This window comes from Sphingomonas sp. IC-56 (genome assembly GCF_021043375.1).
Taxonomy (GTDB): Bacteria; Pseudomonadota; Alphaproteobacteria; order Sphingomonadales; family Sphingomonadaceae; genus Sphingomonas.
Genome location: NZ_JAJNDV010000009.1, coordinates 112986 through 159044 on the forward strand (window position 1 = coordinate 112986; position 46059 = coordinate 159044).

Here is a 46059-nt window from a genome sequence, read left to right on the forward strand (position 1 = left end):
CTCCGCCCACCCGGATATCCGCGGCGAGTGTCAGCGCCACGCCCGCCCCGAAACAGCCGCTGTCGACTGCGGCGATCACCGGCATGGGCAGCGCGGCGATGGCTTCGATCCCCTGCCGCATCGCCTCGCGAAAGCGGGGGCGCACCGCCGGATTCGCCTGGAGCCGCGCGAACTCGGCAATGTCGGCGCCTGCGCAGAATATGCCGGAAATGCCCGAGCACAGGATCACCACCCGTGCCTCCCCGACCTGCATCGCCGCACGACCAAGCGCATCCCACCCGGCAATGGGCAATGCGTTGCGCGCCTCTGCGCGATCGAGTGTGATGGTGGCGATGGGGCCGTCATGCGTGACGCGGATCATGTGACGGCTCTGCCCGATCGGGCAGAGCCTGTCACGGTGGCGCGGGCCAAGCCGGGCCATCGGCGGACGTCCGGCGCCGGCCGTCTGATCCGCTACGTGCCGTGTCGCCCGACAAGCATCAACGCCGGCTTAGCAGGCGTGGTAAACGCTCAACGCAGCGCGGTCGCGACGCTCCACCATCCGGGCCGCACAAGCGCCACCCGCGCAGCATCACAGTCCGCCTGCGTGTCGAACAGCGCGAAGCACGTCGCTCCCGAACCCGACATCCGCGACAGCATTACGCCGCGCTGCTCAGACAGGATCTGAAGAACCTCCGCGATCACCGGCGCGGCCGCAACCGCCGGCGCTTCCAAGTCGTTGCGCCCCTCCAGCGGGTCGGGGCCCAGCGCCCCGCGATCTACCCCGTCCCAGCGCCGAAACACGTCCGCGGTAGAAACTGCCACGCCAGGGTTCACCAGCAGCACTGGCGTACCCGGCCGCCCCGGCACCGGCTCCAACAACTCGCCGCGTCCACGCCCGATCGCCGTGCGCCCCAGCAGGCAGGCCGGCACGTCGGAGCCCAGCCCGTCCGCGATCTCGAACAGCGCCGGATCATCCAGCGCAACGCCGTTCAACCGCGCCAGCGCGCGCAGCGTCGCCGCCGCGTCCGCCGATCCGCCACCAATGCCGGAAGCGACCGGCAGATGCTTCTCCAACTCGATGGCGTACGCGCCCCCGCCTAAGCGCTGCCGAAATCGCTCCGCCGCGCGCGTGACGAGATTGTCCCCCTCGCCCGACAGCGCCGCCGCAAACGGCCCGGTAATCGCGAAAGCAGCTTCGTCCGCCGGCGCCACCCGTACGACATCGCCAGACCCGACGAACGCGAACAGCGTCTCAAGCTCGTGATAACCATCCGGCCGCCGCGCACGAACATGCAGCGCCAGGTTCAGCTTTGCCGGCGCGTGCTCGACGATCACCGCTGCGCCCTCACATGTTGGGATAATTGGGCCCGCCCCCGCCCTCGGGCACCACCCAGTTGATGTTCTGGGTCGGGTCCTTGATGTCGCAGGTCTTGCAGTGGACGCAGTTTTGCGCGTTGATCTGGAAGCGCGGCTCGCCACCATCCTCCACCACTTCGTACACGCCGGCCGGGCAGTAACGCTGCGCGGGCTCGGCATAGACCGGCAGGTTGAACCGGATCGGCACGTCCGGATCCTTCAGCGTCAGGTGCACCGGCTGGTCTTCCTCATGGTTGGTGTTCGAAATGAACACCGAGGAAAGACGATCGAAGGTCAGCACGCCGTCGGGCTTCGGGTATTCGATTTTGCGCGCATGCTCGGCGCGCCACAGGCTTTCGTGATCCGGCTTGTGCTTCATGGTGAAGGGCCAGCGTAGGCCCAGCATTTCCATCCACATCGCCGCACCGGCTGCCAGCGTACCCCAGGTATCGCCGAACTTCTTCACCAGCGGCGCCACGTTCCGGACGGTGCGCAGCTCCTTGTACACCCAGCTCTGCTTATACGCCGCCGGATAGGCGTCCAGCGTATCGCTGGTGCGCCCGGCGGCGACCGCCTCGAACGCCGCCTCCGCGGCCATCATGCCGCTCTTCATCGCGGTATGTGTGCCCTTGATCCGCGGCACGTTGAGGAAGCCGGCGGTGTCGCCGATCAGCGCCGCGCCCGGCATCACCAGCTTGGGCACCGACTGCCAGCCGCCCTCGCTGATCGCCCGCGCGCCGTACGACACGCGCTTGCCGCCTTCCAGCAGCTTGGCGATCTCGGGATGCGTCTTCCAACGCTGCATCTCGTGGAAGGGGGAGAGATACGGGTTCTTGTAGCTCAGCCACACCACGAACCCGAGCGCCACCTGCCCGTCGGCCTGATGGTACAGGAAGCCGCCGCCGTTGGATTCGCCTTCCTTTAGCGGCCAGCCCTGGGTGTGCACCACCTTGCCGGGAACGTGCTTCTTGGGATCGATGTCCCACAATTCCTTGATGCCGATGCCATAAACCTGCGGCTGCGCATCGCTGCACAGGTCGAATTGTCGCTGCAGCTGCTTGGACAAATGCCCGCGCACGCCCTCGGCAAAGAAGGTGTACTTCGCGTGCAGTTCCAGACCCGGCTGATAATCGCCCTTGTGCGTGCCGTCGCGCGCCACGCCCATGTCGCCGGTCGCCACGCCCTTTACGCTGCCATCCTCGTTGTAGAGGATCTCGGCGGCCGCAAAGCCCGGGAAGATCTCGACGCCCATCTCCTGCGCCTTGTCCGCCAGCCAGCGGCACAGATTGCCAAGGCTGCCGGTATAAGTGCCCTTGTTGTGCAGGAACGGCGGCGTCAGGAACTCGGGGAAGCTCGACTTGCCCTTCTCGCTCAGCACCCAGTGATGGTTCTCCGTCACCGGCGTGTTCGCCAACGGGCAACCGTCCTCGCGCCAGCTGGGCAACAGCTCGTCCAGCGCCTTGGGATCGATCACCGCGCCCGACAGGATATGGGCACCGACTTCCGATCCCTTTTCCAGGATACAGACCGACAGCTCCTGCCCGGCTTGCTCCGCCAGCTGCTTCAGCCGGATCGCCGCCGACAGGCCCGATGGACCCGCCCCGACGATCACGACGTCATAGGGCATCGACTCCCGCTCGCTCATCCTCTTTATCCTCGCGAAACTCATCAAAGGGCGTACAGGTCGCGCTTGTCGTCGCGCGTCCGCAACGTCCTGCCTGCCGCGTCGATGAAGGCAGATTGACCGCGGCGTCAACAGGGATTCAAAGATAGGGTATGGGGGCGGAACCGCTAGACGAGTGGCAGGGAACACTGGCGAGCGCGCTGGAATGGTGGCGCGACGCCGGCGTCGACATGCTGGTCGAGGAAGAGCCGCGCGAATGGCTCACCCGCGCCGCCCCGCCGCTCGAAGCCGCAACGGCCAGCCCTGCCGTAACGGCACCCGTGGCCGAGGTCCTGCCCGACACGCTCGACGCTTTTCTCGAATGGCGCCTGGGCGACACGGCGCCCGAAGCCGGTTGGATGTCCCCCCGCTTTGCCCCGACCGGGCCGGCAGACGCGGAATGGGTATTGCTCACCGACATGCCCGAGCCTGAGGACAGCGACCGCCTGCTGGGTGGCGCGCCGGGCCGATTGCTCGATCGCATGCTGGCTGCGGTCGGCTTGTCGCGCGAGTCGGTCTATGTCCTCGGCCTGGCCGTCGGGCGTCCGATGACCGGCCGCATCCCGCCTGAACGAGAGGCGCGGCTGATCGAACTTGCCCACCATCACCTCTCGCTGCTGAAGCCCCGGAAGCTGCTCTTGCTCGGACAAGCGGCGAGCCGTGTTGTGCCTGAGACGAACGGCGGGAGCGTTTCAGATAGTATACGCGCCGTTAACCAATTTGGGGCAAAGACGATGGTGGTGGCGACCTTCCACCCGCGTTTCCTGTTGGAGCGGCCGGTCGCCAAAAGTGAAGCCTGGAAACATCTGCTGCTTATGAGCCGGGGGCCCAGCGAGTGAAGAAGCGTATCCTTTTAGCCGCGGCCTTTGTTGCGGCACCCGCGACGGCGCATGCCGACGTCGTTCCCGCAGGCACGCTGCCTGCCGCGCTCGATTCCGCTGTGCCCGCGCGCGACGGCGACGGCATCCCCGATCAGCTCGACGAGGACCAGCAGGAGGGCTATCGCCGCGTCTTCGCCGCGATCCGCGCCGAGCAATGGGTCGACGCGCAGCTCCAGCTGGACTCGATGAAGCACGGCCCGCTGCATTCGATCGCCCGCGCCGAGCTCTACACCGCCAAGAACTCCCCCAAGGTCGACCTGCCGCCGCTGACGGCGCTGCTCCAGGAAGCGCCCGAGCTTCCCGAGGCCGAACAGCTCGCCCGCCTGGCAAAGACCCGCGGCGCGACCGAACTTCCCGAGCTTCCCCAGGCACAGCGTCTGGTCTGGTTCGATGGCGCCCCCGTCCGCCAGCGCGCCCGCTCGATAAAGAGCGACAACGCCGCGACGTCGGTCGCCATCGAGATTTCGCCCTTCGTAAAGGCCGATGACGGCGCCTCTGCCGAAGCCGTGGTCGAGAAGTTCGCCGCCGATCTGACGCCCGAGGCACTGACCGAGTGGCAGCAAAAGGTCGCCTGGATCTATTACGTCGCCGGTGACGACGGCAACGCCCGCCGCATGGCCGCCAAGGCGCAGCAGGGCGTGGGCGACTGGGCCGCGCAGGCCGACTGGGTCGGCGGCCTCGCCGCCTGGCGCCAGCAGGATTGCGCCGACGCCGGCACTTCGTTCGAGCGGGTCGCCACCCGCGCCTCCGATATCGAGATGCGCTCGGCCGGCCTGTATTGGGGCTCGCGCGCCGACATGATGTGCGGCCGCCCCGACAAGGTCGGGCAGAAGCTGCGTGCCGCGACTCAGTATAGCGAAACCTATTACGGCCTGCTCGCCAAGGCCGCGCTCGCGATCGAGGACAAGCCCGGCAAGAGCGAGAAGCTGGTCGCCCAGGACTGGCAGATGCTGGCCCGCCGCCCCAACCTCCGCGTCGCTGCCGCGCTGATCGAAATCGGCGAGACCGGCCTGGCCGACAAGGTGCTGCGCCACCAGGCCCGCTTCTCCACCCCGACCGAGCATGCCGCGCTCAGCCGCCTGGCCGGCCGCTTCGACCTCGCCTCCACACAGCTCTGGCTGTCGCACAACGGCCCGGCCGGCGCGAAGCCGCTGCTTCAGGCCCGCTATCCCGCGCCCAACTGGACGCCCGCGGGCGGCTGGCGCGTCGACAAGGCGCTGGTCTACGCCCACACCCTCCAGGAATCGCGCTTCAACGCCGAGGTTCGCAGCGCCGCCGGCGCCATGGGCCTCATGCAGGTCAAGACCGGCGCCGCCTCCGATGTCGGTCGCCGCCGCGGCGTGACCTATGCCGCCTCGGACCTGACCAAGCCCGCGGTCAACATGGAGATCGGCCAGTCCTATCTCGAACAGCTGCGCGACCAGCCCTTCACCGGCGGCCTGCTGCCCAAGGTGATCGCCGCCTACAATGCCGGCCCCACCCCGGTGCAGGCCTGGAACAGCCTCACCAAGGACAATGGCGATCCCCTGCTTTATATCGAGAGCATCCCCTATTGGGAGACGCGCGGCTACGTCATGATCGTCCTGCGCAACTACTGGATGTACGAGCAGCAGGAGGGCCGCAAGTCCTCCAGCCGCGCCGCGCTCACCCAAGGCATGTGGCCCAAATTCCCCGGCCTTCCCGGCGCGCCGGCCGTGAAGATCAGCGGCCGCGCAAACACCGGACGGCAGCTCGCCCGTGCCGATTGACGCCAGCATCGCGTTCCGGCCCGTCCGGATCGCCGTGCTCACCGTGTCCGACACCCGCACGCTCGCCGACGACCGCTCGGGCGACCGGCTGGTGGAGCGGCTGACGACCGCAGGCCACGAACTCGCCGACCGCGCGATCGTCCGCGACGATCCCGACCAGATCGTCGGCAAGCTCCACGCCTGGATCGACGATCCGCAAATCGACGTGGTGCTCACCACCGGCGGCACCGGCGTCACCGGCCGCGACATTACGCCCGAGGCGCTTGCGCGGGTCTGGGACAAGGAGATCCCCGGCTTCGGTGAGCTGTTCCGCTGGCTCAGCTTCCAGTCGATCGGCACCTCGACCATTCAGTCCCGCGCCACCGCCGGTGTCGCCCGCGGCACCTACCTCTTCGCGCTCCCCGGCTCGACCGGCGCAGTCACCGACGCTTGGGACGGCATCCTCGCCACCCAGCTCGACATCCGCCACAAGCCCTGCAACTTCGTCGAACTGATGCCGCGCCTGCTGGAGCGCTGACCTAAAGATCCTCCCCCGGAGGGGGAGGGGGACCAGCGAAGCTGGTGGAGGGGTATTCTCCACGAGCGACACAGCATGCGGCACTTACCCCTCCACCACCAGCTGCGCTGGCGGTCCCCCTCCCCCTCCGGGGGAGGATCTGAGTCCCGCCTCAATCCTCCGTCACAAACACCCCCAGCACATTCCCAGCCGGATCGCGAAAGTGGAACCGCCGCCCGCCAGGATAGGCGAACACCGGCACCACCACCTCACCGCCCGCGGCCTCCACCTTGGCCAGCGCATCCTCCAGGTCCTGCACCTCGACCAGCACCAGTACCTGCGCGATCGCCTGGTCGTCGCTCCCGTTCAGCCCCAGGTCGACATCGCCCCCGGTCGTCGCGGCATAGTCCGGCCCGAAGTCGGTAAAGCCCCAGCCAAACGCCTGCGCGTAGAAGTCGCGCGCCGGCCCCGTGCCCTGCACCGGCAGTTCGACATAGCTGATCCTGGCCATCATCTTCCCCCTGGATGTTCTTGCTATGTTCTGCTCGTTTCCGTAGCCTTTGTCAATGGCGAAGACTCGAGCAACCCGCGGCGCGACCCTCAACGCGGAGAGCACCCGCTTCAACCTCGCCCAGCGCGAAGCCGATGGCGACTGGCTCGATGCGCGGGCCGATATCGACGGCGCCCCGCCCCCGCTGCGCACCAGCGTGACGGTGGAGAAGCCGCGCACCATCCTCACCCGCAACAACTCGCCCGACGTCCGCTTCGACCAGTCGGTGAACCCGTATCGCGGCTGCGAGCATGGCTGCATCTACTGCTTCGCCCGCCCCAGCCACGCCTTTCACGATCTCTCCCCTGGCCTGGACTTCGAGAGCAAGCTCTTCGCCAAGCCCGATGCCCCCGCCCTGTTGCGCGCCGAGCTCAAGAAGCGCGGCTATGTCTGCAAGCCGATCGCCTTTGGCACCAACACTGATCCGTATCAGCCGATCGCGGCGCAATGGCGCATCACCCGCGGCTGCATCGAGGTGCTCTCCGCGTGCAACCACCCGATCACCATCACCACCAAGTCCGATCGCGTCACCCGCGACCTCGATCTGCTCGCCCCCATGGCGGCCAAGGGACTGGCGGCAGTGATGCTCTCGGTCACCACGCTCGATCCGCGCACCGCCATGACGGTGGAGCCCCGCGCCACCACGCCCAAACGCCGCATCGCCGCCATCCGCACGCTCAGCGACGCCGGCGTCCCCGTGCTGGTCTCGCTCGCCCCTGTGATCCCCCAGATCACCGACCATGAGATCGAGCACATCCTCGAACTCGCCGCAGAGGCCGGTGCCCGCTCGGCCTTCTTCATGCCCGTCCGCCTGCCGCACGAAGTCGCGCCGCTGTTCCGCGCCTGGCTCGACACCTATTTCCCCGACCGCGCTGCCAAGGTGATGCACACCATCCAGTCGATCCGCGGCGGGCGCGACAATGATCCCAACTTCTTTACCCGGATGAAGGGCCAAGGCCCCTGGGCCGATCTGCTGCGCACACGCTTCAACATCGCCGCCAAACGCCATGGCTTGGACGGCGACCGCGTCCAGCTGCGCACCGACCTCTTCCGCCCGCCACCTGGAGCACAGGGCGAGCTGTTCTGATTGCCAGCCTCCCCCTGCCTCCTTAAGCATCACGCTTCTCTTCAAGGATCCTCGATGCGCGCTTTCCTGCTGGCGGTGACCGCCTTCTTCGTTGCTCCCAATGCCCTGGCGCAGACCGACGCGCTTCCCACCGGCAAGCTGCCCGACACGGCAAGGCCCGTCGCCTACCGCCTGGACATGACCATCGTTCCGTCCCAGCCGCGCTTCAGCGGCCATACCGAGATTGATGTCGATCTGAAGGCGCCTGCGCGTTCGATCTTCCTCCACGGCCGCAGCCTCCACATGGCAAAGGCCAGCGTCCGCATCGCCGGCAAGGAGACCCCCGCCACCTTCACACAAAAGACGCCGCAGGGCCTCGCCCAGCTCGATTTCGGCCGCACCCTTCCCGCCGGGCGCATCACGCTGAAGTTCGACCATGACGGCGCGTTCGCCACCGGCCCCGCCGGGCTCTACCACCTGGAAATCGACAAGCAGTGGTACAGCTGGACTCAGTTCGAATCGATCGACGCCCGCTCGGCCTTCCCGTCCTTTGACGAGCCCGGTTTCAAGACGCCGTTCACTGTCTCGATCCGCACCGCGCCGGGCCTGATGGCGATCAGCAACGCCCCCGAAGCGGGCAAGCCCGTCAAGGCCGGCAAGCTCGTCCGCCACAACTTCATCGCCACCAAGCCGCTGCCCACCTACCTCATCGCCTTCGTCGTCGGCCCGTTCGCCAGCGTGGAGACGGTCGTGCCACCCAGCCCCCAGCGCAAGGAGCCGCTGCCGCTGCGGGTGATCGGGACCAAGCCCAATGCCGGTCAGCTGCAATATGCGCTCGATGAATCCGGCAAGATCGTCACCCTGCTCGAATCCTATTTCGACCAGCCTTTCCCGTATCCCAAGCTCGACCAGATCGGCTCGCCGGTGATGCCCGGCGCAATGGAGAACGCCGGCGCCGACATCTATGGCGATGGCATCCTCTTCCTCGATGAAAAGGCGCCGACGCCCAACAAGCAGACTTTCGGCATGGTCGTCGCGCATGAGCTGTCGCACCAATGGTTCGGTGACCTCGTCACGCCGGCCTGGTGGGACGATCTGTGGCTGAACGAAAGCTTTGCCAACTGGATGGGCTATCGCATCGGCAACGCCTGGCGGCCCGATCTCAACATCGGCGTCGACGCGATCAAGGAGGGCTTCGATGCGATGAAGCTCGACGCGCTCGCCGCCGGGCGTCCGATCCATGAACGCATCACCAAGGATGCCGATATCGACGCCGCCTTCGACGCCATCACTTATGGCAAGGGCGGCCATGTCGTCGGCATGATCGCCGCGTATATGGGCGAGGAGAAGTTCCGCGACGGCGTGCGCCTCCACATGCGCCGCCACTTCCACGGCAACGCCAGCACCGAACAATTCTTCGGCTCGCTCGCCGAAGCCGCGCATGACCCGCGCGTGCTGCAATCGCTGCGCAGCTTCGTCGATCAGCAGGGCGTGCCCGTGGTCACCCTGCGCCGCACCGCCGCCGGCTTCGACGCCAGCCAGCAGCGCTACGCCTATTTCGGCAGCAACGCGCCTGCTCAGCAATGGCTGGTGCCGCTCTGCGTGCGCGTCGCGATCGCCAAGAACTGCACCCTGCTCGAGGGCGCTACAGCGAAGATCGCTGCCCCCTCCGGCCAGGGCCCCGTGGTCCCGAACGCCGGCGGCTGGGGCTATTACCGCTTCGAGCTCGATCAGCGCGATTGGGACGCGCTGATCGCCGCCGGCGCGACCCTGCCCGAACCCGAAGCGCTGGCGCTCGACGACAGCCTGTGGGCCAGCTTCTACGCCGGCAAGCCGCGCGTGCCGCAACTGGTCCAGCTCGCCCGGGTCATGGCTGCCCACCCGGCCAGCCGCATCGCGCTCGACAATGCCGAACGGCTGCGCGGCCTCGAAGCCCGCGGCCTCGTCACTCCGCAGGCGCTGCCCGCCTATCGCCAGATGCTGTCGGCCATCTACCGCCCGATGCTGGACAAGCTCGGCTTCGATCCCGCCGCGGGCATCAACACCGCCGAAAGCCCCGACACCCGTCAGCTTCGCCGCGACCTGCTCGACATCGTCGTCGCCGCATGCGATCCCTCCGTCCGCACCCGCCTGACCACCGCGCTCGACGCGTATCTGGCCGGCGACACAAAGGCGCTGGACGGCCAGTATCTCCAGACCGCCATCGCCCTCGCAACCGAGGCACGGGGTTCCGCCTTTGCCCGCACGATCGCGGACAAGGCGCTTTCGGGCACCGATCCCGCACTTGCCGAGGCCGGGCTCGCAGGCATCGCCAGCTCGAACAATCCAGAGGTCGCCCGCTGGTTCTTGAACGACTTCACCGATCCCCGCCTGCCCGCGCAGCCGCGGCTGATGGTAACCGCGCTGTTCCTGCGCTCGCCCGCCACCCGCGACATCGCCAGCAGCTTCATGCTCACGCATTTCGACGAGTTCTCGAAGACGGCAGGCGGTGGCGGCATCTTCTCGGCTCGGATGGCCGGCATGTTCAACGGGCTCTGCTCGGTGGAACAGGCCAATCAGGTCGATGCGAAGCTGCGCCCGCAACTCGCCGATGACAGCACGCTGGGTCTCGACCGCGTGGTGGAAACCATCCGCAACTGCGCCCGCTTCCGCGACGCCAAAACCCAGGAAGTCAGCGCCGCACTGATGGCCGTGCACTAAAAAGAACCTCCCCTGCAGGCGGATGGTGGAGGGGGCCAACCACAAGCAACTCACTTAAAAAGATCCTCCCCCGGAGGGGGAGGTGGCAGCGCGCAGCGCTGACGGAGGGGTAGTCACCCAAAAGCGACACTGCGCGTGGAGACTACCCCTCCACCAGCGCCGCTGGTTCCCCTCCCCCTCCGGGGGAGGGTCTAGAAAGTCACCCTTTCAACCGGAAATCCCGATACGCATCACGGATCGCGCGCTTCAGCAGCTTGCCCGTCGCGCTATGCGGCAGCGAGTCCACGAACAGCACCGCGTCGGGCAACCACCATTTCGCCACCCGCGTCTCCAGATGCGCCCGCACCGCGGCCTCATCCACCTCAGCCCCTGGCTTGCGCACCACCAGCAGGATCGGCCGTTCTTCCCAGCGCGGGTGATGCACCCCGATCGCCGCCGCCTCGGCCACGCCCGGGCACCCCACCGCGCAATTCTCGAGTTCGACCGAGCTTATCCACTCGCCGCCCGATTTGATCACGTCCTTCACGCGGTCGGTGATCTGCATCGTCCCGTCCGGGTGCAGCATCGCCACGTCGCCGGTGTCGAACCAGTTGCCGGCGTCCACCGCCGGCGCTTCTTCCTTGAAATATTGGCCGATCACCCAGGGCCCGCGCACTTGCAGGCGCCCCGCGCTCGCGCCGTCGCGCGGCAGCACGGTGCCGGCCTCGTCCACCACCCGCAGTTCGACGCCGAACGGCACCGTCCCCTGCTTGGACACCTGATCGACCTGCGCCTCGAAGCTCAGATCATCCCAATCCGGCGACGGCGCGCCCATCGTCCCGATCGGCGAGGTTTCGGTCATGCCCCAGGCATGGTTCACTCGGATGCCCATCCGCATCAGCCGCTCGATCATGGCCCGCGGCGCCGCCGATCCGCCAATGGTGACGATCTTGAGATGCTCGGGCGCCGCCCCGCTCGCGTCCATATACTGGAACATCGCAAACCACACGGTGGGCACCCCGGCCGAATGCGTCACGCGCTCCCGGTTCATCAGGTCGCACAGGACCGCAGGCTCGTTGACCGCCGCGAAGACCAGCTTGATCCCCGCCCCCGCCGCCGCCCAGGGCAGGCCCCAGCCTACCGCATGGAACATCGGCACGATCGGCATCGCCACCGCGCGGCGCGACAGGTCGAACACGTCGGGCTGCATCTCGCTCATCGCATGCAGCACGGTGGAGCGGTGGCTGTACACCACCCCCTTCGGGTTCCCGGTCGTTCCGCTGGTGTAACAAAGCATGCACGGGTCCCGCTCGTCCCCCTCAACCCAATCGAAGACGCCGTTTTCCGCGTCTACAAGATAGTCGAACGACCCATCGTCAAAGCACACATAATGCTCAATGGAAGACCACTGCCCCCGCATCCGCTCAACGATCGGCGCAAAGGCGCGGTCATAGAACAGCACCTTGTCCTCGGCATGGTTGGCGATGAAGGCCAGCTGGTCGTCGAACAGCCGAGGGTTGATCGTGTGGATCAGCCCACCCATCCCCGCCACGCCATACCAGGCGACCAGATGCCGGGCATGGTTCATCGCCAGCGTCGCCACCCGATCCCCCGGCCGCACCCCCAGCCGAACCAGCGCCTGCGCCAGTCGCCGCGCATCCTTTGCCACGCCGCCCCAGTCCGTCCGCGTCTCGCTACCATCGGCCCAGCGCGTGACGATCTCGCGGTCCCCATGCTCACGCGCGGCATGATCGAGCAGCCGCGTCACCCGCAGCGGAAAATCCTGCATCCCTCCAAACATCGCTCTCTCCGGCTTTATGTTTGGGGAGAGGGTATCGCATGGAGGGACGAAGTCGAGGCCCGCCACACCGGGAAACACTTCGTCATAAGGCACCCCAGTTCCCCGGCGAAGGCCGGGGCCCAGCTGCAATGCAGCTCGTTAGATCAGTCCACCCTCGCGACCACGTGGCAGCTGGGCCCCGGCCTCCGCCGGGGAACTGCAAGCGTCGCAGCTATCAAGATCCTCCCCCGGAGGGGGAGGTGGCAGCGCAAAGCGCTGACGGAGGGGTATTCTCCACAAGCGACAAAGCCCGTGGAGATTACCCCTCCACCCCACACTATCGTGCGCGGTCCCCCGCCCGGGAGGATCTAACCCGCTAAGCCGCCACCGCCAAAGTAACCTCAGGCCGCCCGAACTTCGCCGACCGCACCCCAGGCACCGCTCGCAACGTCTCGATCATCTCCTCATCCAGCCGGAAATTGCGCCCGACCACCAACTCCGCCTGCCCCTCGGCACCATAAGGCACCCACAGCCGGACCGTGCTTCGCCCGCCGCGAAGCTCTCCGATCATCTCGGCCAGCCGCGGCATCACCGCCACATCGTCCACTTCCAGGTCGATGATCAGCCGCGCCGCGTCCGCAAGCTCCTCGAACGGCTGCACGCGCTTCACCGAGACCCGCGGCGTGTCCTCGCCCGCGCGCTTGTCGAGTTCCACCGTCAGCACCGCGCAGCCGCCGGCCTTTGCCGCCTCTTCCAGGTCCTTAGCGGCCACTTCGTCGAAGCACGTCGTCAGCGTCTGCGCGCTCTGGTCGGAGATCGTCGCCATCAGATACTTGTTGCCGCGCGCCGAAGTTCGCCACCGCGCATCCTCGACCAACGCCGCAATCGTCGCCCCCACGCGCCCGCCGACGGGAATGTCCATCTCGCCCAACGTCCCGATCTGGCGAACCCCGTGCATCCGCGTCAGGTGGCCGTACCGGTCGAGCGGATGCGCCTCGAAATAATAGCCATAGGCGTCACGCTCGGCATTGATCTGTTCGGACTTGGACCAGCTTACCCCGCGTGGCAGCTGGATCGCGCTGCCGCTAGGCTCGGCCTCGCCGAACAACCCGCCCTGCCCGCTGGTCTTGTTGGCAAAGGTGCGCTGCGCCACCGCCAGCATCGTCTCGGCGGCGGCATACACCCCGGCGCGGTTGGGCTGGATCGAATCGAAAGCCCCCGCCGCCGCGAGCGTTTCCAGCTGCCGCTTGTTGATCAGCCGCGGGTCGACACGCTTGGCGAAATCGTCGAGCGACTTGAAGCGGCCTTTGGCGTCCCGCTCCTCGACCAGTTCCTCCATTGCCCGCTCACCTACGCCCTTCAGCGCGCCCAGCGCATAGCGCACCGCCAGCCCGTCCTCGGTCTTCTCGACATGGAAGTCGGCCAAGCTCTTGTTGATGTCGGCGGGCAGCACGTCGATGTTCAGCCGGCGCATATCGTCGGCGAAGATCGCCAGCTTGTCGGTCTGGTGGATATCGTACGCCATCGACGCGGCGAAAAACTCGTGCGGGTGATGCGCCTTCAGCCACGCCGTCTGGTACGCCAGCAGCGCATAGGCGGCGGCGTGCGACTTGTTGAAGCCGTACCCCGCGAACTTGTCGATCAAGTCGAACAGCTCGTTGGCCTTGGACGCCTTGATGTTGTTCACCTTGGCGCAGCCTTCGACGAAGATCGCGCGCTGCTGGTCCATCTCCGCCTTGATCTTCTTGCCCATGGCACGCCGGAGCATGTCCGCCCCGCCCAGCGAATATCCCGCCAGGATCTGCGCGGCCTGCATCACCTGCTCCTGATAGACGAAGATCCCATAGGTCTCCTTCAGGATCGGCTCGAGCGCCTCGTGCGGATAGACAATCTCCTCGCTGCCCTGCTTGCGCCGGCCAAAGCTCGGGATGTTGTCCATCGGCCCCGGGCGATACAGCGACACGAGCGCGATGATGTCGCCGAAATTGGTTGGCCGCACTGCGGTCAGCGTGCGCCGCATGCCTTCGGATTCCAGCTGGAACACGCCCACCGTGTCGCCGCGCTGAAGCAGATCATAGACTTCGGTGTCGTCCCAGCTGAGCTCGTCCAGATCGACCTCGATGCCCCGGTCGCCCAGCAGCTCGACCGCTTTCTTGAGCACTGACAGCGTCTTAAGACCCAGAAAGTCGAACTTCACCAGCCCCGCACCTTCGACATATTTCATGTCGAACTGGGTGACGGGCATGTCCGATCGCGGATCGCGGTACAGCGGCACCAGCTGCGCCAGCGGCCGGTCGCCGATCACCACGCCAGCGGCGTGCGTGGACGAGTGTCGCGGCAGCCCTTCCAGCCGCATGCAAAGGTCCACCAGCCGCTTCACATCGGCCTGGCTCTTATACTCGGCGTGGAATTCCGACACGCCGTTCAGCGTCCGCTCCAGCGTCCACGGATCGGTCGGGTGGTTCGGGATCAGCTTGGCCAGGCGGTCGACCTGGCCATAGCTCATCTGGAGCACGCGGCCGATGTCCTTGATCACCGCACGGGCCTTCATCGTTCCGAACGTGATGATCTGCGCCACCGTGTCGCGGCCGTATTTCTCCTGCACGTAACGGATCACTTCGCCACGGCGCGTTTCGCAAAAGTCGATGTCGAAGTCGGGCATCGACACGCGTTCCGGGTTCAGGAAGCGCTCGAACAGCAGTCCCAGCTTGAGGGGATCGAGGTCGGTGATCGTGAGAACCCACGCCACCACCGAGCCCGCACCCGATCCGCGCCCCGGCCCGACGGGAATGTCGTGGGCCTTCGCCCATTGAATGAAGTCGGCGACGATCAGGAAGTAGCCGGGGAACCCCATCTGGATGATGACGTCCAGCTCGAACTCCAGCCGGTCCTCATACGCCTTGCGGTCCTCGGCTGAAGTGATCCCCGCCTTTTCCAGCCGCGCGTCGAGCCCGACCCAGCTGCGCTCACGCAGCATCGCCGCCTCGCCCTCGCGGTCACCGGCAAGGCTGGGAAGGATCGGCTTGCGCTTTGGCGCCGCATAGGCGCAACGCTGTGCGACGATCAGTGTGTTCTCGATGGCTTCCGGCAAGTCGGCAAACAGCCGCTTCATCTCGTCGGCCGGCTTCATCCACGCATCGGGCGAACTGCGCGGCCGGTCGTCCGACGCGACATAGGAGGAGTTGGCGATGCACAGCATCGCGTCATGCGCCTGGTGAAAGTCCGCCTCGGCGAAGCAGCACGGATTGGTACCCACGATCGGCAGGTCGCGCGCATAGGCATAGTCGAGCAGCTTGCCCTCGGCACGCGTCTCCACATCGTCGCCGCGCCGCGCGATCTCGATATACAGCTTGCCTGGGAACAGCGCCTCCAGCCTCGCCGCATAGGCCTCCGCCGCGCGGTCCTGCTCCTCGGCATAGAGGCGTGCTAGAGCCCCTTCGGCCCCCGCAGTCAGGCACAACAGCCCCTCTACACGACCCTCCAGCGCCTCGAAGGGCACATGCGCCTCTTCCTCAATCGGCCGGTCGAGATGCGCCTGCGACACCAGGTCGCACAGGTTCAGATATCCCGTCTCGTCCTGCGCATAGAGCGCGAGCCAGTCGATCGGCGCGCTCACCCCCTCGGGCATGTCCGGGCGCTTCACCGCCAGCAGTGTGCCGATGATCGGCTGCACGCCCGCCTTCTTCGCTGCATCCGAATAGGACATGGCGGCATACAGCCCGTTGCGGTCCGCCACCGCTGCCGCCGGGAAGCCCAGCGTCTTGGCCTGCTTGGCGACCGCCTTGGGCTCGATGGCCCCTTCCAGCATGGTGAAGGAGGAGAAAACCCGAAGCGGAACGAAACCCGAATGCATGGCCGGACTCTTGGCTCCCTCCCCCCGATTCTGCAAGCCGGCCTGCGCGGTTAACGCCGATTAACCGTTACGCTCCGTAACCCACCGTAAAGCGAAGTCGCGGATGGGAGCCGCCCTGAATGGCCGCGCAACCGAACGTTTGCCAGAACCCTGGTTAACGAAGCGGCACGCGCCGCTAGGCATAATCAGGGACTACGAAAAATGGCGATCCTCTGCTCGGTCATGGGCCACACCCCAAGCGCTCAGCGCCACCAGAACCAGGGTCTCGAATTCAGCCTGTGCCACCATTGCGGATGCGACCTGATCCGCTTCGCCGACAGCGCCGACTGGACCAAGGTTCCGACTGGCTTCCAGGTGGTGTGGCGTGAGTTCGGCCGCTCGGACGACGCAGCCTCCGTCGCCCAGCGCATGGCGCGAATGACCCCACCGCGGCGCCGCGATCCGCGCAACGCCCGTCCCCAGCCCCGCCGCGATCCGCGCGGCCGGCCGATGCAGGGCACGGCGTCGATGATGGGCCTCATTACCCGCATCGGCAAGCTGGTCGAGGAGGAGCCCGTCGACACGCTGGTCGACAAGAGCGCGCAAAAGGCCATTCGCCTTCCGCACATCAAGACCAACTAAGGTCTCCGGGCAATCAGAGCAGTGCCTCGATCGCTCCCTTCAGGCTCGCCGGCTTGGTGGTCGGGGCATAACGTTCCACCACCTGCCCCTGCCGGTTGACCAGGAACTTGGTAAAGTTCCATTTGATCCCCTTGGACCCCATCAGTCCCGGCGCCTCGCCCTTCAGCCGCTCGAACAGCGGCGCAGCGGCAGGTCCGTTCACGTCCACCTTGGCGAACACCGGAAAGCTGACGTCATAGGTCAGCGAACAGAAGTTCGCGATCTCCGCCGCGTCGCCGGGCTCCTGGCCGCCAAACTGGTTGCACGGGAACGCCAGCACCGCAAAGCCGCGCTCGCGATAGTCGCGCCACAGCGCCTCCAACTCGGCATATTGCGGCGTGAACCCGCATTTGGAGGCGGTGTTGACGATCAGCAGCACCTGCCCGGCATAGTCCGACAGGTCGACCGTGCTGCCATCCGCAGCCGTGACCGGAATGTCCGTCAACGCGCTCATGCGAGCACCCCTTCGTGCAGCCGCACGACCCGGTCCATCCGCGCCGCAAGCCGCTCGTTATGCGTCGCCACCAGCGCCGCCGACCCCTGCGTCCGCACCAGGTTCAGGAATTCGGCAAACACTCGCTCGGAGGTAACCTCGTCCAGATTGCCGGTCGGCTCATCGGCCAGCACCAGCGCCGGCCGGTTCGCCAGCGCCCGCGCAACGGCCACGCGCTGCTGTTCGCCGCCCGAAAGCTGGTTGGGCCGATGCTTCAACCGCGCACCCAACCCTAGCGCCACCAGCAGCTCCTCCGCCCGCGTATCGGCATCAGCCCGCGTCGCCCCTTTAACCATCTGCGGCAGCACCACATTCTCGATGGCGTTGAAGTCGGGCAGCAGATGGTGGAACTGGTACACAAAGCCCAGGCTGTCGCGCCGCACATCGGTGCGCCCGCCGGAAGGCAGCTTCGCGGCCTCCTTGCCGGCGATGCGGATCGATCCCTCGAACCCGCCTTCCAGCAAACCCACCGCCTGCAACAGAGTCGACTTGCCCGACCCCGACGGGCCCAGCAGCGCGACGATCTCGCCGGGCATGATGTCCAAGTCTACCCCGCGCAGCACCTCGATCACCGCTTCGCCCTGGGCGAAGCGGCGGCGCAGCCCGCGCGTCTGAAGAACCGGCTCACTCATAGCGCAGCACCTGTACGGGATCGGTCTTGGCTGCCTTCCACGCCGGATACAGCGTGGCCAGGAAGCTGAACAGCAACGCCATGACGCAGATGCCGATCGTTTCGAACGGATCGGTCTTGGCAGGCAGCTCGGTCAGGAAGCGCATCGACGGGTCCCAGATATTCTGGCCCGTCACCACTCCGATAAACGCGGCCACCTTCTCGCGGAAGGTGATGAACAGGAAGCCAAGAACGCCTCCTGCCGCCACGCCGAGCGCGCCGATGGTCGTCCCCACCGTGACGAAGATGCGCATCAACGCGCCGCGCGACGCCCCCATGGTCCGCAACACGGCGATGTCACGCCGCTTGGACTGAACCAGCATGATCAGCGACGACACGATGTTGAACGACGCCACGATCAGGATGATCGACAGCACCGTGAACGACACGATCCGGTCGACGCCCAACGCTTCGAACAACTCGCGATTCATCTGCCGCCAATCGACGATCTGACCCTTGCCCTCCACCTTGGGCACCAGCGGCGCGACGATCTTTTCCACCCGGTCGGGATCGACCGTGTTCATCTCAATCATGCTCACCGAATCACCGAGTAGTAGCAGCGTCTGCGCATCCTCGATCGGCATGATCAGGAAGATCTTGTCGAAGTCATAGACGCCGATCTCGAAAATCGCGCCGACCCGGTACTTCACGATCCGCGGCACCGTTCCAAACGGCGTGGAAGCGCCCTGCGGGTTGAATACGGAGATCTCGCTACCGATGGTCGCGCCGAGCGACTCCGCCAGTCGCGACCCGATCGCCACATTCTCGCTGCCCGGCTTCAGCCGCGTCAACGATCCCAGCACTTCCTTGCCCTTGAGCGCAGGATTGCTGAGGATGTCCTCATAGCGCATGCCGCGCACCTGCGTGGCTTCCAGACGCCCGTTATAGGTGACGGCAAGCGGCTGTTCGATCAGCGGCACCGCGCTGGTGACCCCAGGCGTCGCCTTGGCCGCCGCGGCGATCTCGCGCCAGTCGCGCAGCTGGCCGGCATAGCCCTGCACCACTGCGTGGCCGTTCAATCCAGTGATCTTGCCGAACAGTTCGGCGCGAAAGCCGTTCATCACGCTCATCACCACGATCAGCGCGGCAACGCCCAGCATGACGGCGACCAGACTGAACCCGGCGACAACGGCGATGAACGCCTCGCTCCGCCCCGGCAGCAGGTACCGGCGAGCGATCATCCGCTCATAGCGTGAAAGTAGCATGCGGCTGGTTTACGCCTCTCGAAAACAGTCGCGCCGCTCTAAGCCAAGCGTCTGAGCGAGGCAATGCACCCTAAGGACCCTCCCTCAGAAGGAGAGGATCCAATCGCCTGTTGCCGATTCAACACAGGGCGGAACCAATCCACTTCGGGCCTCTAGAAGGCATCGTGACAAATCGTTGCTCCCGCCGTAGCAACACTACATCGAAACGCAGGCAGCAAACGGCCGTGGTTCGGGGAGGGTTCAGCCCCGCTTCGTAGCGATACGAAAGCGTGCGGGCGGACCATCACAAGGGGGCTGACGAGCGATCGTCACGCAGGCGCCCGGGCTGGAAACGGTCCGGGCGTTTTCCGTTTTAGGCATCGAAGCTTTCACTCCGCTGAACGAACCCGAAACGGGGAGGCAGCGCAAAGCACCACCTCCCCGCCCCAACGTCTCCCGGCCAGGCGAGACGCTAGCTCAATCTCATTCCCCTGAAAGGGGAGGTGGCGCGCGCAGCGCGGCGGAGGGGTGTCGCCGCTTTTAGGATTTTCCTCACTCACAGCGGAGACACCCCTCCGTCAGCCCTTCGGGCTGCCACCTCCCCTTCAAGGGGAGGATCTGGATGCCGAGATGCACGTCGATGACCCCCCAAGTTCCCCGGCGAAGGCCGGGGCCCAGCGTCGGCGAAGCTCGTGATCGCAGACTGCCCCATCGGCGACATGGCAACTGGGCCCCGGCCTTCGCCGGGGAGCACGGGAGAAAAACACTCCGCGCTGCCCATCCATCAAAACGACTTGCTCAGCGTCAGCCCGTAGGTCCGCGGATCCCCCGGCTGCCCGGAGATCAGCCCGGTATTCCCCGGCGTGGTCGCCAGCACTTCGAAATACTGCTCGCCGAACGCATTGCGCACCCAGCCGAACAGGTTGAAGTCGCTCGTGCGGAACCCGACGCGGAAATTCGCCAGCGTATATCCTTCGATGTCGGTGTAGATCGATCGCGAGGCATTGGATGAGAATTTCGACCGCGAGTTGGCGTCGCCGCCCAGGTAGAACGCTCCATCCAGCCCGAACGCCCGTCCGGGCACATTATACTCGGCCCCGTAAGAGAACGCCCAGTTCGAGATCCCCGGCAGCCACTGCCCGGATATGTCGCACACCACCGGGCTCAGCTGCCCCGGCACGCCCGGTGTTCCGCCTGCACTCCCCACCGGCGCCGCGCTGCCGCCCGAAAGCTCGGGTGGGCACGGCGCGTTGGTGAACTCGACATATTCGTGATCGGTATAGGCCCCGTTCACGTACAAGTTCAGCCGGTCCGAAGGCCGCAGCGAGAAGTCAGTCTCCACACCCCGCACCCGCACCTCGCCAGCATTGGCCAAGTACCCGCGCAGCGTCGAATTGGCGCCGTTGTTCACAACCGCCTGGTAATCCTTTATCACCGTCCAGAAGCCGGCGAGGTTGAAGGTCGCCTTGCGGTCCCAGAACTGCGTCTTGGCGCCCACTTCGAAATGGTCGACCTTTTCCGGGGCGACCTGCGCCAGGTCGGTCTGCACCACGCCGTTGACCACCGGCACCCCGTTCAGGTTGAGCCCGCCCGATTTGAAGCTGTGCGCATAGGTCGCATACAGCAGCACATCGCGCGATGGCTTGTACGACAATGTCAGGTCGTAGGAGACGTTCCAGGCGCGGTACTTCTCATCCTGGAACGCCTGGGGCTGGAGCGCGTCGCGCTGCGCCGCCTGGCGCGCATTGCCGCCGCTATAGGGCACCAGATTGCCCGCCGCGTCGGTGACGATGCTGACATAGCTGCCGACCTTGTCGTCGTAGTTCACCCGGACGCCGGGTGAGACGGTGAACTTGTCGCCCAGCTTCAGGTTCAGCTTACCGAACAGCGCGCCACTGAAGTTCTTCAGGCGAATGTCGTTCTCCGCCGTCAGCCCGTTCAGCACGCTGGGATCGTTCGCCAGTGCGCTGCTTGGGTTGATAAGCCAGCGGCTGGCCGCCGGACCCTGCTGCTGCACGCCGGTGGTGTGGATGTCCTGGTAAAAGGCGAAGGCGCCGAGCACATAGTCGAACCCCTTCCCCTCCCCGGCATAGCGGAATTCCTGGGTATACTGGTTCTGCTTGGTCGGGTTCTGCGACAGCGTCGTGATCGGCAGGCCGGTAAAGTCGCGGTCGTTGGCAGGCCCCCAGTTCCAGAAGCGCCAGGCGGTGACCGACGTCAGCGTCCCGCTGCCGGTGTCCCATTCCGCTCGCAGCGATGCACCGCCCAATTCGTTGAGCGCGTTCAACTCCGCGTCGAGATCGGTCAGGCGGTCGAACGGGTTGGTGCTAGGCACGGCATAGCCAAACGCCTGGGTCAGCGCCGGATATTGCCGGTTGGCGGCGCGCTGGGTCGGCCCGTAGCGCACATAGATCTGTGCGCAGCATTCCGGATTCTGCCGGTTCCAATCCGCCGACAGCGTCAGGTCCAGCGTATCCGTTGCACGCCACAACAGCGCGCCACGAAGCCCGACATTGTCCTGCTCATTGACATAATTGTCGCTGGCGACGTTGTAGATCGTACCCCGGCGACTGGTGGTGCTGACGCCCAGCCGTACCGCGAGGTCGTCGGCCAGGGGACCCGACACCGAAGCCTTGGCTTGCTTGAACTCCAGATTGCCGACGCTCAGCTCGGCGCGGCCTTCAAAGTCGAAGCTGGGGGCCTTGCTGGTAATGTTGATCGCACCCGCGACGGTGTTCTTGCCATACAGCGTGCCCTGCGGTCCGCGTAGCGTTTCGATCTGCTGCACGTCGAGGAAATCGAGCGTCGCGACCGCGACGCGGCTGAAATACACCTGATCGATATACACGCCGACACCCTGATCGATGCCGTCATTGGTCAGCCCCAGCGGCGCGCCCAGGCCGCGGATGTTCACCGACGAATTGCGGGGATTGGTCGAATAGAATTGCAGCGTGGGCTGCAATTGCTGGAGCCGCTGCACATTGAAGCTGCCGGTATTGTCCAGCTCCTTCACACCCACGACCGAGATCGGGATCGGCACATTCTGCGCCCGCTCCTCGCGCCGCCGAGCGGTTACCACGACGTCCGCCGCAGCCGAACTGCGCTGCACGTCTTCCTCGGTGCGGTCCTGGTCGCCCGGCGCGGGCTGTACCGTCTGCACGGCAATCGGAGACGTGCTGGCCAGCAACAGCAACGATAACGACAGGCTCATCTCAATCCCCTTCAGCTTCTGATTACAATCTCCATCAATTGAGGGGATATTGGCGAGCGAGCGAAACTTGCCTCACGACAAGCTGTGGTTTGACCCTCTTGAACTGGAGGACGCGATTTCCAAAATAACACCCAGGCGCAGTGCCTTAAGGGCTGCGCCGGGGGTCGCGGGCGCGTGTTCCGGGCCTCTATCGCACACTCAACTTGCTCATTGAGGAGATTGGAAATGCGTCAGATCGACTTCACTCCCTTCCGCCGCTCGACTGTCGGCTTCGACCGCTTGTTTGACTTGCTCGAATCCAGCGCACGCCAGGCGAGCAGCGAAAACTACCCGCCCTTCAACCTCGAGCGTCTCGCCGAGGATCGCTATCGGATCACCCTAGCGGTCGCTGGGTTCAAGGCTGACGAGATCGACATCACCGCGCAGCAAAACCTGCTGCTCGTCGCTGGCCGCAAGGATAGCGAGAACGAAAACAACCAGGGCAGCTATCTGCACCTTGGCATCGCCAACCGCAGCTTCGAGCGCCGCTTCGAACTCGCCGATTTCGTGCGGGTGGACAGCGCCAATCTGGCGGACGGCCTGCTCGTGATCGAACTGGTCCGCGAAGTGCCTGAGGCGATGAAGCCCAAGAAGATCGCAGTCACCACCGGCGAGCAGCCGGCCGGCGCGATCGAACACCGCAACGCAGCCTGAGGGCCGCGTAAAAGCTAGCGGCGCTTTCCTCCCTTTGGGCGCCGCAGCAGGGGCGTCCGGACCAGCGGTCCGGACGCCTTTTGCTTGCCTGCCCTCAGACGAGTCGGCTGTGCTTGACCGCCGCTTCGATGAAGCTGGCGAACAGCGGGTGCGGCTCGAACGGCTTGGACTTGAGCTCGGGATGGAACTGCACGCCCACGAACCAGGGATGATCCGGCCGCTCGACAATTTCGGGCAGCGAGCCATCGGGCGACATGCCGGAGAACACCAGTCCGCTCTTCTCGAGCACCCCCTTATAGTGGGTGTTCACTTCGTAGCGGTGGCGATGCCGCTCGCTGATCTCTTCCGCGCCGTAGATCGACGCAACGACGCTGTTACCGCCAAGTTTGGCGGTATAGGCACCCAGTCGCATCGTCCCGCCCAGATCGCCGCCAGCCTCACGCTTCTGCAAGCCTTCAGCGGTCATCCATTCGGTGATCATGCCAACCACCGGCTCTTCCGTAGGACCGAACTCAGTCGTGGAAGCCGTTTCGAGACCCTCGGCGCGCGCACCATCGACGCACGCCATCTGCATGCCAAGACAGATCCCGAAGAACGGCACCTTGCGCTCGCGTGCGAAACGGACGCCGGCAATTTTGCCCTCGCTGCCGCGCTCCCCGAATCCACCGGGAACAAGGATGCCGTGCATGGGCTCCAGCTCGGCGGCAACTTCCTTTTCACCGCGCTCGAACAGTTCGGCATCAACCCAGCGGATGTTCACCTTCACGCTGTTCGCAATGCCGCCGTGCACCAGAGCTTCGTGAAGCGACTTATAGGCGTCGGGCACGCCCATATATTTGCCAACCACGCCGATGGTGACTTCACCTTCGGGGTTCTGAAGCCGCGCGACGATCTGCTCCCAACGCTCTAGGTTCGGAGCGTCACCGGGTTCGATGCCGAAGGCCTTGAGCACTTCGAGGTCCAGTCCTTCGCGGTGATACTGAAGCGGTACGGCGTAGATGCTCTTAGCATCCAAGGCCGGAATCACCGCCGACGCCGGCACGTTACAGAACTGCGCGATCTTCGCACGCTCGCCAGCAGGCAAGTCGCGCTCGGCCCGGCACACCAGCACGTCTGGCTGAACGCCGAGCGACGCCAGATCGCGGACGCTGTGCTGGGTCGGCTTGGTCTTCAACTCGCCCGCGGCCGCAATGTACGGCACCAGCGTAACATGGATGCTGACCGACTGACCACGACCGAGATCGTTGCGCAGCTGGCGGATCGCCTCGATGAACGGCAGCGACTCGATGTCACCCACGGTGCCGCCGATTTCGCACAGCACGAAGTCGAGGTCGTCGGTGTCGTCCTGTGCAAACTGCTTAATGGCATCAGTAACGTGCGGGATGACCTGCACCGTTGCGCCGAGATAATCGCCACGCCGCTCGCGCTCGATGATCGTCTTGTAGATCCGGCCCGAGGTGATGTTGTCCGACTGGCGCGATGCCACGCCGGTGAACCGCTCATAATGACCAAGGTCGAGATCGGTTTCGGCGCCGTCGTCGGTCACATAGACCTCACCATGCTGGTGCGGCGACATCGTGCCGGGATCGACGTTGAGATAAGGATCGAACTTGCGGATGCGGACCCGATAGCCACGAGCCTGAAGCAGCGCCGCGAGGCTCGCTGCCATAAGACCCTTGCCAAGCGAGGAGACCACGCCGCCGGTGATGAAAATATACCGCGCCATGGGAGAAAACGCCTAACGTGTTTGAACGCGCGCCGACAAGCGCCCGAATCCGGGCCGGCGCGCTTTTATTTGGTCAAGCCCCGCTTTCTACGGAGCCAGCTGCTTCTTACTGAACGTTCGCCATCGCCGCGCCGTTGCCGCTCAGCGCACTCGCTTCGGGTGCAACCGCAGGCGCAGCAGCGTTGTCGGCGCCGAAGGGGACGCCAGGCGCCGCGCTCGGCGAAGTTACCGGCGCAGCCGGGGTACGCTGCAGCGTCGTATCGATCGACGTCGAGTGCCGCGTCGCCGCGATCACGGCGAGCAGGATGCTCATGCCGATGAAGATTGCTGCCAGCACGGCCGTGGAGCGCGTCAGGAAATCCGCCGCGCCGCGCGCCGACATCAGGCCCGACGGGCTGCCGCCAGTGGTGAGCCCGCCGCCCTCGGACTTCTGCATGAGGATCACGGTCACGAGCAGTGCCGCGATGATGGCATGGACGACGAGCAGAAAGGTGAACATCTATAACCGGACCTGTTGGCGGAAACCGGCGACATAGGGGAGCAGCGGGACGGGATCAACCGCCGCGTTTTCGCGCGCGGCTCGGGCCCGAAGACGGCATCACAAACAAAGCGGTAACATTTCGCCAACGCACTGAAACCTAGGCCGTGTCGCTGCGTTTGTGTGGAAGATCCTGAGGCGAGCCGGGATCGTAACGCATGAGTATATGCCGTGAACGCAATGTCCGACCAGTCGCTGTCGTCTTGGAAGAACACGCTGATCGATTACGTGCGCTCGGGCGAGCCCGATCTCACGAATCGGCAGATGGCGCTTTTGATGCTGGTTTATCTCGACCAGGGTCCTCACACCGTGCGCGGTTTGGCGCGAGCCTTGAACGTTTCCAAGCCCGTAGTAACGCGTGCCTTGAACAGGCTGGGCACGCTGGGCTATCTGCGCCGCCAACGCGACGATACCGACAAACGAAACATCTTCGTCGCACGTACACCTGAAGGGGCAGAGTTTCTTGCAGAATTCGGGCATTTCCTCGCGGGCGACGCCATCAGCGAGCCCATCGCCCGGCGGGCACACGCGTAAGCGCTTCGCACTGAAGGGCCGTTCGATCGCGGTCGATCCACGGGTACACGCCGTTCGACGGGACCTTGCCGACGTTCGGTTGGCGGACCGGGTCTTCGCGCCGCATTATGCAGCGCCATTGCCTCGAAAGCTCCTCTCCGGTGCCGAGCTGCGAGCCACCGCTTCTTCGGAGTCGGAAGTGCTGATGCAGCTCCCGGCTGAAGCCCGGTTCGAGGTGCTGGAATATTCCGGAACGAACGCCTGGGGTATTGCTCCCGATGTTGCCTTGGTAGGCTATGTTCCCATTGAGGCCCTGGGCGGCGAGGAATGACGGTTCGGGTGTTTATTGATGGCGCGGTGGGTACTACCGGCCTGGAGATTCGCGAGCGCCTGGACGGGCGCGCTGGCATCGAGTCGCTCGTACTTGCCGATGCGGACCGCAAGGACCCGCGCAAGCGCGAAGATGCGCTGAATTCGTCCGACTTCGTGATCCTGTGCCTGCCGGACGATGCTGCGCGCGAGGCGGTGGCCATGATCCGGAACACCCGCGTGCGGGTGATCGACGCGTCCACGGCATACCGCACGGCACCGGACTGGACCTATGGTTTTGCCGAGCTCGAGCCCGGCCAGATGACCGCAATCGCCGAGGCAGATCGAGTGAGCAATCCCGGCTGCTACCCAACCGGGTTCCTGGCGCTCGTGCGTCCGCTGGTGCGCGCAGGCATCGTGCCGCATGACTATCCACTGAGCGTTAATGCGGTTTCGGGATATTCCGGCGGCGGCAAGTCGATGATCGCCGAGTTCGAAGATGCGGACGCAGCGTCGTTCACGCAGACCGCGTATCGCAGCTATGGATTGTCGCTCGCACACAAGCATGTGCCCGAGATGCAGAAGCATGCCCGGCTGGAGCATCCGCCGATCTTCATGCCCTCAGTCGCGCGGACCTATCGCGGCATGCTTGTTGAAGTGCCGCTTCCCCTCCACGCCTTCACACGCCGGCCTTCGATCGAAGCAGTCGAAAACGTCCTGCGCGACGCCTACAAGGACTCGCCGCTCGTGCGGGTTCTGCCCGCGGACATGGGTACCGTCTCGATTGAAGCCGATGCAGGGACCGACCGGCTGTCGCTGCGGGTGTTCGGTAACATCGAGAGCGGCCAGGCACGCCTGGTCGCCACGCTCGACAATCTGGGCAAGGGTGCGGCGGGCGCGGCCGTGCAGAACCTCAACATCATGGCCGGGCTCGATCCCGTCGCCGGCCTGATCCTCTGACCGCATGTGGGCGGCGATGTGCCGCCCCGTTCCGCTCCCGACTTGATCTTTGATCGCTGTTGGTGTCTCGCGGGCCAAACCAGTCGAGAGGGACGCGATGCATCAGCCCGTTGGCAAATTGCTGTTGTTTGGGGCAACCGGGGATCTTTCGCAGCGCATGCTGCTGCCCTCGCTGTACGCGCTTCATGCCGACGGCTTGTTGCCTTCCGGGCTGACCATCACCGCGACGGCGCGGTCCGATCATGACGATGCCAGCTTTCGTGTTTTCGCGCGTGAGGCGTTGGACAAGTTCCTGCCGGCAGATCGGAAGGACGAAGGCGCACTGGAGGGTTTTCTAGAGCGTCTGAATTATCAGCCGCTCGACGCGGCGAAGATGGATGGTTTTGCGGCGCTGAAGGAGAAGGTCGGCGACATTTCCGGCGGTTTGGCCATCTTCTTGTCGACGGCGCCGTGGCTGTTCGGGCCGACGATCAAGGGGTTGGAATCGGCCGGTTTGGCCGGCGACAATGTTCGCATCGGGCTGGAGAAGCCGCTCGGCCGCGACCTGCAATCCAGCCGTGAAATCAATGACTTGGTCGCTGCAGCGTTTCCGGAGGAGCGCACCTTCCGGATCGACCATTATCTGGGCAAGGAGACTGTCCAGAACATCCTGGCGCTCCGCTTCGGCAACTCGCTGTTCGAGCCAGTGTGGAACGCGCAGGGCATCGACCATGTGCAGATCACGGTTTCGGAAACCGTGGGCCTTGAGGGTCGCGCGGGCTTCTATGATGAGACCGGTGCTCTACGCGACATGGTCCAGAACCATATGCTGCAGCTGGTCGCGCTAATCGCGATGGAGCCCCCTGCCCGCTTCGACGGCACGGCGATCCGGGACGAAAAGGTGAAGGTGCTGCGGTCGCTGCGGCCGATCAGCGCCACCGAGGCGTCGCAGCTTACCGTCACCGGCCAATATGGCGGCGGCGCAGTGAAAGGCGAGATCGTCCGCGACTATGCCAGCGACCTGGAAAAGCCCTCCGCCACCGAGACCTTCGTGGCGATCAAGGCGCATGTCGACAACTGGCGCTGGCACGGCGTCCCCTTCTATCTGCGAACCGGCAAGCGCCTGGCCGAGCGCCGGTCCGAGATCGTCATCCAGTTCAAGCCAGTGCCGCACTCGATCTTCGCGCAGCGCGGAGCGATGCTCCAGCCGAACACGCTGGTGATCCGCTTGCAGCCTGAAGAGTATGTCCGCTTGCTGGTAATGGCGAAGCAACCAGGGCTCGACCGCGAGGGCGTGCGGCTGCGCGAAGTTCCGCTGAACCTCAGCCTCGACAGCGAGTTCGCCGGAACGACCCGCCGCATCGCCTATGAACGGCTGCTGCTCGACCTGATCGAAGGCGATCCGACGCTGTTCGTCCGCCGCGACGAAGTAGAGGCGCAGTGGGAGTGGATCGACAGCATCCGCGCCGGCTGGGAAGCCAATGACATGAAGCCCAAGCCCTACGCCTCGGGAAGCTGGGGCCCCTCGGCTTCGGTAGCGCTCACCGAGCGCGACGGCGTGACGTGGAACGAATAGCCGCCGCTCCCCATATGTTCGGGAGATCGGCCGCAAAATGCATGCAGGAGCCAGAATGACGACAGAGATCGAATGGTGGGAATATGACGACGCCAGCGAGATGGCCGATGCCGTCGCTGGTGACGTCCAGTTCATTATCGAAAGCGCAATCGATGCGCGCGGCGCCGCCGTGGTGGCCCTGGCCGGCGGCAAGACGCCGCTGCCGATCTATGAAAAGCTAGTCCAGGCGAAGCTCGACTGGAAGCGCGTGACGATCATCCCGGGCGACGATCGCCTGGTCCCGCTGGGCGACCCGCTTTCCAATGTTACTGCGATCGGCAAGCTGTTCCTGCCAAAGGGTGCCCGGGTCATTCCGCTGATCAGCGACAAGGCCGAGGACTACAAGGCTGCCGGCCGCGCCGCCGATGCGCGGCTTCAGGACCTGCACTGGCCGCTGGACCTGTGCCTGCTGGGCGTGGGCGGCGACGGCCATGCCGCCTCGATCTTCCCCGGCCCTGATTTCGACGAAGCGTTGAACGGCCCGCGGGAGCGCCGCGCGCTGGGCGTCATGCCCGATCCGCTTCCTCCCGAGGCTCCCGTCGCCCGCGTGACGCTGAGCCGCGCCGCGATCGTGTCAGCCCGTGCGCTGATGATCGCCATTACCGGCGACGCGAAGCGCAGCGTGCTCGAAGACGCGATCAAGCAGGGTGCTTCTTCCAACTATCCGGTCGGCCGCATCCTTGCCGACGTCGAGCTGCCGGTCGACATTCACTGGAGTGCCTGATGGCATCGCTGCATTCTGAAATCGCCGCCGTCACCGATCGCGTGATCGAGCGCTCGAAAGAGCGCCGGCAAGCCTATCTCGACCTGATCCGCCGCGAGCGCGAGTCCGGCGCGGACCGCCCGAAGCTGGGCTGCGCCAATCTGGCGCACGCCTATGCGGGCACCGACGAGCAACGCGACCTGATGACGCCGGGCAACCGGATGAACATCGGCATCGTGACGTCGTACAACGACATGCTGTCGGCACATGCGACCTATTACCGCTATCCCGAGCAGATGAAGGTCTGGGCGCTGGAAGCGGGCGCCACGGCGCAGGTCGCCGGCGGCGTGCCCGCAATGTGCGACGGCGTGACCCAGGGTTATGAGGGGATGGAGCTGTCGCTGTTCAGCCGCGACACTATCGCCCTTTCCACTGCGGTGGCCCTGTCTCACCGCGTGTTCGAGGGCGCGGCGCTGCTCGGCATCTGCGACAAGATCGTACCCGGGCTGCTGATGGGGGCGCTCCGCTTCGGTCATTTGCCGATGGTGATGATTCCTGGTGGGCCGATGCGCTCCGGCCTGGCCAACAAGGACAAGGCCGCGGTTCGCGAGCGCTATGCCGAAGGCAAGGCGACGCGCGAGGAACTGCTCGAGTCCGAGATTGCCGCCTATCACGGCAAGGGCACCTGCACCTTTTATGGCACCGCCAATTCCAACCAGATGATGATGGAAGCCATGGGCCTCCACATCCCCGGCGCTGCCTTTGCCAATCCGCAGACCAAGCTACGCCAGGAACTGACGCGTGCAGCAGTGCACCGGCTGACCGAGATCGGCTGGAATGGCGACGATTATCGCCCGATCGGCCATGTCGTCGATGAAAAGGCGATCGTGAACGCGGCCATCGTGCTGCTCGCCACCGGCGGCTCGACCAATCACCTGATCCACGTACCCGCTTTTGCGCGGGCCGCTGGTATCCTGATCGACTGGGAGGACTTCGACCGGCTGTCGCGCGCCGTACCTCTGTTGACGCGGGTTTACCCCAATGGTTCGGCGGACGTGAACATGTTCGAGGACGCTGGCGGCCCGCCCTTCGTCATCAAGGAACTGCTGCGCGGCGGGCTGATGCACGGCGACACGGTGACCGTGGCGACGGACGGCATGCAGGCCTATGGCCGAAAGCCGTACATGGATCAGGACCAGCTCGTCTGGCGCGACCTGCCGGCCAAGAGCGATGACGAGACGATCGTGCGCACCGTCGAGGAGCCTTTCTCGCCTGAGGGTGGCTTCCGTATCCTGAAGGGCAATATCGGCCGCGCCTGCATCAAGGTGTCGGCAGTCGAGCGTGACCGCTGGGTCATCGAAGCGCCGGCGCGGGTCTTCACTGACCAGCAGGCGGTGCAGGACGCGTTCAAGGCCGGCGAACTCGACCGCGACGTGATCGTGGTTATGCGCTTCCAGGGCCCGCGCGCGAACGGGATGCCTGAGCTCCACAAGCTCACCCCGCCGCTTGGCGTGCTTCAGAATCGCGGCTTCCGAGTTGCGCTCGTCACCGACGGGCGAATGTCGGGGGCGAGCGGCAAGGTGCCGTGCGCGATCCACTTGTCGCCCGAGGCGCTGGGTGGTGGTCCGATCGCCAAGGTGCGCGACGGGGACATCATCCGATTGGACGCCGAAGCGGGAACGCTGGAAGCCTTGGTCGATGCTGCCGAATGGGAAGCGCGGCCCCATGCCGAGGCCCCGCCCGTACCACAGGGAACCGGACGCGAGCTGTTCGCGATGATGCGCAACCATGCCAGCGCTGCCGAGGAGGGCGCGTCGGCGATGCTGGCAGAGGCCGGACTGTAACGCCGCTCCTGACGAGGCGCGTCCTTTACATCCGTGCCGGTTGCGCGGAGAAGGGCCGCGCCTCCACTGCCAACGTTGACAGGCGGTGAAGAGGGGGGATCAGGGAGCTGAAATGGAAGTCGTCGCGGTAGATATCGGGGGCACGCACGCCCGCTTCACCATCGCCGAGGTTGAGGGCGGACGCGTTCTATCCTTGGGCGAGCCCGTGACGCTCAAGGTCGCTGAGCATGCCACCTTCCCCCTGGCCTGGGCGGCGTTTGGCGAGCAGCTCGGCCGTCCGGTACCGCGCGCCGCCGGTATCGCAGTAGCCTCGCCGGTCAACGACACGCTGATCAAATTCACCAACAATCCGTGGATCATCCGCCCGCCGATGATCAAAGAGCGGCTGGGCGTCGACAATTTCACGCTGATCAATGATTTCGGCGCGATCGGGCATGCGGTGGGGCAGCTCGATGGAAAGGCCTATGTCCATCTTTGCGGTCCCGACGTGGAGCTGCCGGAATATGGCGCGATCACGGTCTGCGGGCCGGGCACCGGCCTGGGTGTGGCGCAGGTGTTCCGCCAGCGCGGCAGCTATCATGTGATTTCCACCGAGGGGGGGCACACCGATTTCGCCCCGCTTGACAATATCGATGATGCGATCATCCGGCGCCTGCGCCCGACCTACACGCGCGTTTCGACGGAGCGGGTTTGCGCGGGACCGGGGCTGGTCAACATCTATGAAACGCTTGCCCAGATGGAAGGCAAGCCGGTGATCCACCGCGACGACAAGCAGCTGTGGGAGTTCGCGCTCAGCGGCAAGGACACGCTTGCCACTGCGGCGCTGGAGCGTTTCTGCCTCACGCTTGGCGCGGTCGCAGGCGACCTGGCGCTCGCGCATGGTCCCACCGCCGTGGTGATCGCGGGCGGGCTGGGTCTGCGGCTCAAGGATCGGCTGGTGCAGTCGGGCTTTGGCCAGCGCTTTGTCGCCAAGGGGCGGTTCCAGAGCCTGATGTCGACCATCCCGGTAAAGATCATCACGCACGAGCAGCCCGGCCTGTATGGCGCCGCGGCGGCCTTTGCCCAGGAGCATGCATTGTGACCACGATTGCCGACATCATGCAGACCAGCCCGGTGATCCCGGTGCTGGTGATCGAGGACGCGGCAACTGCCCGTCCCCTCGCCGAGGCGCTGGTCAAGGGCGGATTGCGCGTGCTGGAGGTGACGATGCGCACGCCGGCGGCGCTCGACGCGATCCGCGAGATGAAGCAGGTCGAGGGCGCGATCGTCGGCGCGGGCACGGTGGTCAACACCGACCAGTTCGCTCAGGTGATGAGCGCGGGCGCCGAGTTCATTGTGTCGCCAGGATTGACCGATCGCTTGGGCAGCGCGATCGTGGAGAGCGGCGTGCCTTTCCTCCCCGGGATCGCCAATGCCGGCGACATCATGCGCGGATACGACCTTGGCCTGCGTCACTTCAAGTTCTTCCCGGCCGAGACCAGCGGCGGGCTGAAGGCGCTCAAGGCGCTGGCAGCGCCGTTCTACGAAGCCAAGTTCTGCCCGACCGGCGGCGTCAGCGCGGCGAGTGCACCCGAATGGCTCGGGTTCGATCCGGTGCTGTGCGTCGGCGGCAGCTGGGTGACGCCGAAGGGCGCGAGCTTTGAGGAAGTCGAAGCACTGGCGCGCGAGGCTGCGGCGCTGGGCAGGTAAGTTGGAGTTGGCGGCCGCGCTGCGGCCGCCGCTTGGCCTACATCTCTCCGCGGGCGCGGCGCAGTGCGTACCACTTCGCGACATTGGCGTTGTGCTGTTCGAGCGTGTCGGCGAACACATGGCCGCCGGTGCCGTCGGCTACGAAGTACAGCGCACTCGACCGCTCCGGATCGAGCACCGCATCAATGCTGGCCCGGCCAGGATTGGCGATCGGGCCCTGTGGGAGCCCGGCCATGGCGTAGGTGTTGTAGCCGTTCTGCGCCTGGATCTCGGACTTGAGGATCCGGCGGCCGAGCGGCTTGCCCTTGGTCATGGGATAAATGATCGTCGGATCGGCCTGGAGCCGCATGCCCTGGCGCAGCCGGTTGCCGTAGACGGCAGCGACCATGCGGCGCTCCGACGCCTTCCCGGTTTCCTTCTCAACGATTGATGCCAGCGTCAGCGCTTGTTGCGGTGTCGCCACCGCGATGCCGGGCTTGCGCGCCGCCCACGCCTTGGCAAGATAGTCGGTCATTGCCTTTTGCATGCGTGTAAGCACCGCCTGGCGCGTGTCGGCGCGGTTATAGGCATAGCTGTCGGGTAGGACCGAACCCTCGGGCGGGACCGCGATTGGGCCGGACAGCTGCGGCGCCTTCATCAGCGCCTCATAGACCAGGATCGAGGGGGTGCCTTCCGGGATGGTCACGAAGCGCTGCAGGGTCTTGCCGCCTTGCAGCATCTTGAGGACGTCCGACTGGCTGAGCCCGGCGGGCACGCGGTACTCGCCGGCCTTGATCGGTACGCTGCCGCCGAAGATCTTGGACAGGATCAGGAACCGGCTTGCCGACCGGATCGCTCCCGCCTTTTCCAGTTCCTCCGCAGCTCGGCTGAGGCTGGCGCCTTCGGGCACCAGCACAGTGACGTTACCGCGCGCCGGCCCCGCCCCGCCCCAGAGGTGGAGCACCCCGAACGCCGCTGCACACAGGACGAGTGCGGCGACGATCAGGGCGCATCCAATGCGCCGCTTGCCCAGACGGCGCGTGGTCATCGGATCAGACCGCCTTCATCACCAGGCTGGCATTGGTGCCGCCGAAGCCGAAGCTGTTGTTAAGGATCGCCTTTACCTTGCGCTCCTGCGCGACATGCGGGACCAGGTTGACGCCTGCGCAGTTGTCGCTCGGATTGTCGAGGTTAAGCGTCGGCGGAACGATGCTGTCGCGCATCGCCAGGATGCAGAAGATCGCCTCCACCGCACCGGCACCGCCAAGCAGGTGACCGATGGCAGACTTGGTCGAACTCATCGCCAGCCCGTCCATGGCATCGCCAAACAGCTTGCGCACCGCACCGAGTTCGAGCTCGTCACCGAGGGGCGTCGAGGTGCCATGTGCGTTGATGTAGTCGATATCCTCCAAAGCGAGACCCGACTTGCGCACGGCCATCTGCATAGAGCGGAACGCGCCGGCGCCCTCCGGGTGCGGTGCCGTCACATGATAGGCATCGCCAGACAGGCCATAGCCGATCACTTCGGCATAGATCTTGGCGCCACGCTTCTTGGCGTGCTCATACTCCTCGAGCACGACGACGCCGGCGCCCTCACCCATGACGAAACCGTCGCGATCCTTGTCATAGGGGCGGCTGCCCTTGGTTGGGTCGTCGCGGAAGCCGGTGGAGAGCGCGCGGGCCTGGCCGAAGCCGGCGATGCCGATCGGGCAGATCGCGCTTTCCGCGCCGCCAGCCAGCATGATGTCCGCGTCGTCCATCGCGATCATCCGCGCCGCGTCGCCGATCGAATGCGCGCCGGTCGAGCACGCGGTAACAACCGCATGGTTCGGGCCCATCAGGCCGTACTTGATCGAGACCTGGCCCGAGATAAGGTTGATCAGGCGGCCGTGAACGAAGTGCGGGCTGACCCGCTTGGGGCCCTTGGCCGCGAGCACGAGCGATTCGCTCTCAATACCCGGCAGGCCGCCGATACCCGAGCCGATCGAGCAGCCGGCGCGGAAGCGGGTTTCCTCGTCCATGTCGAGCAGGCCGGCGTCTTCGATCGCCTGGCCCGCGGCGTCGATGCCGTAGACGATGAAGGGATCGACCTGACGCTGGATCTTGTGATCGACGCGCTTGCCCGGATCGAAGCCGAATTCGTGATCCGGCGCCTTCACTTCACAGGCATAGTTGGTGTGAAAATCGGTGGCGTCGAAACGCTCGATGGTGGCTGCGCCGGACCTGCCGGCGACGATGTTCTTCCAGGCGGTTTCGACATCGGCACCCACCGGGGTGACGAGGCCGAGGCCGGTCACGACTACGCGGCGCATTGGCATTTCTCTCCGTCGAAGTTCACGAAAGTTGTGCGGAGCGGGACATATTTCCAGCCCGGCTTATAAGCAAACGGCTCCCCGTCCCCTCTTGCGAGCCGGACGGGAAGCCGTTGAATGGCAAGCCGACCCCATCAAAGGGTACGGTTTATCGCCAAAGTTGGCGATCAGCCTTCCTGGTGCTCGCTGATGTAGCTCACCGCGTCCTGGACGGTGGTGATCTTTTCAGCGGCATCGTCGGGGATTTCGACGCCGAATTCTTCCTCGAAGGCCATTACCAGCTCGACGATGTCGAGCGAATCGGCACCGAGGTCATCGATGAAGCTGGCGGTCGGCACGACTTCCTTTTCGTCGACGCCGAGGTGATCGACCACGAGCGACTTGACGCGGGTGGTGATCTCTTCCTGGTTGGCCATGGTCCCTGTTATCCTTTGTGACTGGGCTCTGAATATGTGTGACCGCACCTAATTGCGTGCCGGTGCGCTGGCAAGAGGCGTCGCAACGCTTCAGGCGGCGGAAAAATCCTGTGCCGCATACTGCGCGGTGTTCAGGAACGAGAAATATTCGGCGAGCAGCTCCGCGTTTGCGCGGGTCTGTTGCGCTTCCTCGGTCACCGCCGCCTGGATCAGCGCCTGCGTGTCCTGCGTGGTAAGCACGTGGACGCGCTTTTCCTCGGGCAGCGCCTGGAACTGATCCTCCAGGGCGGACGCATCGAACCCCTTCTCCTCCACAGCCTTGCGGGCAAGCGGCAGGCCGATCCTGGCGAGCGCATAGAAGCTCGCCGCCTTGGCGGCAGCGGTTGTCCACTTATGCTCCGTCGCGCACGCCTTTGCAGCGGCGCTCAGCCCCTGCCCTACCGCTGGCGAGTAGGTCAGCCGCTTGCCGACCTCGTTCAGCGCGCTGATCGCTTCGGATTCGACCTGGCCGCGCACGCCGGCGTCCAGTTTAGTCGCGACGCAATCCAGCGTGGAGAGATCGGCTGCCTGCGCCGGCATCGCGGCAAGGGACAGGAACGCGGCTACAACAATTCGCATGCAATCACTCCTGCCCCCAGGACTTGGCTCAAAGCATCGCCATTCCGCCGTTCACATGCAAGGTCTGGCCAGTGACATAGCTGGCCTCCTTGCTGGCGAGATAGACGACGGCGGCTGCGATATCCTCACCTTCGCCCAGCTTTCCCGCCGGAATGCGGGTGGTGAGCGCCTCCTTCTGCGCGTCGGGCAGGCCGTCGGTCATCGCCGAGCGGATGAAGCCGGGGGCGACGCAGTTTACGGTGATGTTGCGGCTGGCGAGTTCCTGGCCAAGCGCCTTGGACATGCCGACGAGGCCGGCCTTGGAGGCGGCATAGTTGGCCTGACCGGGGTTGCCGGTGGCGCCCACGACCGAGGTGATCGAGATCATGCGGCCGAAGCGCGCCTTCATCATCGGCTTCGCAGCGGCGCGCATCAGGCGGAACGCGGCTTCGAGGTTAACGCGGATGACCTGATCCCACTCGTCATCCTTCATCCGCATGACGAGGTTGTCGCGGGTGACGCCGGCATTGTTGACCAGGATGCTGAGGCCGCCGAGCGCTTCGACCGCCTGGGGGACGAGGGCGTCGACCTGGGCGGGATCGGAAAGGTTGGCCTGGAGGGTGACGTGGTCGCCACCGAGTTCCGCCTTAAAGGCTTCGAGCTTTTCCGGGTTGGAGCCGGAAATGGCGAGGCGAGCGCCCTGGGCGGCCAGACCCTTGGCGATGGCGGAGCCGATCCCGCCGGAGGCGCCGGTGACGAGGGCGGTCATGCCTGTGAGGTCGAACATTCGGTAGTCCTTCTTTATTGGTTCACGCGAAGGCGCGAAGACGCGAAGTCTTTGTGGTCATTGACGATCCGGCGGAGCCCCTCCTTGAGCGTCTCGCCTCCGAAGTTGATAAGCAGCCCAAGGGGCTGCTTGAGCAAGCGGAGATAGGTCAGGACCTGCTTGCCATGGACCGGAAGCAGCCGCTCGACTGACTTGATCTCCACGAGCACCGAGCCGTTCACGATCAAATCAGCACGAAACGCCTGCTGAAAGCGCAACCCGTCGTACTCGATGTCGATCGGACACTGCTGGGCGACGGAATGACCGCGCTCGACAAGCTTGGCGGCCAAGATGTTCTCGTAGACGCTTTCGAGGAGTCCAGGGCCAAGCCCCTTATGCAGCCTCAACGCCGCGTCGATGATGTCTGCCGCGGTCGCCTCGACGTCATGCATCTTAGCGTCTTCGCGCCTTCGCGTGAAAAAATCAAAGCGTCTTCGCCAGGGCTTCGATGTCGTCCATCGTCACCACGCTGGTGACGGGGACGTCGGGGGTGATGCGCTTTACCATGCCGGCGAGGACCTTGCCGCCGAGTTCGACGAAGTCGGTCACGCCGGCTTCTGCCATGGCCGCTACGCTTTCGCGCCAGCGGACCATGCCGGTTACCTGCTCGACCAGCAGCGTGCGGATGGTGGCGGGGTCGGCGACGGGAGCGGCGGTTACGTTGGCGTAGAGGGGGACCAGGGGGGCCTGGATCGCTACGTCGGCGAGTGCCTTTTCCATGGCGTCGGCGGCGGGTTGCATCATCGAACAGTGGAAGGGGGCCGAGACGGGCAGCAGGATGCCGCGCTTGGCGCCGTGGTCCTTGGCGATGGCAATGGCGCGCTCGATCGCGGCGCGGGCGCCGGAGATCACGACCTGGGTGGGATCATTGTCGTTGGCGACGGTGCAGACTTCGCCTTCCGCGGCGGCGTCGGCGATGGCCTGCGCCTTGGTGAGGTCGGCGCCGAGCAAGGCGGCCATGGCACCCTCACCCACGGGCACGGCGGCCTGCATTGCGTCGCCACGGATGCGCAGCAGCCTGGCGGTGGTGGATAGGTCGAGCGCGCCGGCTGCGCAAAGCGCGGTATATTCGCCCAGGCTGTGGCCGGCGACATAGTCGGCCTTGTCGGCCAGGCGGATGCCGCCTTCCTTCTCCAGCACGCGCAGCACGGCGATGGCATTGGCCATGATCGCGGGCTGGGCATTGGCGGTGAGGGTGAGCTGGTCCTCGGGACCCTCGCTCATCAGGCGGAACAGGTTCTGGCCGAGCGCTTCGTCTACTTCCTGGAACACCTCGCGCGCGGTGGCGCTAGCGTCCGCGAGCGGCTTGCCCATACCGACGGCCTGGCTGCCCTGACCGGGGAAGATGAATGCGCGCATCTGGCGTCTCCTGTTCGCGAAATTCGAAGCGGGGCGGTTAGTACCGGGATGGGTTGGGGGCAAGAGTTGGTGGTTTGTGGTTGCAGTGTTGGTGTTTGGGTAGCGCGGCGGTTGCCCACTTCCCTCGTCATCCCGGCCTTGAGCCGGGATCCCGCTGTCTTGCCCAGCAGACGAAGAAGCGGGACCCCGGCTCGAGGCCGGGGTGACGGAGATAGGAACGTTGCCGCTTTCGCAGCCGTTGGGGCTCGCTTCGCTCGCTACCCACCCCCGCCCCTCCCTTGTAGGGAGGGGTGAAGAAGCGTTGCCGTTACAATTCGCGACCATTTCGCCGCTCCGCTGGGACGGGGCTGCGACAACCGGGTCCTATCTCTTGTTCAACGCCGCAGGACGCGGCGCGGTACAAAGGAATAGAGCCATGAAGAAGTTTATCCTGGGTCTGGTCGCCGCTTCGGTTGCAGCAACGCCGGTGATGGCAGCAGCCGCCCCGCAACGTCACACCGAAGTGCAGCGCACGGTCGTGAAGCAGCGCCCCAACGGCACCACGGTGGTGAAGCAGCGCGCGGTGCAGCAGCGCCAGGTCGTCCAGCAGCGTCAGTTTCAGCGGGCGCAGCAATACCGGACCAACTGGCGCAAGGGCGAGCGTTTCGACAACCGCTATGCCCGCAACTATCGCCAGATCGACTACCGCCAGTATCGTGGACTGAAGGCGCCGCCGCGCGGCTACCGTTATGTCCAGTCGGGTAACGACGCGGTGCTGGTCGGGATCACCAGCGGGATCATCGCAGCGGTGTTCGGGAACCTGATCCGCTAAGTCGTTGAGACCGATCAAGGATGAGCGAGACGGCGGGGCTTCGGCTCCGCCGTCCCTGTTTCGGACGCCTTCAAGCGCCGCGGAGGGTGGAAACATGCCGGACTTGCGTGGTTAACGCCGTGCCAACCATTTTGCGAGTTCCCGAAGATTGATCCGCTTGCCCTCCCCTCGTCCCTATTGGCTATTCGGCCTTGCCGCGCTTGGCGGTGGCGCAGCGATGTTTCCGATGCTCAGCGACGCGAGCAGCAGCGGGCAAAGCACGCCCGCGTTTCTGGAGGCCGCGCAGCGGCGCCATGCGGCGGCGCATGACGAGCGGTTTCATACCCATCATCCCGGCAGCATCACCCTGGCCGAAGTGATCCAGGTCCAGCGGCAGCGGCGCGCGCTGAAGCCGGTCGAAGCGGCGGCGGGTGCTGTTGTGCCGGCTGTGGGTGGATGGGAAGCGCAGCTTGGCGCGTTCGGTAGTGCCGAGGCGGCGGAGCGGCAGCAGGCGCGGCTTCCTTCGCTGTCCTTGCCGGTGGCAGTGCATCGCGACGGAGGGCTGTTCCGGCTGAAGAGTGCCGCGGCTGGGGAGCCGGAAGTCGCCGAGGCGTTCTGCAGGGGTGCGGTGGCCGCCGGGTTCGATTGTTTCGTGCGGCGGCGGGTCTAGCCTTTCGTCACCCCGGCCTTGAGCCGGGATTCCGCTGCTTCTATCCAGAAGAAGAAGCGGGATCCCGGCTCAAGGCTGGAATGACGTGGGTGGAAAGTCCGGGTGCTCGGGCCTTGCTTTTTGCCGCGCTTGCCGGCATAGGCCGCGCAGCCGGGGTGGAGACGCTGTCTTCGCCCCTGCCTGCTTTTGACTACAAGACGACAGCCGGAGGGGCGTTGCACATGGGGTGCACGTCAGCGATCGGCCAACAGAAAGAGAATGCATGGCTCTGTACGAGCACGTGTTCCTTGCGCGCCAGGATCTGGCACAGGCGCAGGTGGACGCACTGGCGGAAACCGCCACCAAGATCATCCAGGACAATAACGGCCGCGTCGTGAAGACGGAGAGCTGGGGTCTTCGTTCGCTCGCCTATCGCATCGCGAAGAACCGCAAGGCGCACTACGTCATGCTCGAAATCGACGCACCGGGTTCGGTGATCGCCGAGCTGGAGCGCCAGACGCAGATCAACGAAGACGTGATCCGCTACATGACCGTCAAGGTTGACGGCCATGAAGAAGGTCCGACCGTGATGATGCGCAAGGGCCAGGAGCGCGAGCGTGGCCGTGGCCGTCGTGACCGCGACGAAGGTGGCAACACCGGTTTCGGTGGCGGCGAGTAAGGAGCTTAGAGAAACATGGCACGTCCCTTTTTCCGCCGTCGCAAGAGCTGCCCCTTCTCCGCGAAGGACGCTCCCCGGATCGACTATAAGGATGTCCGTCTGCTCCAGGGCTTCGTGTCCGAGCGCGGCAAGATCGTCCCGTCGCGCATCACTTCGGTGAGCGCAAAGAAGCAGCGCGAGCTGGCCCAGGCCATCAAGCGCGCCCGTCACCTGGGCCTGCTGCCCTACATCGTTAAGTAAGGAGCAGAGACCATGGAAGTCATCCTGCTGGAGCGCATCGAAAAGCTCGGCGTCATCGGCGACGTCGTGAAGGTGAAGGACGGGTTCGCCCGTAACTTCCTGCTCCCGAACAAGAAGGCGCTGCGTTCGAACGCAGCTAACCTGAAGGTGTTCGAAGCCAACCGTGCGCGAATCGAATCCGACAACGCGGCACGCCGCGCTGACGCCGAGAAGGAAGCCGGCAACTTCAACGACACTTCGGTGACGCTGATCCGCCAGGCCTCCAACACCGGCCAGCTGTACGGTTCGGTCGCGGTTCGCGATCTGGTCGACGCGCTTGTCGCCGACGGCCACAAGGTCATTAAGTCGCAGGTCGTCCTGGACAAGCCGATCAAGTCGATCGGCGTGTACCAGGTGCGCGTTGCGCTGCACCCTGAAGTCGCGGTGACCGTGAAGGTCAACGTCGCACGCTCGCCGGAAGAGGCCGAGATGCAGGCACAGGGCGTGGACGTGATGTCGGCAATGTTCGAAAAGGACGAAGCCGGCTTCACCGAGGATTACGATCCCAACGCCGAGCCCGGCGCATCCGCCGAGGTCCGCGAGGAGCAGGCCGAGGGCGACAACGCCTGAAGCCAGCGACTACGCTGGACACACAGAAAGGGCCGCTCCGGAATGCCGGGGCGGCCCTTTTTGCGTTTGGGCGTTCCGCAAACAAAAAGGCCGCCGGTGAGGGCGGCCCTTTTGCGGGAGTGACGCTGGAGAACTGCTGGTCAGGGGCACGTGACGCACGCGCCGATCACGGCAGCGAGTGGTATCAGGGCGAAAACGACGGGAACAACCTTGCTCATCACACCAAGCCTTGCGTAGAAGTTACCGTGCAGAACGAGTGGTTTGCGAGAAGGTTGCAGGCGGATGAACCTCCTGTTCCGGCGCGGTTCACGGGGACGGAGGGATTAGCGCGGCGTGCTTGCTTTGCTGTTGCCGATCGCGCTTGCGGCCCCTGCACCGCCGCCCTCGCTGGAGCAGGCGATCCTCCTTGAGCTGAACTTCGCGCGCACCGAGCCGCGGCGCTATGCGCAGACGCTGCGAGCGTATCGGCGCTATTTCAGGGGGCGCGTGGTCTACACCCCCAACCGTCCAGCCGGGATCCGCACGGGCGAAGGGACGAAGGCGGTGGACGAGGCGATTGAATTCCTGGAGCGTCAGGCCGTCACGCCGCCGCTGGCCGACGCGCCGCTGCTGACACGAGCGGCGGGGGTGCATGTCACCGAGCAGGGGCCGCGCGGCGAGACGGGGCACCGCTCGCGCGACGGCGCCGATCCGCGTGACCGCGTACAGCGACTGGGTGGCGGCAACTATGTCGCGGAGACGATCACTTATGGCCCCGACACCGCCGCCGAAGTGGTGCGCCAGCTGATCGTCGACGACAAGGTGCCGAGCCGCGGCCACCGCCGCACCGTCTTCGCCGCCGAGATGCGTTTCGCCGGGGCCAAGTGCGGGCCGCACAAGGTGTATGGCACGATGTGCGTGGTGGAATATGCCCGCACCCCGAGCGGGCGCTACTGAGGCTTATTTCCGCCCGAACAGCTTCTCGATATCGCCATGCGCGAGCTTCACCCAGGTGGGGCGGCCATGGTTGCACTGGCCCGAATGAGGCGTGACTTCCATCTCGCGGAGGAGCGCGTTCATTTCGGCGACCGACAGGATCCGGCCGGCACGGACCGAACCATGGCAGGCCATGGTGGCCGCGACATGGTCGAGGCGTTCCTTTAGGGACAGCGCCTCGTCAAAGCCGGCGAGTTCGTCGGCCAGATCGGTGACCAGGCCGTGGATGTCCCCCTGCCCTAGCAGCGCCGGCGTGGCGCGGACCAGCATCGCCCGCGGGCCGAAGCGCTCCAGCTCTAAACCAAACTCGGCGAGTTCTGCGGTGCGCGCTTCGAGGCGGTCGCAAGCGGGCTCGTCGAGTTCGACCACTTCGGGCAGGAGCAGCGCCTGGGACGCGACGCCCCCGCCCTGCACCGCCCGCCGCATGCGTTCGAGAACGAGGCGTTCATGGGCGGCGTGCTGGTCGACCAGCACCAGGCCATCGGCGGCTTCGGCGACGATATAGGTCTTTGCGACCTGGCCGCGCGCGACGCCCAGCGGGAAGTCAGTGCTGGCGGGTACCGGTGCGGCGGCGGGCTCGGCTCGTGCCTGGGGCGGCGGCGAGAAGAAGGTTGGGCGGGATTCATGGACCGCACCCGAATAGCGCGTCATCGGCTCGTAAACCGGTGCGGCTGGCTGCACCGGCTCGGGCGTCCACATCGCAAGCGCCGCTTCGCTGGGCCGTTGCACGCTGCGATGGCCAGCTTCGTCGAGCGCGCGGCGCAGGCCGCTGACGATCAGCCCGCGGGCAAGCGCGGGATCGCGGAAGCGCACCTCGGTCTTGGCCGGATGGACATTAACATCGACCTGGTCGGCAGGAACGTCGAGGAACAGCGCCAGCACCGGGTGGCGGTCGCGCGGCAGCATTTCGGCATAGGCGCCGCGCACCGCGCCGACGAGCAGCCGGTCCTTTACCGGCCGCCCGTTGACAAAGAGGTACTGATGGTCGGCCACCCCGCGATTGAAGGTCGGGATCGCCGCCACCCCGCCGAGCACGAGCCCCTCGCGCTCGAAGTTGATCGCGACGCTGTTGTTGGCGAGTTCGCGGTCAGTGAGCGCGGCCACACGCTGCGGCCGGTTCTCGCCGCCCTGGACCGAGAGCACGCGGCGCCCATCATGCTCCATCGAAAAGGCAAGGTCCGGACGCGCCATCGCAAGCCGCTTCACCACGTCCATGGCCGCGGCGAACTCGGCGCGGGTGGAGCGCAGGAACTTGCGGCGGGCGGGCACGCGGGCGAACAATTGCTCGACGCGGACGCGAGTCCCCGGGGGCAGCGCGGCGGGCCCTTCTTCCACACGCTCGCCATTATCTACGGTGAGTGCCCAGCCATCGGCGCCGCGCACCCGACTCTCCAGCGACAGCCGCGCGACGCTGGCGATCGAGGGCAACGCCTCGCCGCGAAATCCCAACGTCGTAACTTGGTCGATCGCGTCGTCGGGCAGCTTGGAGGTGGCGTGCCGTTCCAGCGCCAACGCCATTTCGGCCGCGTTCATGCCGCAGCCGTCGTCGATAACTTCGATCAATTCTGTACCACCTGCGGCGAGCCGAATGGCGATGCGGGTTGCACCCGCGTCGATGGCGTTTTCGACCAGTTCCTTGAGCGCCGAAGCGGGGCGTTCGACCACTTCTCCGGCGGCAATCCGGTTGACAAGATGCTCGGGCAGACGGCGTATTGACATGGCTAACCGTCTAGCCCAACGGAAGGCATCCCGCGACCCGCAAGCGCATGCACCGAGGTGGATTTCACGATCCCCCCGGAAGGGTCCGGACTAGAATCTAAAGCGAACAGCCGGCGGCGGGCGCCCGACCGGGCAGGACGGAACAACGAATGGCTTTCTCCCGCTTTTTCAAATTCATGTCGCACGACATGGCGATCGACCTGGGTACCGCGAACACCGTGGTATATCTTCGCGGGCGCGGCGTGGTGCTGAACGAGCCTTCGGTGGTCGCGGTCGAGACGCTGAACGGCGTGAAGAAGGTCAAGGCGGTCGGCGACGACGCCAAGCTGATGATGGGCAAGACCCCCGGCAGCATCGAAGCGATTCGTCCGCTCCGCGACGGCGTGATCGCCGACATCGATGTCGCCGAACAGATGATCAAGCACTTCATCCAGAAGGTGCATGGGCAGCGCCGCTTCATGCGCTGGCCCCAAATCGTGATCTGCGTGCCGTCGGGTTCCACCAGCGTCGAGCGCCGCGCGATCCGCGACGCCGCATCCAATGCCGGCGCCAGCCAGGTCTGGCTGATCGAGGAGCCGATGGCTGCCGCGATCGGTGCCGACATGCCGGTGACCGAGCCGATCGGTTCGATGGTCGTCGATATCGGCGGCGGCACCACCGAAGTGGCGGTACTGAGCCTGCGTGGCCTGGCCTATTCCACCAGCGTGCGCGTTGGCGGTGACAAGATGGACGAGGCGATCGTCTCCTATGTCCGCCGCAACCACAATTTGCTGATCGGGGAAGCCACGGCCGAGCGCATCAAGCAGGAAGTTGGCGTCGCGAAGCCGCCGGCTGACGGCATCGGCAAGACGATCTTCATCAAGGGCCGCGACCTAGTGAACGGCGTTCCCAAGGAAATCCAGATCAACCAGGGCCAGATCGCCGAAGCGCTGTCCGAGCCCGTCGGCACGATCGTCGAAGGCGTTCGCATCGCGCTGGAGAACACCGCGCCCGAACTCGCCGCCGACATTGTCGACCAGGGCATCGTGCTCACCGGTGGCGGCGCGCTGCTGTGGGGACTGGACGAAGTGCTGCGCGACGAGACCGGCCTGCCGGTGACCGTCGCGGAGGATCCGCTGACCTGCGTGGCGCTGGGCACCGGCCGTGCGCTGGAGGATCCGGCGTTCCGCGGCGTTCTGCAAGCCGTCTGATCAGGGAGGTCCGAGGCACATGGCGCCGCCAGGTAACCGGCGCCCGGGCTTCTCGCGGCGCGCGCAGTACGGGCTTTTCCTCACCTATGTCGGTGCGATCAGCGGCGCATTGATCGGAGGCGTGCTGTTGCTGCTGTCCGCTTTCGATCCGCCCGCCTTTGCCGCGCTGCGCCGCACTGTCGCTGAAGTGACCACGCCGGTCTCTTCGGGGCTGGCGGTGGCGAGCGACGGCGTCGCGGGCGTGCCGGCGGCGATCGGCAGCTATTTCGCAGTGCATTCGGAGAATGCCCGCTTGAAGCAGCAGCTGGCCGACGAACGCCGGCTCGTCACCCGCGCTCAGACCCTGATCCGTGAAAACGGCAAGCTGCGCGGCCTGCTCAAGCTGCGCGACGTGGGCAACGACATCGTTGTGACCGCCCGCCTGGTCAATAGCTCGGCGACCAGCACGCGCCGCTATGCGACGCTCAACGCAGGCAGCTGGCAGGGCGTGCAGCGTGGACAGCCGGTGCGTGAGGCCGGCGGACTGGTCGGCCAGGTAATCGAAACCGGTCCGAACACCGCCCGCGTGCTGCTGATCGTCGACGCAGACAGCATCGTGCCGGTGCGCCGCACCCGCGACGGGCTTCCCGCGATTGCGGCGGGCCGCGGCGACGGTCTGATCGAGATTCGCTCGGCCGGCGCTGCCGCCATGGTCTTCCGTCCCGGCGACGCCTTTGTGACCTCGGGCACGGGCGGCATCTTCCCGCCCGACGTGCCGGTGGCGCATGTGGTCAAGCCCGGGCGCGACATTGCGGTAGCCGAGCCGGCCGCCAACCCGAGCGCGCTCGACTTCGCGATCGTGCAGCCGAGCTTCCTACCACCGCCCCCCCCTGCCCCGA

The 46059-nt window shown here is 65.6% G+C and carries 43 protein-coding genes (1 of these 43 cut by a window edge); 23 read left to right on the plus strand and 20 right to left on the minus strand.

Features of this window, described 5'->3' with window-relative positions; translation table 11 throughout:
• From LQ953_RS12990 to LQ953_RS13000, 3 genes are all read right to left on the minus strand, one after another.
• Positions 1 to 361, minus strand: the 5' end (the start) of a protein-coding gene (locus LQ953_RS12990; protein WP_231031326.1) for an enoyl-CoA hydratase/isomerase family protein. It extends 368 nt beyond the left edge of the window; the window shows 361 of its 729 coding nt (coding positions 1-361); the start codon lies at positions 359 to 361; its stop codon lies beyond the left edge, outside the window.
• A 149-nt stretch (positions 362 to 510) separates the two neighbouring features.
• Positions 511 to 1317, minus strand: coding sequence for a 4-(cytidine 5'-diphospho)-2-C-methyl-D-erythritol kinase (locus tag LQ953_RS12995; RefSeq protein WP_231031327.1), 807 nt, complete (start codon positions 1315 to 1317; stop codon positions 511 to 513).
• A gap of 10 nt (positions 1318 to 1327) precedes the next feature.
• A complete protein-coding gene (locus LQ953_RS13000; RefSeq protein WP_231031328.1) occupies positions 1328 to 2983 on the minus strand; it encodes an electron transfer flavoprotein-ubiquinone oxidoreductase in 1656 nt (551 codons plus the stop codon).
• A 131-nt stretch (positions 2984 to 3114) separates the two neighbouring features.
• On the opposite strand from LQ953_RS13000, the gene LQ953_RS13005 reads away from it, so the two are divergent.
• Genes LQ953_RS13005 through moaB form a run of 3 tightly spaced genes read left to right on the plus strand, consistent with a single transcriptional unit; the run spans position 3115 to position 6147 of the window.
• Positions 3115 to 3840 carry a uracil-DNA glycosylase family protein gene (locus tag LQ953_RS13005; RefSeq protein ID WP_231031329.1) on the plus strand — a complete coding sequence of 242 codons (726 nt, stop codon included), beginning with the start codon at positions 3115 to 3117 and terminating at the stop codon, positions 3838 to 3840.
• On the plus strand, positions 3837 to 5630 hold the full coding sequence (locus LQ953_RS13010; RefSeq protein WP_231031330.1) for a lytic transglycosylase domain-containing protein: 1794 nt from the start codon (positions 3837 to 3839) through the stop codon (positions 5628 to 5630). Before LQ953_RS13005 ends, LQ953_RS13010 begins: the two co-directional genes overlap by 4 nt.
• A complete protein-coding gene (gene moaB, locus LQ953_RS13015) occupies positions 5620 to 6147 on the plus strand; it encodes a molybdenum cofactor biosynthesis protein B (RefSeq protein WP_231031331.1) in 528 nt (175 codons plus the stop codon). Before LQ953_RS13010 ends, moaB begins: the two co-directional genes overlap by 11 nt.
• A 151-nt stretch (positions 6148 to 6298) precedes the next feature.
• On the opposite strand, the gene LQ953_RS13020 is transcribed toward moaB, so the two are convergent.
• Positions 6299 to 6637: a VOC family protein gene (locus LQ953_RS13020; RefSeq protein WP_231031332.1), complete on the minus strand. Its 339-nt coding sequence runs from the start codon at positions 6635 to 6637 to the stop codon at positions 6299 to 6301.
• 55 nt (positions 6638 to 6692) lie between these two features.
• Here LQ953_RS13020 and LQ953_RS13025 point away from each other — a divergent pair, with 55 nt between their 5' ends.
• Together LQ953_RS13025 and LQ953_RS13030 are read left to right on the plus strand one after the other, a co-directional pair.
• Positions 6693 to 7763, plus strand: coding sequence for a PA0069 family radical SAM protein (locus tag LQ953_RS13025; protein ID WP_231031333.1), 1071 nt, complete (start codon positions 6693 to 6695; stop codon positions 7761 to 7763).
• 54 nt (positions 7764 to 7817) lie between these two features.
• Entirely contained in the window at positions 7818 to 10442 is a 2625-nt protein-coding gene (locus tag LQ953_RS13030; RefSeq protein WP_231031334.1) for a M1 family metallopeptidase, read from the plus strand.
• Positions 10443 to 10641: 199 nt separating this feature from the next.
• Here the strand turns inward: LQ953_RS13030 and LQ953_RS13035 are convergent, their stop codons facing one another.
• Both LQ953_RS13035 and dnaE read right to left on the minus strand, forming a co-directional pair.
• The gene (locus LQ953_RS13035; RefSeq protein WP_231031335.1) at positions 10642 to 12222 is read right to left on the minus strand and encodes a long-chain fatty acid--CoA ligase; all 1581 of its coding nucleotides are present in this window, start codon (positions 12220 to 12222) and stop codon (positions 10642 to 10644) included.
• Positions 12223 to 12577: 355 nt separating this feature from the next.
• On the minus strand, positions 12578 to 16054 hold the full coding sequence (gene dnaE / locus LQ953_RS13040; protein ID WP_231031336.1) for a DNA polymerase III subunit alpha: 3477 nt from the start codon (positions 16052 to 16054) through the stop codon (positions 12578 to 12580).
• A gap of 201 nt (positions 16055 to 16255) precedes the next feature.
• On the opposite strand from dnaE, the gene LQ953_RS13045 reads away from it, so the two are divergent.
• Positions 16256 to 16675, plus strand: a complete 420-nt coding sequence (locus LQ953_RS13045; RefSeq protein WP_231031337.1) for a hypothetical protein — start codon at positions 16256 to 16258, stop codon at positions 16673 to 16675.
• Between the two features lie 13 nt (positions 16676 to 16688).
• Here the strand turns inward: LQ953_RS13045 and LQ953_RS13050 are convergent, their stop codons facing one another.
• The 4 genes from LQ953_RS13050 to LQ953_RS13065 form a co-directional block, all read right to left on the minus strand.
• The gene (locus LQ953_RS13050; protein WP_231031338.1) at positions 16689 to 17168 is read right to left on the minus strand and encodes a glutathione peroxidase; all 480 of its coding nucleotides are present in this window, start codon (positions 17166 to 17168) and stop codon (positions 16689 to 16691) included.
• Positions 17165 to 17839, minus strand: coding sequence for an ABC transporter ATP-binding protein (locus LQ953_RS13055; protein WP_231031339.1), 675 nt, complete (start codon positions 17837 to 17839; stop codon positions 17165 to 17167). Before LQ953_RS13055 ends, LQ953_RS13050 begins: the two co-directional genes overlap by 4 nt.
• Complete coding sequence (locus LQ953_RS13060; protein WP_231031340.1) at positions 17832 to 19082, minus strand: lipoprotein-releasing ABC transporter permease subunit; 1251 nt, start codon at positions 19080 to 19082, stop codon at positions 17832 to 17834. The genes LQ953_RS13055 and LQ953_RS13060 overlap by 8 nt, the downstream gene beginning before the upstream one ends.
• Before the next feature lie 763 nt (positions 19083 to 19845).
• Entirely contained in the window at positions 19846 to 22272 is a 2427-nt protein-coding gene (locus tag LQ953_RS13065; protein ID WP_231031341.1) for a TonB-dependent receptor, read from the minus strand.
• Between the two features lie 225 nt (positions 22273 to 22497).
• Here LQ953_RS13065 and LQ953_RS13070 point away from each other — a divergent pair, with 225 nt between their 5' ends.
• Positions 22498 to 22965 (plus strand): Hsp20 family protein, encoded by a 468-nt coding sequence (locus LQ953_RS13070; protein ID WP_231031342.1) that lies wholly within the window; start codon positions 22498 to 22500, stop codon positions 22963 to 22965.
• A 94-nt stretch (positions 22966 to 23059) separates the two neighbouring features.
• On the opposite strand, the gene LQ953_RS13075 is transcribed toward LQ953_RS13070, so the two are convergent.
• Positions 23060 to 24691, minus strand: a complete 1632-nt coding sequence (locus LQ953_RS13075) for a CTP synthase (protein ID WP_231031343.1) — start codon at positions 24689 to 24691, stop codon at positions 23060 to 23062.
• A 106-nt stretch (positions 24692 to 24797) separates the two neighbouring features.
• Entirely contained in the window at positions 24798 to 25190 is a 393-nt protein-coding gene (secG, locus tag LQ953_RS13080) for a preprotein translocase subunit SecG (RefSeq protein ID WP_231031344.1), read from the minus strand.
• A 219-nt stretch (positions 25191 to 25409) separates the two neighbouring features.
• Between secG and LQ953_RS13085 the strand changes: the two genes are divergently transcribed.
• From LQ953_RS13085 to eda, 8 genes are all read left to right on the plus strand, one after another.
• Positions 25410 to 25763: a MarR family transcriptional regulator gene (locus tag LQ953_RS13085; RefSeq protein WP_231031374.1), complete on the plus strand. Its 354-nt coding sequence runs from the start codon at positions 25410 to 25412 to the stop codon at positions 25761 to 25763.
• A gap of 178 nt (positions 25764 to 25941) precedes the next feature.
• Positions 25942 to 26073, plus strand: coding sequence for a hypothetical protein (locus tag LQ953_RS16245; protein ID WP_269141482.1), 132 nt, complete (start codon positions 25942 to 25944; stop codon positions 26071 to 26073).
• Positions 26070 to 27011, plus strand: coding sequence for an N-acetyl-gamma-glutamyl-phosphate reductase (argC, locus tag LQ953_RS13090; protein ID WP_231031345.1), 942 nt, complete (start codon positions 26070 to 26072; stop codon positions 27009 to 27011). The genes LQ953_RS16245 and argC overlap by 4 nt, the downstream gene beginning before the upstream one ends.
• A gap of 97 nt (positions 27012 to 27108) precedes the next feature.
• Positions 27109 to 28566 carry a glucose-6-phosphate dehydrogenase gene (gene zwf, locus LQ953_RS13095; RefSeq protein ID WP_231031346.1) on the plus strand — a complete coding sequence of 486 codons (1458 nt, stop codon included), beginning with the start codon at positions 27109 to 27111 and terminating at the stop codon, positions 28564 to 28566.
• Positions 28567 to 28621: 55 nt separating this feature from the next.
• On the plus strand, positions 28622 to 29329 hold the full coding sequence (gene pgl / locus LQ953_RS13100) for a 6-phosphogluconolactonase (RefSeq protein WP_231031347.1): 708 nt from the start codon (positions 28622 to 28624) through the stop codon (positions 29327 to 29329).
• Positions 29329 to 31152 carry a phosphogluconate dehydratase gene (gene edd / locus LQ953_RS13105; protein WP_231031348.1) on the plus strand — a complete coding sequence of 608 codons (1824 nt, stop codon included), beginning with the start codon at positions 29329 to 29331 and terminating at the stop codon, positions 31150 to 31152. The genes pgl and edd overlap by 1 nt, the downstream gene beginning before the upstream one ends.
• Positions 31153 to 31264: 112 nt before the next feature.
• Positions 31265 to 32233, plus strand: coding sequence for a glucokinase (locus LQ953_RS13110; protein WP_231031349.1), 969 nt, complete (start codon positions 31265 to 31267; stop codon positions 32231 to 32233).
• Positions 32230 to 32841: a bifunctional 4-hydroxy-2-oxoglutarate aldolase/2-dehydro-3-deoxy-phosphogluconate aldolase gene (eda, locus tag LQ953_RS13115; protein ID WP_443026579.1), complete on the plus strand. Its 612-nt coding sequence runs from the start codon at positions 32230 to 32232 to the stop codon at positions 32839 to 32841. Before LQ953_RS13110 ends, eda begins: the two co-directional genes overlap by 4 nt.
• A 37-nt stretch (positions 32842 to 32878) precedes the next feature.
• Here eda and mltG read toward each other — a convergent pair whose 3' ends face one another.
• The 7 genes from mltG to fabD all read right to left on the minus strand — a co-directional run bounded on the left by mltG (position 32879) and on the right by fabD (position 38330).
• On the minus strand, positions 32879 to 33868 hold the full coding sequence (mltG, locus tag LQ953_RS13120; RefSeq protein ID WP_231031350.1) for an endolytic transglycosylase MltG: 990 nt from the start codon (positions 33866 to 33868) through the stop codon (positions 32879 to 32881).
• 4 nt (positions 33869 to 33872) lie between these two features.
• Positions 33873 to 35132 carry a beta-ketoacyl-ACP synthase II gene (fabF, locus tag LQ953_RS13125; protein WP_231031351.1) on the minus strand — a complete coding sequence of 420 codons (1260 nt, stop codon included), beginning with the start codon at positions 35130 to 35132 and terminating at the stop codon, positions 33873 to 33875.
• A 167-nt stretch (positions 35133 to 35299) separates the two neighbouring features.
• Positions 35300 to 35548, minus strand: coding sequence for an acyl carrier protein (locus LQ953_RS13130; protein WP_184087204.1), 249 nt, complete (start codon positions 35546 to 35548; stop codon positions 35300 to 35302).
• Between the two features lie 90 nt (positions 35549 to 35638).
• Positions 35639 to 36166 carry a hypothetical protein gene (locus tag LQ953_RS13135; RefSeq protein ID WP_231031352.1) on the minus strand — a complete coding sequence of 176 codons (528 nt, stop codon included), beginning with the start codon at positions 36164 to 36166 and terminating at the stop codon, positions 35639 to 35641.
• A gap of 28 nt (positions 36167 to 36194) precedes the next feature.
• Positions 36195 to 36932, minus strand: coding sequence for a 3-oxoacyl-[acyl-carrier-protein] reductase (gene fabG / locus LQ953_RS13140; protein WP_231031353.1), 738 nt, complete (start codon positions 36930 to 36932; stop codon positions 36195 to 36197).
• Between the two features lie 14 nt (positions 36933 to 36946).
• Positions 36947 to 37363 carry a GxxExxY protein gene (locus LQ953_RS13145; RefSeq protein ID WP_231031354.1) on the minus strand — a complete coding sequence of 139 codons (417 nt, stop codon included), beginning with the start codon at positions 37361 to 37363 and terminating at the stop codon, positions 36947 to 36949.
• Between the two features lie 31 nt (positions 37364 to 37394).
• Entirely contained in the window at positions 37395 to 38330 is a 936-nt protein-coding gene (gene fabD, locus LQ953_RS13150) for an ACP S-malonyltransferase (protein WP_231031355.1), read from the minus strand.
• Positions 38331 to 38745: 415 nt separating this feature from the next.
• Here fabD and LQ953_RS13155 point away from each other — a divergent pair, with 415 nt between their 5' ends.
• The 6 genes from LQ953_RS13155 to LQ953_RS13180 all read left to right on the plus strand — a co-directional run bounded on the left by LQ953_RS13155 (position 38746) and on the right by LQ953_RS13180 (position 42233).
• The gene (locus LQ953_RS13155; protein WP_231031356.1) at positions 38746 to 39141 is read left to right on the plus strand and encodes an RcnB family protein; all 396 of its coding nucleotides are present in this window, start codon (positions 38746 to 38748) and stop codon (positions 39139 to 39141) included.
• Between the two features lie 157 nt (positions 39142 to 39298).
• Positions 39299 to 39790: an SPOR domain-containing protein gene (locus LQ953_RS13160; RefSeq protein WP_231031357.1), complete on the plus strand. Its 492-nt coding sequence runs from the start codon at positions 39299 to 39301 to the stop codon at positions 39788 to 39790.
• Positions 39791 to 40052: 262 nt separating this feature from the next.
• Complete coding sequence (gene rpsF / locus LQ953_RS13165; protein WP_231031358.1) at positions 40053 to 40448, plus strand: 30S ribosomal protein S6; 396 nt, start codon at positions 40053 to 40055, stop codon at positions 40446 to 40448.
• 15 nt (positions 40449 to 40463) lie between these two features.
• A complete protein-coding gene (gene rpsR, locus LQ953_RS13170; RefSeq protein WP_010543816.1) occupies positions 40464 to 40688 on the plus strand; it encodes a 30S ribosomal protein S18 in 225 nt (74 codons plus the stop codon).
• Between the two features lie 12 nt (positions 40689 to 40700).
• Entirely contained in the window at positions 40701 to 41297 is a 597-nt protein-coding gene (gene rplI / locus LQ953_RS13175) for a 50S ribosomal protein L9 (protein WP_231031359.1), read from the plus strand.
• 333 nt (positions 41298 to 41630) lie between these two features.
• A complete protein-coding gene (locus LQ953_RS13180) occupies positions 41631 to 42233 on the plus strand; it encodes a CAP domain-containing protein (protein WP_231031360.1) in 603 nt (200 codons plus the stop codon).
• 3 nt (positions 42234 to 42236) lie between these two features.
• On the opposite strand, the gene mutL is transcribed toward LQ953_RS13180, so the two are convergent.
• Positions 42237 to 43991 carry a DNA mismatch repair endonuclease MutL gene (gene mutL, locus LQ953_RS13185; RefSeq protein WP_231031361.1) on the minus strand — a complete coding sequence of 585 codons (1755 nt, stop codon included), beginning with the start codon at positions 43989 to 43991 and terminating at the stop codon, positions 42237 to 42239.
• A gap of 149 nt (positions 43992 to 44140) precedes the next feature.
• Here mutL and LQ953_RS13190 point away from each other — a divergent pair, with 149 nt between their 5' ends.
• Positions 44141 to 45181 (plus strand): rod shape-determining protein, encoded by a 1041-nt coding sequence (locus LQ953_RS13190; RefSeq protein ID WP_231031362.1) that lies wholly within the window; start codon positions 44141 to 44143, stop codon positions 45179 to 45181.
• A 19-nt stretch (positions 45182 to 45200) separates the two neighbouring features.
• On the plus strand, positions 45201 to 46059 hold an 859-nt coding region (gene mreC, locus LQ953_RS13195), incomplete at its 3' end, for a rod shape-determining protein MreC (protein ID WP_231031363.1).

What these genes read in the sequence shown, in the direction of transcription:
- LQ953_RS13000 (WP_231031328.1), bottom strand. Translation starts at nt 2,983, where the DNA reads ATGAGCGAGCGGGAGTCGATGCCCTATGACGTCGTGATCGTCGGGGCG.
- LQ953_RS13005 (WP_231031329.1), top strand. Translation starts at nt 3,115, where the DNA reads ATGGGGGCGGAACCGCTAGACGAGTGGCAGGGAACACTGGCGAGCGCG.
- LQ953_RS13020 (WP_231031332.1), bottom strand. Translation starts at nt 6,637, where the DNA reads ATGGCCAGGATCAGCTATGTCGAACTGCCGGTGCAGGGCACGGGGCCG.
- LQ953_RS13025 (WP_231031333.1), top strand. Translation starts at nt 6,693, where the DNA reads ATGGCGAAGACTCGAGCAACCCGCGGCGCGACCCTCAACGCGGAGAGC.
- LQ953_RS13030 (WP_231031334.1), top strand. Translation starts at nt 7,818, where the DNA reads ATGCGCGCTTTCCTGCTGGCGGTGACCGCCTTCTTCGTTGCTCCCAAT.
- LQ953_RS13035 (WP_231031335.1), bottom strand. Translation starts at nt 12,222, where the DNA reads ATGTTTGGAGGGATGCAGGATTTTCCGCTGCGGGTGACGCGGCTGCTC.
- dnaE (WP_231031336.1), bottom strand. Translation starts at nt 16,054, where the DNA reads ATGCATTCGGGTTTCGTTCCGCTTCGGGTTTTCTCCTCCTTCACCATG.
- LQ953_RS13045 (WP_231031337.1), top strand. Translation starts at nt 16,256, where the DNA reads ATGGCGATCCTCTGCTCGGTCATGGGCCACACCCCAAGCGCTCAGCGC.
- LQ953_RS13050 (WP_231031338.1), bottom strand. Translation starts at nt 17,168, where the DNA reads ATGAGCGCGTTGACGGACATTCCGGTCACGGCTGCGGATGGCAGCACG.
- LQ953_RS13055 (WP_231031339.1), bottom strand. Translation starts at nt 17,839, where the DNA reads ATGAGTGAGCCGGTTCTTCAGACGCGCGGGCTGCGCCGCCGCTTCGCC.
- LQ953_RS13060 (WP_231031340.1), bottom strand. Translation starts at nt 19,082, where the DNA reads ATGCTACTTTCACGCTATGAGCGGATGATCGCTCGCCGGTACCTGCTG.
- LQ953_RS13065 (WP_231031341.1), bottom strand. Translation starts at nt 22,272, where the DNA reads ATGAGCCTGTCGTTATCGTTGCTGTTGCTGGCCAGCACGTCTCCGATT.
- LQ953_RS13070 (WP_231031342.1), top strand. Translation starts at nt 22,498, where the DNA reads ATGCGTCAGATCGACTTCACTCCCTTCCGCCGCTCGACTGTCGGCTTC.
- LQ953_RS13075 (WP_231031343.1), bottom strand. Translation starts at nt 24,691, where the DNA reads ATGGCGCGGTATATTTTCATCACCGGCGGCGTGGTCTCCTCGCTTGGC.
- secG (WP_231031344.1), bottom strand. Translation starts at nt 25,190, where the DNA reads ATGTTCACCTTTCTGCTCGTCGTCCATGCCATCATCGCGGCACTGCTC.
- LQ953_RS13085 (WP_231031374.1), top strand. Translation starts at nt 25,410, where the DNA reads ATGTCCGACCAGTCGCTGTCGTCTTGGAAGAACACGCTGATCGATTAC.
- argC (WP_231031345.1), top strand. Translation starts at nt 26,070, where the DNA reads ATGACGGTTCGGGTGTTTATTGATGGCGCGGTGGGTACTACCGGCCTG.
- zwf (WP_231031346.1), top strand. Translation starts at nt 27,109, where the DNA reads ATGCATCAGCCCGTTGGCAAATTGCTGTTGTTTGGGGCAACCGGGGAT.
- pgl (WP_231031347.1), top strand. Translation starts at nt 28,622, where the DNA reads ATGACGACAGAGATCGAATGGTGGGAATATGACGACGCCAGCGAGATG.
- edd (WP_231031348.1), top strand. Translation starts at nt 29,329, where the DNA reads ATGGCATCGCTGCATTCTGAAATCGCCGCCGTCACCGATCGCGTGATC.
- LQ953_RS13110 (WP_231031349.1), top strand. Translation starts at nt 31,265, where the DNA reads ATGGAAGTCGTCGCGGTAGATATCGGGGGCACGCACGCCCGCTTCACC.
- mltG (WP_231031350.1), bottom strand. Translation starts at nt 33,868, where the DNA reads ATGACCACGCGCCGTCTGGGCAAGCGGCGCATTGGATGCGCCCTGATC.
- fabF (WP_231031351.1), bottom strand. Translation starts at nt 35,132, where the DNA reads ATGCGCCGCGTAGTCGTGACCGGCCTCGGCCTCGTCACCCCGGTGGGT.
- LQ953_RS13130 (WP_184087204.1), bottom strand. Translation starts at nt 35,548, where the DNA reads ATGGCCAACCAGGAAGAGATCACCACCCGCGTCAAGTCGCTCGTGGTC.
- LQ953_RS13135 (WP_231031352.1), bottom strand. Translation starts at nt 36,166, where the DNA reads ATGCGAATTGTTGTAGCCGCGTTCCTGTCCCTTGCCGCGATGCCGGCG.
- fabG (WP_231031353.1), bottom strand. Translation starts at nt 36,932, where the DNA reads ATGTTCGACCTCACAGGCATGACCGCCCTCGTCACCGGCGCCTCCGGC.
- LQ953_RS13145 (WP_231031354.1), bottom strand. Translation starts at nt 37,363, where the DNA reads ATGCATGACGTCGAGGCGACCGCGGCAGACATCATCGACGCGGCGTTG.
- fabD (WP_231031355.1), bottom strand. Translation starts at nt 38,330, where the DNA reads ATGCGCGCATTCATCTTCCCCGGTCAGGGCAGCCAGGCCGTCGGTATG.
- LQ953_RS13155 (WP_231031356.1), top strand. Translation starts at nt 38,746, where the DNA reads ATGAAGAAGTTTATCCTGGGTCTGGTCGCCGCTTCGGTTGCAGCAACG.
- rpsF (WP_231031358.1), top strand. Translation starts at nt 40,053, where the DNA reads ATGGCTCTGTACGAGCACGTGTTCCTTGCGCGCCAGGATCTGGCACAG.
- rpsR (WP_010543816.1), top strand. Translation starts at nt 40,464, where the DNA reads ATGGCACGTCCCTTTTTCCGCCGTCGCAAGAGCTGCCCCTTCTCCGCG.
- rplI (WP_231031359.1), top strand. Translation starts at nt 40,701, where the DNA reads ATGGAAGTCATCCTGCTGGAGCGCATCGAAAAGCTCGGCGTCATCGGC.
- mutL (WP_231031361.1), bottom strand. Translation starts at nt 43,991, where the DNA reads ATGTCAATACGCCGTCTGCCCGAGCATCTTGTCAACCGGATTGCCGCC.
- LQ953_RS13190 (WP_231031362.1), top strand. Translation starts at nt 44,141, where the DNA reads ATGGCTTTCTCCCGCTTTTTCAAATTCATGTCGCACGACATGGCGATC.